The organism is Evansella sp. AB-rgal1 (assembly GCF_041820985.1).
In the GTDB taxonomy this organism is placed as follows: domain Bacteria; phylum Bacillota; class Bacilli; order Bacillales; family Salisediminibacteriaceae; genus Evansella.
Map to the genome: position 1 here is coordinate 1 of NZ_JBGUAU010000021.1, position 57671 is coordinate 57671.

At 36.1% G+C, this 57671-nt stretch carries 52 protein-coding genes and 1 other annotated feature; of the genes, 18 read left to right on the top strand and 34 right to left on the bottom strand.

Annotated elements, in window-relative coordinates:
* Positions 1-44: 44 nt before the first annotated feature.
* The 3 genes from ACERII_RS17150 to ACERII_RS17160 all read right to left on the bottom strand — a co-directional run bounded on the left by ACERII_RS17150 (position 45) and on the right by ACERII_RS17160 (position 2740).
* Positions 45-248 carry an alpha/beta-type small acid-soluble spore protein gene (locus ACERII_RS17150; RefSeq protein WP_373643966.1) on the bottom strand — a complete coding sequence of 68 codons (204 nt, stop codon included), beginning with the start codon at positions 246-248 and terminating at the stop codon, positions 45-47.
* Positions 249-392: 144 nt separating this feature from the next.
* Positions 393-1601, bottom strand: coding sequence for a tRNA uracil 4-sulfurtransferase ThiI (gene thiI, locus ACERII_RS17155; RefSeq protein ID WP_373643967.1), 1209 nt, complete (start codon positions 1599-1601; stop codon positions 393-395).
* A complete protein-coding gene (locus tag ACERII_RS17160) occupies positions 1598-2740 on the bottom strand; it encodes a cysteine desulfurase family protein (RefSeq protein WP_373643969.1) in 1143 nt (380 codons plus the stop codon). Before ACERII_RS17160 ends, thiI begins: the two co-directional genes overlap by 4 nt.
* Before the next feature lie 741 nt (positions 2741-3481).
* Here ACERII_RS17160 and brnQ point away from each other — a divergent pair.
* The gene (brnQ, locus tag ACERII_RS17165; RefSeq protein ID WP_373643970.1) at positions 3482-4780 is read left to right on the top strand and encodes a branched-chain amino acid transport system II carrier protein; all 1299 of its coding nucleotides are present in this window, start codon (positions 3482-3484) and stop codon (positions 4778-4780) included.
* Positions 4781-4922: 142 nt separating this feature from the next.
* Here brnQ and ezrA read toward each other — a convergent pair whose 3' ends face one another.
* Positions 4923-6611, bottom strand: a complete 1689-nt coding sequence (ezrA, locus tag ACERII_RS17170) for a septation ring formation regulator EzrA (RefSeq protein ID WP_373643971.1) — start codon at positions 6609-6611, stop codon at positions 4923-4925.
* Positions 6612-6970: 359 nt separating this feature from the next.
* On the opposite strand from ezrA, the gene hisJ reads away from it, so the two are divergent.
* Entirely contained in the window at positions 6971-7777 is an 807-nt protein-coding gene (hisJ, locus tag ACERII_RS17175; RefSeq protein WP_373643972.1) for a histidinol-phosphatase HisJ, read from the top strand.
* Here the strand turns inward: hisJ and refZ are convergent.
* The gene (refZ, locus tag ACERII_RS17180) at positions 7774-8394 is read right to left on the bottom strand and encodes a forespore capture DNA-binding protein RefZ (RefSeq protein ID WP_373643973.1); all 621 of its coding nucleotides are present in this window, start codon (positions 8392-8394) and stop codon (positions 7774-7776) included. The genes hisJ and refZ overlap by 4 nt on opposite strands.
* 99 nt (positions 8395-8493) lie before the next feature.
* Here refZ and ACERII_RS17185 point away from each other — a divergent pair, with 99 nt between their 5' ends.
* A complete protein-coding gene (locus tag ACERII_RS17185; protein WP_373643974.1) occupies positions 8494-8973 on the top strand; it encodes a GAF domain-containing protein in 480 nt (159 codons plus the stop codon).
* Positions 8974-9637: 664 nt separating this feature from the next.
* Entirely contained in the window at positions 9638-10240 is a 603-nt protein-coding gene (gene rpsD / locus ACERII_RS17190) for a 30S ribosomal protein S4 (protein ID WP_373643976.1), read from the top strand.
* 100 nt (positions 10241-10340) lie between these two features.
* Here the strand turns inward: rpsD and tyrS are convergent, their stop codons facing one another.
* Positions 10341-11615, bottom strand: coding sequence for a tyrosine--tRNA ligase (gene tyrS, locus ACERII_RS17195; RefSeq protein ID WP_373643977.1), 1275 nt, complete (start codon positions 11613-11615; stop codon positions 10341-10343).
* Positions 11616-11668: 53 nt separating this feature from the next.
* Positions 11669-11874, bottom strand: a binding site (T-box leader).
* 133 nt (positions 11875-12007) lie between these two features.
* On the opposite strand from tyrS, the gene ACERII_RS17200 reads away from it, so the two are divergent.
* The 4 genes from ACERII_RS17200 (at position 12008) to ACERII_RS17215 (ending at position 17559) form a co-directional block, all read left to right on the top strand.
* Positions 12008-14923 carry a transglycosylase domain-containing protein gene (locus ACERII_RS17200; RefSeq protein ID WP_373643978.1) on the top strand — a complete coding sequence of 972 codons (2916 nt, stop codon included), beginning with the start codon at positions 12008-12010 and terminating at the stop codon, positions 14921-14923.
* A gap of 180 nt (positions 14924-15103) precedes the next feature.
* Entirely contained in the window at positions 15104-15736 is a 633-nt protein-coding gene (locus ACERII_RS17205; RefSeq protein WP_373643979.1) for a GNAT family N-acetyltransferase, read from the top strand.
* Between the two features lie 27 nt (positions 15737-15763).
* Positions 15764-16405, top strand: a complete 642-nt coding sequence (locus ACERII_RS17210; RefSeq protein ID WP_373643980.1) for an acetoin utilization AcuB family protein — start codon at positions 15764-15766, stop codon at positions 16403-16405.
* Entirely contained in the window at positions 16402-17559 is a 1158-nt protein-coding gene (locus ACERII_RS17215; protein WP_373643981.1) for an acetoin utilization protein AcuC, read from the top strand. The genes ACERII_RS17210 and ACERII_RS17215 overlap by 4 nt, the downstream gene beginning before the upstream one ends.
* Before the next feature lie 379 nt (positions 17560-17938).
* Here ACERII_RS17215 and ACERII_RS17220 read toward each other — a convergent pair whose 3' ends face one another.
* The 8 genes from ACERII_RS17220 to ACERII_RS17255 form a co-directional block, all read right to left on the bottom strand.
* Complete coding sequence (locus tag ACERII_RS17220; protein ID WP_373643982.1) at positions 17939-18643, bottom strand: 5'-methylthioadenosine/adenosylhomocysteine nucleosidase; 705 nt, start codon at positions 18641-18643, stop codon at positions 17939-17941.
* A gap of 282 nt (positions 18644-18925) precedes the next feature.
* Positions 18926-19699 carry a flagellar motor protein MotS gene (motS, locus tag ACERII_RS17225; protein ID WP_373643983.1) on the bottom strand — a complete coding sequence of 258 codons (774 nt, stop codon included), beginning with the start codon at positions 19697-19699 and terminating at the stop codon, positions 18926-18928.
* On the bottom strand, positions 19692-20498 hold the full coding sequence (gene motP / locus ACERII_RS17230) for a flagellar motor protein MotP (RefSeq protein ID WP_373643985.1): 807 nt from the start codon (positions 20496-20498) through the stop codon (positions 19692-19694). Before motP ends, motS begins: the two co-directional genes overlap by 8 nt.
* A gap of 165 nt (positions 20499-20663) precedes the next feature.
* Entirely contained in the window at positions 20664-21677 is a 1014-nt protein-coding gene (gene ccpA, locus ACERII_RS17235; protein WP_373643986.1) for a catabolite control protein A, read from the bottom strand.
* A 504-nt stretch (positions 21678-22181) separates the two neighbouring features.
* On the bottom strand, positions 22182-23282 hold the full coding sequence (locus ACERII_RS17240) for a bifunctional 3-deoxy-7-phosphoheptulonate synthase/chorismate mutase (protein WP_373643987.1): 1101 nt from the start codon (positions 23280-23282) through the stop codon (positions 22182-22184).
* Positions 23283-23837: 555 nt separating this feature from the next.
* Positions 23838-24164 carry a bacillithiol system redox-active protein YtxJ gene (gene ytxJ, locus ACERII_RS17245; RefSeq protein ID WP_373643988.1) on the bottom strand — a complete coding sequence of 109 codons (327 nt, stop codon included), beginning with the start codon at positions 24162-24164 and terminating at the stop codon, positions 23838-23840.
* Positions 24165-24168: 4 nt separating this feature from the next.
* Positions 24169-24675: a YtxH domain-containing protein gene (locus ACERII_RS17250; RefSeq protein WP_373643989.1), complete on the bottom strand. Its 507-nt coding sequence runs from the start codon at positions 24673-24675 to the stop codon at positions 24169-24171.
* Positions 24676-24707: 32 nt separating this feature from the next.
* On the bottom strand, positions 24708-25142 hold the full coding sequence (locus ACERII_RS17255) for a DUF948 domain-containing protein (RefSeq protein ID WP_373644056.1): 435 nt from the start codon (positions 25140-25142) through the stop codon (positions 24708-24710).
* Positions 25143-25368: 226 nt separating this feature from the next.
* Here ACERII_RS17255 and ACERII_RS17260 point away from each other — a divergent pair, with 226 nt between their 5' ends.
* Complete coding sequence (locus ACERII_RS17260; RefSeq protein ID WP_373643990.1) at positions 25369-26484, top strand: aminopeptidase; 1116 nt, start codon at positions 25369-25371, stop codon at positions 26482-26484.
* 131 nt (positions 26485-26615) lie between these two features.
* On the opposite strand, the gene murC is transcribed toward ACERII_RS17260, so the two are convergent.
* The 8 genes from murC to ACERII_RS17300 form a co-directional block, all read right to left on the bottom strand.
* Positions 26616-27923 (bottom strand): UDP-N-acetylmuramate--L-alanine ligase, encoded by a 1308-nt coding sequence (gene murC / locus ACERII_RS17265; RefSeq protein ID WP_373643991.1) that lies wholly within the window; start codon positions 27921-27923, stop codon positions 26616-26618.
* 488 nt (positions 27924-28411) lie between these two features.
* Positions 28412-29524, bottom strand: coding sequence for a nicotinate phosphoribosyltransferase (locus ACERII_RS17270; RefSeq protein WP_373643992.1), 1113 nt, complete (start codon positions 29522-29524; stop codon positions 28412-28414).
* A gap of 129 nt (positions 29525-29653) precedes the next feature.
* Positions 29654-29842: a hypothetical protein gene (locus ACERII_RS17275; RefSeq protein WP_373643994.1), complete on the bottom strand. Its 189-nt coding sequence runs from the start codon at positions 29840-29842 to the stop codon at positions 29654-29656.
* 181 nt (positions 29843-30023) lie between these two features.
* Positions 30024-32273 carry a DNA translocase FtsK gene (locus ACERII_RS17280; RefSeq protein ID WP_373643995.1) on the bottom strand — a complete coding sequence of 750 codons (2250 nt, stop codon included), beginning with the start codon at positions 32271-32273 and terminating at the stop codon, positions 30024-30026.
* Positions 32274-32524: 251 nt separating this feature from the next.
* The gene (locus tag ACERII_RS17285) at positions 32525-33322 is read right to left on the bottom strand and encodes a DUF1444 domain-containing protein (protein ID WP_373643996.1); all 798 of its coding nucleotides are present in this window, start codon (positions 33320-33322) and stop codon (positions 32525-32527) included.
* 396 nt (positions 33323-33718) lie between these two features.
* Positions 33719-34039 carry a thioredoxin family protein gene (locus tag ACERII_RS17290; RefSeq protein ID WP_373643997.1) on the bottom strand — a complete coding sequence of 107 codons (321 nt, stop codon included), beginning with the start codon at positions 34037-34039 and terminating at the stop codon, positions 33719-33721.
* Between the two features lie 10 nt (positions 34040-34049).
* A complete protein-coding gene (locus ACERII_RS17295; RefSeq protein WP_373643998.1) occupies positions 34050-35084 on the bottom strand; it encodes a PTS sugar transporter subunit IIC in 1035 nt (344 codons plus the stop codon).
* Positions 35085-35264: 180 nt separating this feature from the next.
* Positions 35265-35777: a hypothetical protein gene (locus ACERII_RS17300; RefSeq protein ID WP_373643999.1), complete on the bottom strand. Its 513-nt coding sequence runs from the start codon at positions 35775-35777 to the stop codon at positions 35265-35267.
* 170 nt (positions 35778-35947) lie between these two features.
* On the opposite strand from ACERII_RS17300, the gene ACERII_RS17305 reads away from it, so the two are divergent.
* Positions 35948-36394, top strand: a complete 447-nt coding sequence (locus tag ACERII_RS17305; protein WP_373644000.1) for a YtoQ family protein — start codon at positions 35948-35950, stop codon at positions 36392-36394.
* A 247-nt stretch (positions 36395-36641) separates the two neighbouring features.
* On the opposite strand, the gene ACERII_RS17310 is transcribed toward ACERII_RS17305, so the two are convergent.
* Both ACERII_RS17310 and ACERII_RS17315 read right to left on the bottom strand, forming a co-directional pair.
* The gene (locus ACERII_RS17310) at positions 36642-37163 is read right to left on the bottom strand and encodes a DUF84 family protein (RefSeq protein ID WP_373644001.1); all 522 of its coding nucleotides are present in this window, start codon (positions 37161-37163) and stop codon (positions 36642-36644) included.
* Positions 37164-37473: 310 nt separating this feature from the next.
* On the bottom strand, positions 37474-38547 hold the full coding sequence (locus ACERII_RS17315) for a M42 family metallopeptidase (protein WP_373644002.1): 1074 nt from the start codon (positions 38545-38547) through the stop codon (positions 37474-37476).
* A 281-nt stretch (positions 38548-38828) separates the two neighbouring features.
* On the opposite strand from ACERII_RS17315, the gene ACERII_RS17320 reads away from it, so the two are divergent.
* Complete coding sequence (locus ACERII_RS17320) at positions 38829-39152, top strand: PepSY domain-containing protein (protein ID WP_373644004.1); 324 nt, start codon at positions 38829-38831, stop codon at positions 39150-39152.
* An 895-nt stretch (positions 39153-40047) separates the two neighbouring features.
* The gene (locus ACERII_RS17325) at positions 40048-42468 is read left to right on the top strand and encodes a S8 family serine peptidase (RefSeq protein WP_373644005.1); all 2421 of its coding nucleotides are present in this window, start codon (positions 40048-40050) and stop codon (positions 42466-42468) included.
* A 48-nt stretch (positions 42469-42516) separates the two neighbouring features.
* Here the strand turns inward: ACERII_RS17325 and ACERII_RS17330 are convergent, their stop codons facing one another.
* Together ACERII_RS17330 and trmB are read right to left on the bottom strand one after the other, a co-directional pair.
* Positions 42517-43371 (bottom strand): YtnP family quorum-quenching lactonase, encoded by an 855-nt coding sequence (locus tag ACERII_RS17330; RefSeq protein ID WP_373644057.1) that lies wholly within the window; start codon positions 43369-43371, stop codon positions 42517-42519.
* 31 nt (positions 43372-43402) lie between these two features.
* Entirely contained in the window at positions 43403-44038 is a 636-nt protein-coding gene (gene trmB, locus ACERII_RS17335) for a tRNA (guanosine(46)-N7)-methyltransferase TrmB (RefSeq protein WP_373644006.1), read from the bottom strand.
* 516 nt (positions 44039-44554) lie between these two features.
* Here trmB and ACERII_RS17340 point away from each other — a divergent pair.
* Both ACERII_RS17340 and ACERII_RS17345 read left to right on the top strand, forming a co-directional pair.
* A complete protein-coding gene (locus ACERII_RS17340; protein WP_373644007.1) occupies positions 44555-44911 on the top strand; it encodes a YtzH-like family protein in 357 nt (118 codons plus the stop codon).
* 79 nt (positions 44912-44990) lie between these two features.
* Positions 44991-45260: a YtzH-like family protein gene (locus ACERII_RS17345; RefSeq protein WP_373644008.1), complete on the top strand. Its 270-nt coding sequence runs from the start codon at positions 44991-44993 to the stop codon at positions 45258-45260.
* A 605-nt stretch (positions 45261-45865) separates the two neighbouring features.
* On the opposite strand, the gene ACERII_RS17350 is transcribed toward ACERII_RS17345, so the two are convergent.
* From ACERII_RS17350 to thpR, 3 genes are all read right to left on the bottom strand, one after another.
* A complete protein-coding gene (locus ACERII_RS17350; RefSeq protein WP_373644009.1) occupies positions 45866-46648 on the bottom strand; it encodes a phosphotransferase family protein in 783 nt (260 codons plus the stop codon).
* Positions 46649-46897: 249 nt separating this feature from the next.
* Complete coding sequence (locus ACERII_RS17355) at positions 46898-47785, bottom strand: hypothetical protein (RefSeq protein WP_373644010.1); 888 nt, start codon at positions 47783-47785, stop codon at positions 46898-46900.
* 83 nt (positions 47786-47868) lie between these two features.
* On the bottom strand, positions 47869-48441 hold the full coding sequence (gene thpR, locus ACERII_RS17360) for an RNA 2',3'-cyclic phosphodiesterase (RefSeq protein ID WP_373644011.1): 573 nt from the start codon (positions 48439-48441) through the stop codon (positions 47869-47871).
* A gap of 132 nt (positions 48442-48573) precedes the next feature.
* Here thpR and cysK point away from each other — a divergent pair, with 132 nt between their 5' ends.
* The gene (gene cysK / locus ACERII_RS17365) at positions 48574-49524 is read left to right on the top strand and encodes a cysteine synthase A (RefSeq protein WP_373644012.1); all 951 of its coding nucleotides are present in this window, start codon (positions 48574-48576) and stop codon (positions 49522-49524) included.
* Positions 49525-49617: 93 nt separating this feature from the next.
* Here cysK and pepV read toward each other — a convergent pair whose 3' ends face one another.
* A complete protein-coding gene (gene pepV, locus ACERII_RS17370; protein ID WP_373644013.1) occupies positions 49618-51006 on the bottom strand; it encodes a dipeptidase PepV in 1389 nt (462 codons plus the stop codon).
* A gap of 436 nt (positions 51007-51442) precedes the next feature.
* Between pepV and ACERII_RS17375 the strand changes: the two genes are divergently transcribed.
* Positions 51443-51661 (top strand): DeoR family transcriptional regulator, encoded by a 219-nt coding sequence (locus ACERII_RS17375; protein ID WP_373644014.1) that lies wholly within the window; start codon positions 51443-51445, stop codon positions 51659-51661.
* A gap of 130 nt (positions 51662-51791) precedes the next feature.
* Here the strand turns inward: ACERII_RS17375 and ACERII_RS17380 are convergent, their stop codons facing one another.
* The 4 genes from ACERII_RS17380 to ftsW form a co-directional block, all read right to left on the bottom strand.
* Complete coding sequence (locus ACERII_RS17380) at positions 51792-52478, bottom strand: pseudouridine synthase (RefSeq protein ID WP_373644058.1); 687 nt, start codon at positions 52476-52478, stop codon at positions 51792-51794.
* 16 nt (positions 52479-52494) lie between these two features.
* Positions 52495-53157, bottom strand: coding sequence for a hypothetical protein (locus ACERII_RS17385; RefSeq protein ID WP_373644015.1), 663 nt, complete (start codon positions 53155-53157; stop codon positions 52495-52497).
* Positions 53158-53307: 150 nt separating this feature from the next.
* Positions 53308-54498 carry a rod shape-determining protein RodA gene (gene rodA / locus ACERII_RS17390; RefSeq protein ID WP_373644016.1) on the bottom strand — a complete coding sequence of 397 codons (1191 nt, stop codon included), beginning with the start codon at positions 54496-54498 and terminating at the stop codon, positions 53308-53310.
* 13 nt (positions 54499-54511) lie between these two features.
* Positions 54512-55732 (bottom strand): putative lipid II flippase FtsW, encoded by a 1221-nt coding sequence (gene ftsW, locus ACERII_RS17395; protein ID WP_373644017.1) that lies wholly within the window; start codon positions 55730-55732, stop codon positions 54512-54514.
* Positions 55733-55976: 244 nt separating this feature from the next.
* Here ftsW and ACERII_RS17400 point away from each other — a divergent pair, with 244 nt between their 5' ends.
* Together ACERII_RS17400 and ACERII_RS17405 are read left to right on the top strand one after the other, a co-directional pair.
* Positions 55977-57059 carry an ATP-grasp domain-containing protein gene (locus ACERII_RS17400; RefSeq protein ID WP_373644018.1) on the top strand — a complete coding sequence of 361 codons (1083 nt, stop codon included), beginning with the start codon at positions 55977-55979 and terminating at the stop codon, positions 57057-57059.
* Between the two features lie 225 nt (positions 57060-57284).
* Positions 57285-57596 carry a winged helix-turn-helix transcriptional regulator gene (locus ACERII_RS17405; protein ID WP_373644019.1) on the top strand — a complete coding sequence of 104 codons (312 nt, stop codon included), beginning with the start codon at positions 57285-57287 and terminating at the stop codon, positions 57594-57596.
* Positions 57597-57671 lie beyond the last annotated feature (75 nt).

A 57671-nucleotide genomic window follows, 5' to 3' on the forward strand; every position in this document is an offset into this window, starting at 1 on the left:
GAAGAGGTACCTTGTTAAAAGATACCTCTTCCAATCCATACTTATTATTGTTGTGTTCCACTCATTTGTTGTTGTGCCATGCTTACAAGGCGCTTTGTAATCTCGCCACCTACAGATCCGTTAGCGCGAGAAGTTGTATCAGGACCAAGGTTGACACCAAACTCTTGAGCAATTTCATATTTCATTTGATCCAACGCTTGTTGGACACCAGGGACTAATAATTGGTTAGAACTATTGTTGTTCGCCATGTTTTTCACCTCCCTTGTAAACATAGAATGTGCAAATAAAAAGAAGTTAATTCATGATAAACAGTGTTTTTTCATACCAATATTTAGCAAGTCCGAGACTAAGTCATATAAAATCATAGTAATCGGTTTTAGAAGCAAACTATTTTAAAAAAGATTATTAAATTCTTCTTCGATAATCGTCTTCGGTGTTATCTTTATGGACTCTATTCGATCAACAGCATCTTTAACTAAATGATCAATGTCCAACTCTTTTTCATATAACTTTGCTTTTTCCAGATTCGGTTTTGTTTTAGAATTTGGCGGTAAGAAAATAGTACAGCAATCTTCAAATGGAAGAATGGATAAGTCGTATGTTCCTATTTTTTTCGCAACTTCAATAACATCTAATTTATCTGTTGTAATTAATGGGCGTAATATAGGAATACTTGTCACTTCATTGATTGTATGCATACTATCTAATGTTTGACTTGCTACCTGACCAAGACTCTCTCCATTTACAATTGCTAATGCTTCATATTTTTTTGCAGCAGCTTCTGCAATACGAAGCATCATTCTTCTCATAATTGTCATTTCATAGCTATCTGGAATTTGTTTATGGATTTCTTTCTGAGCATCTGTAAATGGAACAACATGTAGCTTCATACTGCCACCATACCTAGTTAAGACTCTTGCTAGATCTTCTACTTTTTGTCTTGCACGCTCATTTGTAAATGGTGGGCTATGAAAATGGATTGCTTCAAGCAAAACTCCTCGTTTTAAAGCAAGGTAACCAGCCACTGGACTATCAATTCCTCCTGATAACATAAGAAGAACTTTACCAGCAGTTCGGATCGGCAATCCACCTGGACCTTTTACGTTTTTGCATGTAATGTAAGCTGCTTCTTCACGAATTTCTACCTTAACCTCTACATCAGGATGATGAACATTTACTGTAATATCCTTTGTGTTTCGTAAAATATGGGAACCAATATCATAATTTAATTGCTGGGAACCGATTGGATAATTTTTATTTGGCCTTTTTACTGTTACTTTGAACGTTCCGTCCTCGTTAGGTAAAGCATCTTTCATGGCCCATAATGCAGCAGCATCAATCTTCTCTTGGTTTAATTCCACTTTCAATGCAGGACTAAAGGAATGAATTCCAAAAACATCTTGCAGTCGTTCTGAAACAGCAGACTCATCAGCGCCATTTAATTCGACGAACATCCGTCCAAAAGAACGATTTACCTTCACTCCTGAAAAGTTTTGCAGAGCAAACTTAATGTTTTCTAGTAATTTTCTTTCAAAATCTTTACGGTTTTTCCCTTTTAAGGCTAACTCATTATACCGAATTAAAATGTGATTATAGTTCATTTTTCTACCACCTTTTTTAGCTCCTCTACTATTTTTGTAAAAACAGAAAGGAATGCTTGTGCTTCTTCCATTGTATTTTCAAATGTAAAAGATAAACGAATTGCAGTTGATGCTCTATTTTCGTCATATCCCATTTCTAATAACACTCTACTTGGTTCTGCTTGTTTTGATGAACAAGCAGATTTTGTTGATACATATATATCGTGCTCTCCTAACGATTGAACAATTACCTCTGGCTTCACACCTAACACAGAAAGATTCAGTATATGGGGAGAGCGTTTTGTTGGTGAGTTAATCATAACGCCAGTAATACTCTCACATTTCTGTTTTAACCATTCATTAAGTTCCGTTAATTTTGTTAATTCTGTTTTTGACGCTTCCATGCTAAGCCGGAGTGCTTTCACCATTGCTACAACACCTGCAACATTTTCTGTTCCAGCTCTGTTCCCCCGTTCTTGACTTCCCCCCGAAAATAACGGGGTTAGTCGAACTCCATCTCGAACAAATAAAATTCCATTCCCTTTCATACCATGGAATTTATGTGCTGATAATGTACAAAAGTCTACTTTTCCTTTATGCAGGTTAAGAGGTACCTTTGAGATTCCCTGGACACTGTCTACATGAAAAAGAATTTTTGGATGGTGAGAAAGAAGTTCACCAATTGCTTCTATTGGAACTATGGATCCAACTTCATTATTTACGTGGATTAAAGATACTAGAATTGTCTCATTTCTTATTGCTGCTTCTACTTGTTCCATATTTATTATTCCATTTTTATCCGGTTTTAAATAAGTAACTTGGAAACCTTCTTTTTCTAATTGTTGAAAAGCTTCTAGTGAGGAAGCGTGCTCCATGGAACTTGTGATTAGATGTTTCCCTCGTTTTGAAAGAAGTCTTGCTGTGCCTTTAATAGCTAGATTATTACCTTCTGTACCACCTGAAGTGAAAATAATTTCTTGTGGCTTTACATGCAATAAGTTCGCAGCAAGCTCTCTTGCTTGAGTAAGAAGACGTTCAGCTACCTTCCCTAAAGGGTGTAAGGACGATGGATTTCCAAAGTAATCTTCTGCCACTTTTATATATGTTTCCACTACTTCTTTATAAGGTTTTGTCGTAGCACTATTATCAAAATAAATCATACAATAGCTCCTTTTTCTTACATATGTAACACCTTATCTTACCATAAACTTTATTTTTACAACAATAATTGTCTACCCTGAAAATACGCGTGTCAATGAGGAGTCAAACTATCTAGTATTACTAACTTTGTTGGTTTATATTCCATTCGTTTCAACCTACTCGCTTTCCTAGGGGAGCTGCCGAGCTACCTTCGAGTGCAAGCACTCTTCGGTATCTCGCCGTTGCTCTGCTTCCCACAGGAGTCTCGCTGGCTTACACTCATTCCATATATATCGTTGAATGTACTAAACTACTGCTAATTAGTTATTTCCATCCTCCATGGTGCAAATTTTCACCTTACATGGGTGTCTACCCTAAAAATACGAAAGTAAATGGAATCAAACTATCTAGTAACCCTAACTTTATTGGTTTGTATTCCTTCCCCTACTACCCAATCCTTTTCCTGTGAGGAGCCACCTTCGTCAATTCCGCCTACAACGGGTGTCGCGCCTCTGCTCTGCTTCCCACTGGAGTTCCGTGGGCATTCGCTCATTCCATATAAAGTGAAGAGTACTAAGATACTTTATAACGTATCCGCCAAGGTGCAATTCCTCTACCAATATATATCCACCTTAAAATTCACAATAAATTCACTGTCGACATTTTCAAGATGTGGTACAATTCTTTGGTCTGTCTTTGTCAGAAAATCTACATAAATCAACATTCTTCAAACATACTATCAAAATAAAGGAGGTATCTCCATGCGAGTCTTTTCTTCTAAGGATACCATTACAATTGGATTAATGATGTTTGCACTGTTTTTAGGTGCAGGAAACTTAATTTTCCCTCCATCGTTGGGTCAAGCTGCAGGAACGAGTGTTTTATTCGCAACAATTGGCTTTTTAGTAACGGGAGTCGGACTACCTATATTAGCAATTATTGCAATAGCTAAAACAGGAGGAACATTACAAACTGTCTCTGAAAGAGTTGGCCCTATTTTTTCGGTGATATTTCCATTATCTGTTTATTTAGCAATTGGACCCTTGTTTGGAATTCCCAGAACTGGTTCTGTTGCTTATGAAATTGGTTTATTACCTTACCTAGAAACACCTTCAAGATTAACCTTATTCTTGTTTACAGTCTGTTTTTTTGGAATTAGTTATTGGTTAAGCTTAAATCCATCGAAACTAGTTGGACGCATAGGTAAAGTCTTAACGCCTATTCTTGTTGCTGTACTTGCAGTGTTAACTGTTACTGGAATTTTAAATCCAATGGGATCACCAAATCCACCTTTGACAGCATATAGTGACTTTCCTTTTTTTACTGGTTTTCAAGAAGGGTACTTTACAATGGACGCCATAGCCGCATTAGTATTTGGGATAATAGTTATATCTAGACTAAAGGAGCGTGGTGTAACAACTCCATCAGAGTTAGTAAAACGTGCTACACAAATTAGTTTTATAGCTGGTACAGGGCTCGTGTTCGTTTATTTATCTCTCGCTTATTTAGGAGCCACAAGTGTAAATATAATTGGTTACCAAGAAAACGGTGGTACAATACTTTCTGGAATATCACAGCAACTTTTAGGTTCTAAGGGTCTTATTCTATTAAGTGTTATTATTACGATTGCTTGTTTAACCACTTCGGTTGGTTTAATCGCTGCATTTGGAGAGTATATTCAACGCTCCATGCCAAAAGTTCCCTATGAACTCACTACTGGCATAATAGCTTTATTTAGTTTTTTCATGGCTAATATGGGGCTAACCCAGCTAATTCAGTTTTCTATTCCAATGTTATTTATGATATATCCAATTGCGATTGTTCTAATCCTTTACACTCAATTTGGTGACTTTGGAAAAGATTCAAATATATATAAGGGTTCTGTTATTGGTGCAGCTATCGTTAGTATCCCCGATGGACTTAGCCAAACGGTAGTATTTAGCGAAACATTTCTACCATTCCTACAATTTCTTCCCTTTTCAAACATAGGGTTAGCCTGGCTCACTCCGGCTTTATTTGGGGGAGTAATTGGATATTTTTCAAGATCTACAGTTAAATAAGATTCTCGAAAAGAGAATGGAGAGTACTTGCGGTTCATCCTAAGAAAGCCTAGAGCTGTAGTAAAAAAACAACATCGAGTTTACAGAACAAAGGAAAAAGGCTGTATCAAGGTTTCCTGATGACCTTGGTACAGCCCTTTCATTATTGTACAGTACTATATCCTGATACCTTTTCCAATACATTGGGATCGATTGGTTCAATAGCAGTTATGGCAACTTCTAAAGCATCACTATATTCACTATGTCGGAAATAGTCTTCTGCTTCTAGTAAACGGATATTAACCTCATCATATTGACTCCTAAATCTATTTCCATATTGTATCACTTGTTCAGCTAAAGAAGCTTTTTCAATGACTTTCGTAAGATTTTCCACACATTTATCTACATGGACTTTTGCATCATCTACCCTACTTACAATTTCATCAATCGACAATGGTAGTTCATTTAATTTCTCTGCTGCCTGAATTATTAATTTTTCAGCAACATCAATTTCATAAATTAAGGATTCTGGTACTCCAGGTAGATTACTTCGCTTGAGTTGTTTCTGACCTTCAATTAGCTTTCGTCTGAGCTTTAAAATGGTTTCTTCTGCTGACCTCTCATCACTTCTCAAGTGATCTAATCGTCCTTTTATTTCATTCATCTCTTCTTCCATTTTTTCAATGGATTCTTTCTGAACAATTAGTATTTGACGAATAGCTGTAAAGGATTGTTTTTTTTCATCGATCGAATCGAGGATAACATAAAATTGATTTACTAGTTCCTTAACCATCTTTTCCATTTTCAATTGCTTCCTATCTTCTTCCTCTGAAATACGGTAACTCATTTTTACAGTTTCAGTATCTGACCTTAGCTTTTGAAAAGAGAAAGGTAGTTTGGATACCCTTTCTTGAAGAGTTGGTAACTCTCGCTCAACAAATTGCTTAGAAATAACTTCATACTCTAGTTTTTCGTAAATGTCATCAATTTCCTTTTGAATTAATTCCATTGGTCCGGAAGCTTCATCTAACTTTAAGTGTTCTACGAGAGGAATTAGTGCTAATAAACGACGTTTCATGTCACTCAATTGACGTTTAAACGTAAAATGTTCCATAGGATAGCCCTCATCATTTAGCTCTGTTATTCCATTTTCCAACTCTTCCATCTGTTTTGGTAGTTCCTTCTCCAATTGTAATAAGTAATGAGGAATAGAAGGGATTAGATCCTGTATGTAATCCAATTCGGATTTAATTTCCAAAAGTACTTCACGAGCTTGTAAGTAGTTACCTTTCTCAGTCTCTTCATCAAAAGACGCAAAAAGCCCTTTTATTTCAGTTAAGTTACGTTCGAATGTCGAAACCGTTCCACCTAAGGACCCTTTTTGTGTCCGTAACATTTCTTTTGTTACTTCATACGCTTCTTTCACATCATGTATATCTTCTCGATTTTGCTCTTCACTCTCAACTAACAGCTCAATTTCTTTTATCATTTCTTCTAAGTGTGTTTTTATATTGAGAATCTCATCATCAACAAACTTAATGATTTTTTTCGCTTTATTAAATCGATACTTATTAGCAAACTCTTCAATATCGAAAATCTTTTCCTCTATATCTGGTAACTTAATCGTAACGATTTCATCCCAGTTATTTCTCCATTGTTCAAATCTTTCTTCTGTCTCACCAAGCATTGTTAATCCCTTAATTTTCGAAAGTTGTTCCGTCACAGGTTCATTTAGAAGTTGAATTTTTTCATTATCTAACCTATCTACCTCTTTATATATTCTCTTCCTAAACCATGCCCCATAAATAAAAACAATCAGCACTAATACAATTAATCCATAAACAAACTCCATATGAGGCCTTCCCTTCTGCATTTAATTTTGTAATTGGAGGAATAATGTTTTAGACATTTTATGATATGTTCCATATAATTAGAAAAGCGCAAGGCATATTCTCATCAACGAAATGCAAGTAATCAAGCAAGTTGTTGACATGGGATGACGCCTCGGTGCTAGACATTAATTAGAAAATTTAAAATCATGTTTTTATGTTTATAAATATAATTATCCTTATTTTAACATACAAAAAGGTATATTTTTTTACAAAATAAATGTTTTTTTTATGTTTTTCTTCCTTTTATGATAGCACGAAACATGCATTTTGGAGTTATTTTTCTTAAATTAAAAATACTTTTTTTTAGGAGATGATGTTATTGTATCATCGAGATGGTCACATACATAGTCCGTATTGTCCTCATGGTAGCTCAGATTCGTTTAAACAATATATTGAAAGAGGTATTCAATTAGGGTATTCAGAAATGACTTTTACGGAACATGCGCCCTTACCTGAACAGTTTGTTGATCCAGTTCCACTGAAAGATAGCGGAATGAAAATGGCACATCTAGAAAAGTACATAGACGATTTAACTATTATTAAGAAAGAATATGAAAACGATATAAAAATAAACATTGGATTAGAAGTAGATTATATTGAAGGATATGAAAAAGAAACGACTGATTTTCTTCATGAGTGGGGTGATATGTTAGACGATTCTATTCTTTCTGTTCATTTTATTCAATACTCGCCAGGAAACTATATTTGCTTAGATTATTCTCCTGATTCATTTAAGTATTTAATTGATCACTATTCTTCATTAGAAACGGTGTATCAAAGATATTTTGACACTCTTAATCTTTCTATTACATCCGAATTAGGTCCTTTCAAACCAAAAAGAATTGGTCATATCACTCTTGTACGTAAATTTCAAGAACTATTTCCTCGGACCTTCGAAGACAATGTATATATCCAAAAGATCCTAAAGGATATAAAAAATCACAACTATTCATTAGATGTAAATGGAGCAGGATTAATTAAACCGCATTGCAAAGAGATTTATCCACCACTGCTATATATTCATGAAGCAAGGAAATTAGGTATCCCTCTAATTTATGGTTCCGATGCACATGCGGCGAAACAACTTGGCCAAGGGTTAGCTGAATGTAAGCATATACTCTATTAAGTTACTGTATTATTAAAATGAGTAGCGACCCAATTGCCTATTTCTGAAAAATATTGATCTAAAAAATGTTTTTCGTGTGGCATTAAATGATATACCTCTCTAATATATTGTGGATGAAGAAATGGCATTGTTAACATTCCTCTTAGTTGAAGTACAAAATACTCATTTGGAATGGAATCCATTTCTTTATTCTCATATCCTATCATCATTAAGGTGTGAAAAAGATGCTTCTCTTTTGTCAAATAAGTAGACATTAATTCTCTAACAAGTGTAGTGTCTAATGTTATTTCTCTATGAACAAATCGAGCAAGTTGATGTTTTTCTTGTTGGTATAGCAATACTTCCCAAATAGCATTTAACAGACAATCATAAGCAGTATCTACTTTTAATTCTGCTTTCTTCACATGCGACTCAATAACTTCAATATAACCTTCTAAAAATTGTGTAATCAGTTCCTCGAGAAGTCCTTGTTTATTTCCAAAATAATATGAGATTAGCGCTACATTACAATTTGCTTTGCTTGCAATATCTCTAACAGAAGTTCCTGAGAAACCTTGCACATTAAACAGGTCAATAGATGCTTTAATAACCTTTTCCTTTGAAGCTTTGCTTTTCATTCTATCACCACCTTATTATTCAACTTTCACATCGTTTCGCTTTACTACACTAACGTAAATTATGATATACTTTTTGAAATAGTAAGAGGAGGTAGTGTCATGTTTCAAGTTCAAAATTATAATGGACCAATACAACAGCAATATGAATCATTATCAAAACAACTTTCAGCATTATTAGATGGGGAAAACGATACTATTGCAAACTTAAGTAATGCTTCTGCTTTGTTAAATCAGTTTTTACAAAATGTAAATTGGGTTGGATTCTATATATGGAAAAACAACGAATTAGTTTTAGGGCCATTTCAAGGGCTCCCTGCATGTGTAAGAATTCCTGATGGCAAGGGTGTCTGTGGTAATGCAACAAAAGAAAGAAAAACGATTCGCGTAAAAGATGTACATGAATTCCCAGGTCACATTGCATGTGATGCAGCTTCTAATTCCGAAATTGTAATCCCACTCATAAAAAACGGAGAACTTCTCGGTGTGTTAGATATTGATAGTCCATTAAAGAATCGTTTTTCTGAGGAAGATCAGTATGGCCTTGAATTGTATGTAAAAACATTAGTTTCTTATTTGTAAGTTGTACAAATAAATCTAGGACATAACTAAAATATTTCAGTGAAAAATACGAACGTCAGACAACAACATTAGCGGAGGAAATATACTTAGACTCCTGCGGGATTAAAAGACAAAGGTGAGACCCCACCCACAGTGCTTAAGCACAAGGAGGCGTAGTATATTTTCGAAGCGAATATTTTACACAAGTATTTGTTCGGATTTCTTAGAGAAATAGAACACCTATGCCCCAGCCTCCTTTTTCTATCTTTATAAGGGTTATTCTGTCATAAAGATTAGAAAAAATATAAAGCAATCCTTACTCCTATCCTATAACAAAAACCTTACCTTCTGATATATAAAATTATGAAAAATAATAAAAATTTCTTTCTTTCTATGCATAAGATTCACTTGACTTCATTGCCAAAAAATTATACACTATTCTTTGTGTTAATAAGACAGCCAAGGTAAACGTCATTTGGCATCCATTTTATTCCCGTTTGATAGCACTACATATATGTGCTGGCACAACTGTGTCGCAACGGCGTACCGTTGCTAAAAAACGAGGTGTATCGAGTAACCTCTAGCTGTCGAGGCGAGGATACATGAAAATAAAATGACTAGATGAATGAGATTGCCACTGTTATTTATTTTCACGGATTTTTTTAATATAAAGGAGGAGCTAAATATGGCTCGATATACTGGACCAAGTTGGAAGCTTTCCCGTCGTTTAGGAATTTCCCTAAGCGGAACTGGAAAAGAGCTTCAAAAACGCCCTTATGGACCTGGAGAACACGGTCCTAACCAACGTAAAAAACTTTCTGAATACGGACTTCAGCTTCAAGAGAAGCAAAAGTTACGTCACATGTACGGAATGAACGAAAGACAATTCCGTAAATTATTCTCTCAAGCTGGTAAATTAAAAGGTATCCACGGTGAGAACTTCATGATCTTGCTTGAATCTCGTCTTGATAACCTTGTTTACCGTTTAGGTCTTGCTCGTACACGTCGTCAAGCTCGTCAATTAGTAAACCACGGACATATCACTGTAGATGGTGGACGCGTTGATATCCCATCATACCGTGTAGTACCTGGACAAGTAATTGCAGTTCGTGAAAAATCACGTAATTTTGACATCGTTAAAAACTCTGTTGAGGCAAACGACTTCGTACCTGGTTACCTTGAGTTTGATGCTGAAGCTTTAGAAGGTAAATACACTCGTCTACCAGAGCGTTCTGAATTACCTGCTGAAATCAGCGAACAACTTATCGTTGAGTTCTACTCTCGTTAATAATAATAAAACACAGCCTATTATGGGCTGTGTTTTATTATTATAGGAAAAAGAGGCTGTGTAGCAGGCTTCCCCTGCTGCACAACCCTTCCCCTTTTATCTAGGCATAACGAATCAAGAAGAACTTCTTTTTCCCTCTACGAATGATTGTAAATTGACCATCAATTTTATCTGCACCAGATATTGTTTTCTCAAGCTCCTGACATCGGTCTCCATTAATATAAACTGCACCGTTACTAATATCTTCTCGAGCTTGACGTTTTGATGAAGCAATTCCTGCATTTACTAATAAGTCGATTAACCCAATCTCTCCTTCTGTAACTGTATAAGAAGGAACATCTTTAAATCCTTGGAGTACCTCATCAGCAGTGAGTTCTTTTAAGTTTCCTCCACCGAATAATGCTGATGAGATATTTTCCGCTTGCTTTAAAGCGGCTTCTCCATGGACGAAAGTAGTTAGCTCTTCCGCTAAACGTTTTTGTGCAGCACGTTCATGAGGTCGCTCATTTCTTTCTACTTCTAACGCTTCAATTTCTTCCCTTGAAACAAAAGTGAAGTATTTTAAGAACTTAATTACATCATTGTCATCAGTATTAAGTAAGAACTGATAAAACTCATAAGGAGATGTTTTTTCTGAATCTAACCAAATAGCTCCACCTTCTGTTTTACCAAATTTCGTTCCATCAGATTTTGTTACCAATGGTATAGTAAAACCAAAAGCTTTTGCTCTTTCATCCTCTTCTTGACCAGACATTTTACGGATTAATTCTAACCCTGCAGTAATATTTCCCCATTGATCACTTCCACCTATTTGAAGTTTACAGCCTTCTTCCCTATATAATTGATAAAAATCATACGATTGTAAAATCATGTAACTAAATTCTGTAAATGAGATACCTGAAGAAATTCTAGATTCTACAGAGTCTTTTGCTAACATGTAGTTTAAACCAAAATTTTTCCCAACATCCCGTAAAAAATCAATAACAGACATAGATCCAATCCAGTCATAGTTATTAACAAGCTTAGCTCCTGATTCACCTTCAAAATCTAAAAATCGAGATAATTGATCTTTAATTTTATTACTAAATTCTACAACTACATTCTGTTCATTCAATGATCTTTCCGCTTTTTTGCCACTTGGATCCCCAATTAATCCTGTTGCTCCACCAACTAGTGCTAGCGGTTTATGACCCGCATTTTGAAAACGACGCAATGTTAGAATTGTTAATAAATGCCCAATATGCAAACTATCTCCTGTTGGATCAAAGCCACAATATAATGTTACTTGTTCCTTATTTAAAAGTTCAGTTAAACCTTCTTCATCTGTCACCTGATTTACTAAACCACGAAATTGTAAATCTTCAAGTAATGTCATGATTTTCTCTCCTTCTCTTTCATTGTTTAAAAAACAAAAAAACTCCTCCCAAAAAAAGGGACGAGATGCTCGCGGTACCACCCTGATTGAAAATTAACTAATATATTTTCCTCTCAAGTGAGTTAACGCCTTCCTACGTTCTCTTTTCAGAGAATAACTCCAAGGTCGTAATTCATTTTCGTCTTTGTATCGGTTCACAGCTACACCGACTTTCTGAAACAGGGAGACGGAAACTACTTTTCCTTTTCAACGTCTAAGTATATAAATATTTCTAAGAACTAATGTAATCTTTTCCATTCCTTTTGTCAATGTAGCAGCGAAAAAAATATGTAATCTATCAAATCTTTCCTGATTTATGCTATAATATTCATGACTTTTTAGGAGGTATTAATATGAGTAAGAAAGGATTTTCTCTCAATAAAATTTTCCAAAGACGCGGAACTCAATCGTTATTTAAAGGGGTAAGAATAACCTCACAAGTAGTATGGAACTTGTTTTTAATTTTTATTATATTAGGGACAATGCTTGTCTTTTTTGTAGGTGGGGCTGGTGCGGGATATTTTGCATCCTTAGTAAAGGACGAGCCTATTCGTAGTTATGAAGACCTACAACGAGATATTTATGATTATGAGGAAGCTACAGAAATATATTTTGCGAATGATATTAAGCTCGGAGATCTCCCAAGTCCATTAGAACGTCGAGAAGTCTCATTAGAAAATATATCTCCTCATGTAATTAATGCAGTCATTGCAACGGAAGATGAATATTTCTTTGAGCACGATGGCATTGTTCCAAAAGCATTGTTGCGTGCACTTTATCAAGACTTTTCTAATGCTGCTATGCAAACAGGTGGTAGTACACTAACACAGCAATTGATAAAAAACCAAGTACTAACAAGTGATGTAACACATGATCGGAAAGCATCAGAAATTCTTCTCGCTCTCCGACTTGAACAATTTTTTGATAAAGAAGAAATTCTAGAAGCTTACTTAAATGTTGTTCCATATGGACGGAACTCTTCCGGAACACAAATAGCTGGAGTACAAGCTGCGGCACAGGGGATTTTTGGTGTTGATGCAAAGGATTTAAACATTGCTCAATCTGCATTTATTGCAGGACTGCCGCAAAGCCCCTTTGCTTATACACCATTTACATCTAGGATAGACGGTGAAGCTCAAGTAAAAGAAAATATGGATGCCGGATTAAACCGAATGAGAACCGTATTAAACCGTATGTTAACAGAGGGGTATATTACTGAGCAAGAGCACCGTGAAGCGTTAGCTTATGATATAATTGAAAACCTCATTCCACCACAAAGAAGTGGATTAGAGGATTATCCATATATCACAGATGAAGTAAGAAGACGTTCAATTGATATACTTGCTAAGGTAATGATGGATGAAGATAACATAGATCTTGACGAAATAGAAGATCCAGGCCAAAGAAGTCTAGTAAGAAGTAGATATAGAGAAGAAGCCACAAGAACACTGCATAGAAATGGGTATAGAATTTATACAACCATCGATAAAGATATTTATGACGTACAACAAAAAGTGGTAGAAGAATTTAACTTGTTTGCCAATGACCGTACTGAAACAGTTATTAATGAACATGGTGAAGAAGTTGAGCGAATCCGCCCAGAACAAGTTGGAGCCACGTTAATAGATAATAAAACAGGAAGAATAATCAGTTTTATCGGTGGACGTGATTATCAATTAGAGCAATTAAATCATGCTACTCAAGCAGATCGTCAAACTGGTTCAACAATGAAGCCATTATTAACTTTTGGAGTTGGCTTTGAAGTCGGGGCTTTCCAACCTGGCTTTATTACACCAGATATTCCATATAACTATCCAGGGAATGAAGCAAAACCAGTACCTAACTTTGATAATAATTACTTGGGTCTAATTACTGCTCGTGAAGCAATGGCCCGATCTCGAAATGTTCCTGCTGTTAGGGAATTTGAAAAAATCCCTCATGATATAGCACGCCAAACCTTAATAAATTATGGATTCGAAAAATACTTTATTGGCAACGAACCTTACCCTGCTACAACCTTGGGAACAATTGATATGACCGTGGAAGCAAATACAAGTGCATTTTCTACTTTCGGAAATTATGGAAAAAGATACGAACCTTATATGATAGAACGGATTGAATCATCAAGCGGACAAATCATTTTCCAACATGAAACGAACGAAATTGAGATATTTTCAGAACAAACGTCCTACTTAATGATTGATATGATGAGAGATGTTTTACGTTCTCCAGGTACCGCAGCTGGATTACCTGGATATTTACAAGTATCAGCAGATTGGGCAGGAAAGACAGGTACTTCTAACAATATCAGAGACTCTTGGTTTGTTGGATTTAATCCTAATATCTCAATGGGCATATGGCTAGGTTATGCTTATGGAAATATACCACAAAGAATCCACGGATATAGCTACGGTCAACGAACCCAAATGCTTTGGGCTAGATTAATAAACGCGGCTTATGAAATTGATCCAGAACTTATCGGACCTTCTTCAAGATTCGAATCACCAAGCGGGATTGTTCGTCAATCGATTTGTGGAATATCAGGAAAGCTACCTTCAGATCTTTGCCGTGAAGCAGGATTGGTTACAACAGATCTATTTAATTCTAGATTTGTGCCAACTGAAGTCGATGATAGTCTCACAAGAGTTAATTATGTAAGAGTTGATGGAGATTTATACAAGGCATTAGAAGCTACTCCTTTGGAATTTACAAATGAAGGAGTCTCTGTAAAAGAAGAGTATTTTGACTTTGGTGAAGATAGTGATTTCTCTCGATTTATTCCGGACAAATGGGATATGATAATCCCTGATAAAGAAGCTCCTGATAATGGTAAAACACCTGATTCTTTAAAATCTCTTTCCGCTACAGATAGTTCAATATCTTGGAGTGAACATCACGAAGGAGATGTCATTGGGTACCGAGTATATTATTCTCCGGAGGTAGGAGTAGAATTTACTCTCGTTAATAGCGTTAAATGGGATGAGGATTATGAATATACAGGACGAAGTGGTGCATATTACGTTACTGCTATCGATGTAGCTGGACGAGAATCCTATCCAAGTGAAGAAGCGATTATAGGGGAATATATTGATCCAATTGAAGAGCAAAAGAAAAAAGAAGAAGAACGTAAACGTCAAGAAGAGGAAGAACGTAAACGCAAGGAAGAAGAAGAAGAAGAAAAAAGAAATGAAGAAGACGACGATGATGGGAATGGCAACGAAAACGGTGATGAACATGACCGTCCAGGTAGGGACCGAGGACGATATTAAAAAGAAAGATAACTAGCAATAAAAGTTGTGTCATTGGTCATTTATATGACTACAAGACACAGCTTTTTTTTAAAAAAATAAATATGAGAATTTTTTGACAATATATGTCCTATATGTCCGGATATGATATAGTAAAAGATATAACAAATATCCCTTAACTCAGAAGAAGGTGGTTTGTTGATGAAACATAATAAAACCTTCCATTCCATGGAGCTAGAGAATAAAGATTTCCCCATTGTTGTTGAAGGACCTATAACAAAAGCATCCTTATTAGCCTACGAAATGGATGAAGGCCTTGTCGCTTTTCGTCCTCCTGCAAAACAGTATGATGCCTTATTAAAGGTAGTTGAACTACCAGAGAGCAGAATTATCATAGCACGTGAAGGTACGAGAATTATTGGTTATGCAATTTTTCTATATCCAGATCCTCTAGAAAGATGGTCTGAAGTGAACTTAGAGAACTTATTAGAATTGGGTGCAATCGAGGTTTCTCAAAAATATCGTGGCTATAAGATAGCCAAACACCTATTACAGTTATCCATGCTTGATGACGCCATGGAAGATTATATTATCATCACAACTGAATATTACTGGCATTGGGATTTACGTGGTACCGGTTTATCCATTTGGGAGTACCGAGACATTATGGAGAAGGTGATGAATTCGGGTGGATTAGAGTGGTATGCAACGGATGATCCTGAAATTTGTTCCCATCCTGCAAACTGTTTAATGGCAAAAATTGGTAAAAGGGTAACTCCAGATGCAGTCCATGAATTTGATAGAATACGCTTTAAACATAAATACATGATCTGATCTTAACATATAAAAGGGGAGATTAGTATGAATATAAAAGACATTATGATTACGGATGTTATTGTAATCACTCCTGAACATACGATAAACGAAGCACTTCAATTAATGCTAGAAAAAAAGATTCGCCATCTTCCCGTAGTGAATGGTGATAATGATATCATTGGGATCATCTCTGATCGAGATATACGTGATGCTAGTCCTTCGGTTTTTGAAACGGATAGTTCCCAATATCTTCATAAGCCTGTCAAGGAGATTATGGTGACAGATGTAATGACAGCGCTTCCGTATGATTTTGTGGAAGAGGCTGCCTATACTATGACAGAATATCACATAAGTTGTTTACCTATTGAAGAAGATGGAAAGTTAATCGGAATTATAACAGAAAAAGATCTATTACGTACACTTGTAAAACTTACTGGAGCAGATCTTCCATCATCAAGATTAGAGGTAGAAGTACCAAATATAACTGGAATGTTGTCCGAAGTTGCTTCACTAGTAAAACTCCATAATATAAATATCCAAAGTGTGTTAGTCTATCCTAGTAAAGAGGTAAAGAAAAAAATTCTTGTTTTCCGATTACAAGGAATCGATTTACGACGACTTACAAAATCACTGAAAGAAAAAGGTTATAGCATATTATGGCCTAATGACATGGAGATGAAAGAATGAATTTTGATGCAGCATACATTTATTCACCAGAGCAATTAAACTATAAATTTTCAGACGAACATCCCTTTAATCAAAAAAGACTAATCCTTACAAAAGATCTTTTAGAGAAAGTGCATGCTATTGACCCAAAACATGTTTTACCAGCGAGAATGGCAACAGACGAAGAACTTTTATATATTCATGATCCAGATTACGTCGAGGCTGTAAAGGCTTCGAGCAGTGGCAAGTTTCGTTCTTCTTATTCCTTAACATACGGTTTAGGAACAGAAGATACACCTATTTTCCCAAATATGCATGAAGCGGCTGCTTGGCTTGTTGGTGGAACCCTCTCCGCAGTAGATCTAGTTTTTGAACATGGATATAAACATGCACTAAACTTAGGTGGAGGATTGCATCACGGATTTCGTGGGAAAGCTTCTGGATTTTGTATTTATAATGATAGCTCCATTGCAATTGAGTATATGCGACGAAAATATAATGCAAGAGTACTCTACGTTGATACCGATGCACATCATGGTGATGGGGTTCAGTGGGCTTTTTATGATGACCCTAACGTCTGCACACTATCCATACATGAAAGTGGTCGTTTTTTATTTCCAGGTACAGGAAATGTTAATGAACGCGGTGATGGTGAAGGTTATGGTTATTCTTTTAATGTACCACTAGAAGCATTCACTGAAGATGAATCTTTCCTGTTTGCTTATGAAAAAACTTTCCGTGCTGTCGCAGATTATTTTAAACCAGATGTTATCATTACACAAAATGGAGCTGATTCACATTATTATGATCCATTAACACATTTATGTGGAACATTAAATCTATTTCATCAAATTCCTAAATTAGCTCATGAATTAGCTCACCAATATTGTGAAGGACGTTGGATTGCAGTTGGTGGTGGTGGTTATGATATTTGGCGTGTTGTTCCTCGTGCATGGGCTGCCATATGGCTTGAAATGACAAACCAATCAATGAAAGGAAAACCGATCCCTTCTAGTTGGATTGACAAATGGCAAAAAGAAACTGAAAACGTACTTCCTGCAAGCTGGTTAGATGAACCTACATTATATCCGAAAATACCTAGAAAAGAAGTAATTACACAAAAAAATGAGCGGACAGTAATGAATACATTAAAACTAATTCATGACATAATCTAATAAGAAAAGTGCAAGGGCGCCCCAATTCCGCCTAAGAACAGCCCACGTCCTGTGGGCACGGCGTCATGTCGACATCCTGTCTCCCGGCGAAATGCAAATGTTCTGGACGATAAAAAGTGCTTTTTACTTTTTAATCAGCCAGGTTATTTGACACGAGGTCATGGCGCCTGGAGCTAGACAACTTTCTAAGTCCAAAAATTTTATACTTTCTTATCTTTTAACAAAGACAATGTGTCCAAAAACCACCTATGCCTACATAATGTGGGCATAGGTGGTTGGCATGACGTGATTGCGCCTGGAGATTGACAACTATCAAAGTCAAAAAAGTTATACTTTAATTGTAAAAAAAGGATTCACTTCCAACAAGTCCTTTCTCTCCTTATTTCAACAAAACCACTATTCTTTCCACTATTTCAGCTGAAGTTTTTGCTGCATTTTTAACAAATGTCTCGAAGCTATTAGGAGCTTCTCCATTAGCCTTATCAGAGATCGAACGTAGAACAACATAAGGTATATGGTTAAAATTAGCCACATGTGCGACTGCCGCACCTTCCATCTCAACACATATGGCAGAAAATAGATCTTTCAGTTGATTTACTTCTTCCCTGTTTGCAATAAACTGATCTCCACTAACAATTTTGCCTTTCCATACTTGTATATGATTCGGTACAATTTCATTTGCAGCGATGTAAGCTGTATCAATTAACTTTTTATCCGCTGGGAAGTCAGACGTTCCATCATACATTGGTATCGTTCCCCGTGGAAAACCTAGTGGGCTTGCATCAATATCATGTTCTTGACAACTTGTAGAAATTACAACATCCTGAATGTTTAACTTCTGATCTAATGCACCTGCTACACCAGTAAAAATAATTGTTTCTACTTCGTATTTATCAATGAGGAGTTGCGCTGTCATAGCAGCATTTACCTTACCTACCCCGCATTTACAAATAGTTACATGGTGTTCGTGCCAAGTTCCAGTATAAAATAAGGTATTTCCGTTCTTTACTTCTTTTAAATCTTCAATGGATTCTAAGAAAAACTCTACTTCTTCTATCATAGCGCCTATAATACCAATGTTCATCCTGTCACCTCATTTGTATCACTATTAAGAAAAGCGTAAGGCGCCCTCTCAGGACCGAAATGCAAATGTTCTGGACGATAAAAAGTGCTATTTCTTTTTAATCGGCCAGGTTATTTGACACGAGGTCCTGGCGCCTGGAGCTAGACAACTTTCTAAGTTCAAAAAGGTTATACTTTCTGGTCTTTTAAAAAACAAGCCTTTCGCTTCATTTTCATCGTGTAGCGGTAATATATTTACCAGTTCATGTACAAAATAAAATTCCCGAGGATTTCCCCGGAAATACTAATAACTCTCTATAGTTGGGTCAGAAATTACAATAACTACTCTACGATTTTTTTGCAGATTTTCAACGGTTGTATTTGGTGCAACAGGTCTAGTGTCACCATAACCAACAGAAATAAACCTTGCTGGATCTAAGTCATGGTTATCTAATAAATGGCGGATGATACTGCTAGCTCTAGCCCCCGATAATTCCCAGTTTGATGGAAACTGAATAGTATTAATAGGTCTGCTATCTGTATGACCTTCCACCTTAATAACGTTAGGAATTGTTTCAAGAAGTGTGCCTACTTTTTTTAGAAATTCATTAGCACCAGGGATTATCTGTGCACGAGCAGATTCGAATAAAACTTGCTCTTGAAGAACTAATACTACACCCTGTTCATTTCTAATTGCTGTAATGGTATCTAATAAATTATTAGCTTCCAAATATTCTAGTACCTCTTTTAATAACTCATCCAATTCCTTATCTTTATCCATATCCTCATTATCTGAATCTAGAAAATCTTCCTGAGACGAATCATCTCGTTCATATGGGTCAGTATCTCTATCAACTTCCTCTGCTGGATTATCAAAAGGGATAAGTGATGGATTAAAGTCAAACATAGAACGTTCTCTAAACGACTCAGCGATTGCATTAAATTTAGCATCATCTACTACAGACATAGAGAATAACAGAATAAAAAATACAAGAATAAGCGTCATCAAGTCAGAAAATGTTACCATCCATTTAGGTGCACCTTTATCTGTATCTCTAGATGTCTTTCTCCTATTCATCATTCTCCTCCCCTTCATCCTCTGTCTCTTTCTTAGCATGATTAGGAAGAAATGCACTTAATTTTTCTTGAAGTATTTTTGGGTTTTGACCTGATTGAACCCCAATTATTCCTTCAATTATAATTTGTTTAACAAATACTTCTTCTTCCGTACTTAAACTTAATTTATTTGCCATAGGTAAGAAAACTAAGTTAGCAAGTAACGTTCCATACAGAGTAGTTAATAACGCAACTGCCATGTTTGGTCCAAGGGTAGACGGATCATTTAAGTTCTGAAGCATGAGTACTAAACCTATCAATGTTCCAATCATTCCCCAAGCGGGGGCATATTCTCCTGCCTTTTCAATTATATAACGACCTTTTTTATGACGTTCTTCCATTGCAACTACTTCAGCCATCATAATATCCTTTATTACATCTGGTTCGATCCCATCTACTGCCAACAAAACCCCTTTTACAATAAATGGATCGTCTACATCTTCAATGCCTGCTTCTAACGAAAGTAAACCTTCTCTTCTTGCTCTTGAAGATAAATCTACAAACGTGGAAATTAGTTTTTGAAGATCATGATTTCTCGTTTGGAAAGATTCTTTAAAAACGCTTGGAAGTGTTTTTAGATCAGGTAGTGTAAAGTTAATAAGAATTGCAGCTGACATACCACCTATTACAATAAAAATGGATGTCCATTGAAAAAAGGAACCAGCATCTCCAACTCCAGCGGAACTAGTAAATATAGCTAATAGAATCATGGATAATCCCACGAAAATTCCAATAGGTGTTAATAAATCTAGTTTTTTCATAATTCTCTCCCCATAATTGCTCAGTTTTATCTCTATGTTTGTTGTGTAATAGCTAGGAAGCATAGATGTAGAACATAATGGAGTTCATAAAGGAGCCACTCTTTTTCAATTCATTAACACCTACATGATTTAACCATATTTATGCCTTGATTCCTAAGCTATCGTTTAGTTTTCATTACTGACTTTTGTTGAGTGTCTAAACTCTATACGGTGTGGCAATAAAACTACGTTCTCACTTACTTCTTCTTTGTTCATATATTTTGTAAGTAATCTCATAGATACTGCTCCAATATCATACATTGGTTGAACGACAGAAGTTAATGTAGGACGGACCATCGTTGTTAATCGGGTATTGTCAAAACCGATTACTTCAAAATCATTCGGTACTTCATACCCAGCATCCTGAGCCCCATGGATAACACCAAGAGCCATCTCATCTGTGGAAGCAAAGATTGCAGTTGGCTTGTCCTCTAAAGCTAGTAACGTTTCCATTGCTTCTAAACCAGAATCATACGTGTAATCACCAATAACAATATAATTATCATTTAGTTCAATATTCGCTTCTTCTAAAGCACGCTTGTATCCAGAAAATTTAAGATAACCATTAATTGGGTCTTCCAGTGTTCCTGATAGCATCGCAATTTTCGTATGCCCCTCATTAATAAAGGATTTTGTTGCATCATAGGAAGCTTGCTCATAGTCAATGTTTACAGATGGAAACTCCTTCTTGTTATCAATAGTTGCAGATAATACGATAGGAACTGGAGATTTCTTAAATGTTTCTTCATGCTCCTTTGTAATTTCCCCACCCATGAATACAATTCCGTCTACTTGTTTTTCTAACAATGTATTTATAAGATGGATCTCTTTGTCAATATTTTGGTCAGAGTTACACAAAATAATGTTATATTTATACATCGTAGCGATATCTTCAATCCCACGTGCAAGTTCTGAGAAGAAAATGCTCGAAATATCAGGAATAATCACACCTACAGTGGTAGTTTTCTTACTGGCTAGTCCTCTCGCTACTGCGTTAGGGCGATATCCTAAGCGTTCAATCGCTTCTAACACTCTTTTCCTTGTTGTAGGTTTCACATTTGGATTTCCATTAACAACACGAGAAACTGTAGCCATGGAAACACTGGCTTCTCGAGCAACATCATAAATTGTAATATTCATTATACATCCTCCTTGGATATTAACATAAAATGGTTTTCATACTTTCATAATTTAATGTAATGATACGACACTTTAAGGAGGGACGCAATTCTTTATACATATATATCGACATTTTTCCCCTTTTCCTTAAGTGAAAATTAAACTTTTTTGATATTTTCATTAATAAAATATATTTCCCACTCAACTCACCCTAATTATTAGGGATTTATCACCAAAACGTTGGTTAGCTGTAGTTTCACATCGCTTTTATTATATCGTTTCTCAAATGGAATAAGACTATTCTCTTTTTCATAGTAAGCGAGAAATTTTTTACTAAAAGTGTCTTCTTTTTTCATCACATTAATAAAAGGATATTTTGAAAGGTATACTAGCACCTTACAAAATATCCTCTATCGAATAAGCATAAAATCTTCATCTATATATTTACTTTGACATTTTCCATTGAAATTAGGTGGCTACATCTTTTTATAAGGATTTATCTCCGTCATTTGCTAATAGCCGGTTTTATTTTTGATTCGCAGCTTCTCTTTCTCTCTTGTATAATCCTGATTCTTCTAATTTGGATACGAATTCCTTAAATTGAGGGAAATCCATCTGTTGAGCTGAATCTGATAATGCTACTGCAGGATCAGGGTGTACTTCTGCCATTACACCATCAGCACCAATAGCTAGTGCCGCTTTTGCTGTTGGTAACAATAGATCTCTTCGACCAGTAGAATGAGTTACATCAACCCATACAGGTAAGTGAGTTTCTTGTTTTAAAATTGGTACCGCAGAAATATCTAAAGTATTTCTTGTTGCTTTTTCATAGGTTCTAATTCCACGTTCACATAGCATAATGTTCCCATTTCCACCGGAGTGGATATACTCTGCAGCATTTATAAATTCTTCAATAGTAGCAGATAAACCACGTTTTAATAATACAGGTTTATTTACACTTCCTGCAGCCTTTAATAACTCAAAGTTTTGCATATTTCTTGCTCCGATTTGAATCACATCTACATAATCTAAAGCCATTTCAATGTCATGAGGTGCTACAATTTCACTAATTACTGCTAGATCATATTTCTTTGCAACATCTTTTAAGATTTTTAAACCTTCTTCACCTAAACCTTGGAAATCATATGGGGATGTTCTTGGTTTAAACGCTCCACCACGTAAGAACTTAACTCCCTCTTCTTTTAACACTTTTGCTACAGCTTCTACTTGCTCATAGCTTTCTACGGAACAAGGACCAGCTATTAATCGTTGTCTTCCATCTCCAACTTTAACATTATTAATTGTTACAAGCGTATCTTCTGGATGCTTCTTTCTAGACACTAGTAACGCTTTACGATGATCATCCTCTTGGATTTCTAAGCTAGCTTTAAAGATTTGCTTAAATATATGCTGTAAAGTAGATGTTTCAAAAGGACCTTTATTATTTTCAGCAATTAAATCAAGCATTTTTCGTTCACGTACAGGATCAAAACGATTTACCCCTTGTGCACTTTTCACTTTCCCTATTTCTTTCACTAAAGATGCTCTCTCGTTAATTAGCTCCATCAACTGCAAATTTACTTTATCCAATTGATTTCTTAATTCTTCAAGTTGTTCATTACCCATTCTAATTACCCCTCTCCATACTATAAAAATAAAACATATATTGTTATCATGTTAATTATGGACTATTATATACGATAAAAAGATGAATGTCACGACTTTTTCTTTATTAATTAAACGCTTTTAAGCGTTAAAGTGAAATAGTATAAAAAAATGATCTTATTTTTTCCTTTCGAACCTTTGTTTCTGAGTATTTTAAGTTAAAATAATATGTAATGATCATAGTATGTGGAAAGATATAATTTGTTACAATTATTAAGATATTTAAACAAATGATTCTTATTATATAGATTTCGGCTTAGACAGAAAAGTGAAGAGAACTATAGCAAGAAAACCTATATAACGACGTAATAACGACACCCTTGCACCCAGTGAAATGCAAATAACCTACACGATAAAAAAACGCTTATTGCTTTTAATCGTGTAGGTTATTTGGAATTGGTGATGTCGCCTGGAGCTAGGTTACTTTCTAATCTCAAAAAAAGTTATACTTTCTTACCTATTTGCAAAAAAAAGACACGCTATATTCTAAGCTATAACGCATCTCCCTTTTTCGCTTTATCCCCATGCCTGCTCTAAGCTTTGTTTTGTTATTCTCCAATGAGAATCATTCCACTTCACATTGCCCTCTTCAAATAATAGCACTTGTGGTGACTCATGCTTCACATTGTATGTCTCAGCGATCTCATTAGAAAGAGGTCTAGACTCTTGCACATTTAAATAAAACACTGGAATCTCTTCATGATTAGAAGAGAAGTCTTTTGTTTCATTATAAGCTTCCATACTTATAGGACAAGTTGTGCTATTTTTTAATAAATAGAATTTCGTATTCTCGGATAAAACTTTTTGAAAATCAGTATTTTGATCTATCTTCTTGATGCTCATTATATTAAGACTCCTTTTGTTCTTTATTTCTTTCTTTTTCTTCTACTTCTTTTACAAGTTGTTCAACAGAACGTTGGAGATCCTCCACCTCTTTTTTCACAGAAGCTGCAATCTCTTCACTAATACCTTCTAAATCGTCAGTTAAGCTGTCTGCTGATTCCGTTAACTCTTCCATATCTCTCCTAACAGATCGAGAAAGTTCCTTCACTTTTTCAAGAAGTGTTGTGGATTGATCACTGACGGTACGAGCAAAATTTGTTGTGCTTTCTTTTGCAGTAGAAGCAAATTCACTTCCTTTTTCTACAGCTTGATTTGTCCAATCTACCGTTCTTTCTTTTGCAAATTTAGCTTGCTCGTTAATATCATTCCGTAATTCTCTACCTGATTTCGGGGCAACCATTAAAGCTGCTGCAGCGCCAATAACCCCACCTATTAAGGTACCGATGAGAAAATCCTTCGTATTCATCTCATTGCTGTTGTTTTGATCGTTTCGATTCGTTTGATCGCTCATTTTTACTCCTCCATCCGTTTATTTTTATCTTCTTATTTATCTGCTTGTTGCTTTTTAGCCTTCCATTTTTCCCAAAAAGACATAGCCACATTGCCCCATTTCACAGCCATGGCCACTTGATCTGATTGCTCATCTGCTTTTTGAGATACGACATCTGATACCCTTTTGATCGAATAATTGATGCGTTGCATAGAATCTCCTAGGTCTTTTGCTGCCAAGAAAACAGAATTTAGGGCATCCGACTTTTGTTGAATGTCCTCTGCTAAACGATTGGTCTTATGTAGAAGTTCTGTTGATTCCCTCGTTATTCCATCAACTTGCTTTTGAAGACCCTCCACTGTAGACGAAACAGCATCTAACGTCTTTTTCATTGATATTATCGTTTTTATTAAATAATACACCAAAATTGCAAATGCAATTGCAATTATCGCTACACTTATGTATAATAGCCAATCCAATTCAAGCACCTCCTCTACTAGTTTACCAAGTATGATTCTATTTTTCAAAAGTGGAACCTATTTCACGCCTCTACTTCTCCCCTATGTTAACATTCTACAGCTTTTTTCTTTATTCCTGCTTGAAAAAAAATTGAAATATAATAATATAACTTTTTCCGAACACTAGTTTCTTTGTATAGAACTGTGTAAAATATAATATGTTCGTCATATTACTCATCACACAAGGAGGAAGAACATGCGAGATCCTCGTATTCAAACATTAGCCAAGAATTTAATTAACTATTCAACAAACCTTCAACAAGGAGAAAAAATCCTTATCGAAAATTTTGGTGTTCAAAAAGAATTAGTAAATGCTCTAGTGGAAGAAGCATATGAAGCAGGTGGTATACCATTCGTTTCCCTAAAAGAGCATGAAGTAAACCGTTCATTACTACTTGGTGCTACAGAAGAACAACAAGAATTAACTGCTGACTTTGAAGCACATGTAATGAAACAAATGGATGCTTATATTGGGCTACGTGCAGGTGACAACATCAATGAACTATCCGATGTACCTGATGAGAAAATGAGTTTACATTCAAAAACGGTTGGTACAAAGGTTCACCGTGAAATTCGTGTTCCTAGCACGAAATGGGTGGTTCTTCGTTACCCTAGTTCCTCTATGGCACAACTAGCAAAAATGAGTACGGCAGGCTTTGAGGATTTCTATTTTAATGTATGTAATTTAGATTACGGAAAAATGAGCCAGGCAATGGATGCCTTAGTAGTTCGTATGAATAAAACAAACGAAGTTCGTATTACTGGTGAAGGAACAGATTTAACTTTCTCAATCAAAGATATACCTGCTATAAAATGTGCTGGAAGGCTAAACATTCCTGATGGAGAAGTTTATACTGCACCTGTAAAAAATTCCATTAACGGAACTATTACATACAACACTGCATCTCCATACCAAGGCTTCACATTTGAGAATATTCAATTTACATTTGAAAACGGAAAAATAGTTAAAGCAACTTCGAATAACACTGACAAAATAAATGCTATTTTAGACACAGATGAAGGGGCTCGATATATCGGTGAATTTGCCATTGGTGTGAATCCATATATTCTTCATCCAATGCAAGATATTTTATTTGACGAAAAGATCGATGGTAGTTTTCACTTTACTCCAGGCCAAGCATACGATAATGCCTACAACGGGAATGACTCAGCAGTCCATTGGGACATTGTGAATATTCAACGTCCAGAATATGGCGGTGGAAATATTTATTTTGATGGCGAACTAGTTCGTGAAAACGGCAGATTTGTCGTAAGTGATTTAGAGCCGCTAAATCCTGAAAACCTTATGTAGTAAAGAAAGTCCAAAACGCTTAGAGGTAGACAAAGATGAAAAATTGTAACTTTTTCATCTTTTACTAAAGAAGGGTTTGATCAAAATGTCTTTGACATAGATCAAACCCTTTTTTCACAACAAATGTATCATTAGTTCTTTGTTGTTGTCGTATTCTCATAGGCAGTTTGGAATTTTTGTACATCTCCTGCTCCCATAAACAATAACACACTATCCTCATGTTTCGCTAATATTCCCATTCTCTCTTCTTGAATCAGAGAAGCTCCTGGAATTTTATCTAGCAAATCTTGAATCGATAATTCTCCACTGCTTTCTCGAGCAGAAGAAAATATGTCACATAAATAAACTACATCAGCTTCTTTTAGACTCTCTGCAAATTCATCTAAAAAAGTTTTTGTACGAGTAAATGTGTGAGGTTGGAAAATAGCCACTACTTCTTTAGTAGGATATTTTTGTTTTGCTGCTTCTATTGTTGCAAATATTTCTGTAGGATGATGGGCATAATCATCAATTAAAATCTGACTTCCAAACTGTTTTTCACTAAAACGTCGTTTCACTCCTTGGAACGTTTTTAACCTAGATTGGATGATCCCAACATCCACTTGCTCATAATGACATAATGCTATAACTGCCAATGCGTTTAATACGTTATGTCTACCATAGCCTGGGATTGTAAAAGACGCAAAGAAAGAACTGCGAACAAATACATCAAAATGAGTGCCATTCTCGTCTGTCGTTATGTTTTTTCCGAAAAAATCATGTTCTTCATTTAAACCATAATAAACGACAGGAACTTGAGCATTAATTTTTTGTAAATGTTCATCGTCACCACATGCAATGATTGCCTTCTTCACTTGCATTGCCATTTCTTGGAATGCGTCGAATACATCATTAATCCCATTAAAATAATCCGGATGATCGAAATCTACATTTGTCATAATTGCATAGTCAGGTTTGTAATGAAGGAAATGACGTCTATACTCACATGCTTCAAAAACAAAATATTCACTGTCCTTCTGACCTTTTCCTGTTCCATCTCCAATCAGGTACGATGTAGGTTTAGCTTCCTGCAGTACATGTGCAAGTAACCCAGTGGTTGACGTTTTCCCGTGGCTACCTGTAACGGCAATACTAGTGAATTGATGAATAAATTCACCTAGAAAATTGGGATATTTGTGTACAGGTATTTGTAACTCTGTCGCTGCTTGGATCTCTTCGTTCTCCTCATTGTAAGCAGGGGAAGCAATCAGTGTCTGACCTTCTTGAATGTTTTCCTTTTGGAACGGAAGAAGAGGTATTCCTTTTTGTTCTAAAGGTTTTTGAGTAAAAAAAACTTTTTCTACGTCTGAACCTTGAACATCATATTTCATATCGCTCAATATTTGAGCTAATGCGCTCATTCCTGAGCCTTTTATTCCAATAAAATGGTATCTTTTCATATTTGAACCTCCACAAATACATTGGTTCTGAGTATGCCGTACCGCTTGATTGTGACATCTCATAAGGTATCGTTAAAGTATATGCCTAATTGTTACATAATGGGATAACAAATTTTGATACTTCCCCATTATAGCAAAAATATTATGTGTGTCACTAAGTATCCTATTTTTTTACGAATTAGATCTTCTTACTTATTGTTACCTTAAATACTCGATAAATAATCAATGCTAGTTCGTTTTGGTGAAATTCCACGAATCGAACCGCTTTCTTGTTTTCATATTTATGCTAGTGTTTTACTTTACATTCATAGTTGAAAAATTAATTAATATGTCTACCCTGAAAATACGTGTTCTCAGTTGTTTGACTTATCTAGCATTGCTTACTTTGTTGGTTTGATTCCATTCGCTACTTCCCACTCTCTTCCCTAGGGAAGAGCGGGAATGAAAAAAACTGCTCAACATTTCATTATTGAACAGTTTTATCGAATTTAACCTTCAAACTCTATTTTTTCTAATCGAGGATTTGGTCGATATATTCTACCTGTTTTTGCTTGGGCTTTACCGTCAAGGATTACATTATCCCCAGTGAATCCAATATGTATTTTTAATAAACTGCTACCAACACCATACATATCAACTGGTGCTCCCATTTGTTCGTACCTCTTTATTCGTTTTGCATCAAATCCACCTGATGCAACAATTTTTACATGCTGGAAACCTTCTGCATCAAGCGCTTCACGGAGAGCAAATAAAAGTGTAGGATTTACACCTCGTGGGTCAAAGGTACCTAACACATCTGGATTACGTGTAAAGTACTGATCAATTAAGTTGTTAGACGTATCTAACCTCACACCTTTTAAATCCTGCCCAAACTCTCTAGCTACTTTTAAAGAATCTGTTATAACATCATTATTGTAGTCAACAAGCGCTAATAAATCATCCTCAGGAAATGTTTCACGGTAGGCGCGACAAGCTGCCACAAGATCACCTTCAAATAATTGGATAAGTGCATGAGGCATTGTGCCCATTCCACGTTTTCCCCACCATTCATTCATTGCATGAGTTGCTTGAGCTTTGGATCCACCAATAAATGCGGCGTATCCATCGCCTGCTTGTTGAGTGAAATGATCGTCTCGATCTCCCATAAAAATAACTGGCTTTTCTACTCCTGATGACTTGGCAGCTTTCACTACTTCATATACATTTGTAGCTACAGAAGTTCTCCTTGCCAAAATCCCATCTATTACACCTTCTAAAAATCCAAAGTATTGATATGGACCTGTGATGGTTATAACCGTTTCAAATGGTTCAATTTTGTCCCCATCTTTAAGAGAGTGTATTTCTAATTCTTTAGGATTTGTAGCAAACGTATTAATGAGAGCTAGAACTTCATCTGTACCGCATAAAACTGCATGATTTTTTTGAAAAAACTGCATTGTTACAACATTATTAGGCTTGTACTTTTCAGCTATTTGCTTTGTTTTCAAAAAGTAAACAGCTGAAAACCAACCTTCTCCAACACGTTCATCAAATTTAAACGTTTCGTTTGTAAGACGTTTAATTTTACCTTGTAGCTTTAAACTAATCTCTTTCGTTACCATTACCATAACTCCTAACATACTATCTACATAAGTATTTTCATAACGGAGCTTGCCACCAGAAGAATTGGAGGCAAGCTATCTTTCCACTACTATAAATAAAAAGCTCAGTCAAGAAAGGAAAAATGTGTCTTACTGATAAAAGGAAGATTTCTGATGTTCTTTAATTACTGCTTCCACTATTTCCATTAAATCAGTTTCATTGACTTGCTGAATCCCATCACGCAACACTACTCTTTGGGATCGTTCTTCTTCTTTCAATAGGTGAAGCCACTCTGGAGATAATGATTGAACCAAATTTTCTAAAGGTACTTGTTGCATGTGAACACTCCCTCTCGTAGTTTTGATTCTGAATCTCAATCAGGTGAAACATTTGGAAGTGTATAAGATAAACTTACTCACTTCATTTTTCTTTAACCCTTTGAAAGCTTGTTACGCATCCCTGTCGATGAAAAGTGACAGTATTACTATATTTTATATAAAAAAAGAGAAAGTGTGTAGTCTAAATTTCTCCCTTTTTATTTATTTTTCCTTTTATTTCGTCTTTTGTCAAATATACATCTCTTGGTTTGCTGCCATTTGATGGAGAAATATAGCCTCTATCCTCCATATCATCAATTAATCGAGCTGCACGATTGTATCCAATTCGAAATTGTCTCTGTAGTAAGGAAGCAGATGCTGAATGTTGATCACAGACAAATTCACATGCTTCAGAAAACAGATCATCTTCCGCTTCTGTAAGTATTTGATGTTGTAATGTTTCTTTTTCAAATAAGAAACTTGTGTTGCCAGCTTTCTTAACATGTTCTACTACACGGTCTATTTCATCATCTGACACAAACGTTCCTTGAAGTCTTACGGGTTTTCCTGAACCATTTTCTAAGAAAAGCATATCACCTTTTCCTAATAGCCGTTCTGCACCACTACCATCTAATATGGTTCTTGAATCTGCTTGAGAAGAAACAGAGAATGCTATTCTTGTTGGAATATTTGCTTTAATTAAGCCCGTGATAACATCGACGGATGGTCGTTGAGTTGCTACTAGAAGGTGGATTCCACAAGCTCTTGCTTTTTGTGCAATCCGACAAATTGCTTCTTCCACATCATTAGGTGCAACCATCATTAGATCAGCTAATTCATCTACAACAATAACCAAGTATGGTAGAGTGTTATCCTCTCTTCCTACTTTTCTTAATTTTTCATTATATCTCATTAAGTCTCTTGTACCTTCTGCTGCAAATAATTCATATCTTCGGTCCATTTCAGCTACTGCCCATTTTAATCCTTCTGTTGCTTCCTTAGGATCTGTTATCACTGGTGAAGCAAGGTGAGGAATACCATTATAGGGAGCTAATTCTACCATCTTCGGATCAATCAGCAGTAAACGAACATCCTTAGGTGCAGACTTATAAATTAAACTGATTAAGATAGAATTTACGCAAACACTTTTACCAGAACCCGTAGAACCAGCAATGAGTCCATGTGGCATTTTTTGAATATCTGTAACAATAGGTTCTCCCGAAATATCTACACCTAATCCTACTGTGAGTGGAGAAGTTCCTTGTTGAAAGTTCTTATGCCTAAGTACTTCTCGTAAAAAAACAGGTTGTGATACGTCATTCGGTACTTCTATTCCAATAGTATTTTTCCCCGGAATCGGAGCTTCCATTCTAATTTCTTTTGCTGCAAGACTTAATTTTAAGTCATCCGTTAAATTCACTATCTTACTAACTTTTACACCTGGTTCTGGTTGTATTTCAAATCTAGTAACAGATGGGCCTTTAGTAACATGAACTACTTTCGCACGGATACTAAAATAATCTAATGTTTCATTTAATGTTTTTACTTGAGAAGTAATCCAATCATCCTCCACACCCTTACCTACTAATGGAACATTTAATAATGGAAGAGTGGGATAGTTATATCCTTGTTTTCTAGACTCTTCCTTCTTTTTATGATTCACCCTGTCTTTCGGAAGCATAATCACATTAAAAGGAATTTGGTTTGCACTTGAAGTTGCTTTTTCTCTGTTTGTTTCTTCTTTCGCCATAACTTCATTTTGGGTCGCCGGTTTTTCTTCCTCTTTTATAACTATTTCATAGTCTTGTTGCTTTTCTATAAAAATAGTTTCGTCTTCAATTTTCTCTTCTATCATTGAATCATGTTTTAATTGTATTGATGCTTGCTCCTCAGGCTGATGAAATTTCTCATTCCCTGCTATCTCCATACTAACATTATTATTATGAATAGGTGGAGGAGTATCAAAAATTTCATCTGCTTTCTGTGTTAAAGAAAGTGGAGCATTAATTAGGTCCGTTTCTAAAGATGTTGTCTCCTTTTTATACGGAGGTTTTCGATATCCATAAATAGGTGACGGCGTTACTGTCGCTGAAAATTTATTACCTTGAAACTTTGAGGATTTTTTTATATCCTTATTTTTTTTCCATTCTGAGTCATTTTTAGCTTTATTGACTGTGGTTCTTATCATATTCCCAGTTTCACTGACCTTTTTTCTTGAAGCTTCTCTTTTGGATACTCCCTCTTTTTTACTACCGAATTCTTCATCTTTTATAACAGGAAATCGGAAATTCCCTGTTTTTGGGTATTGATGTATTACCCTGGGTGGAGTATTTCTAACATTCACACCTTGTGTCTTTTGATATACTTGCTTCTTCTCAACAGACCGCTGTTCTTCCTTAGGGAATAGCCATTCTCTCATCGAAGCAATTAATTTATACATTCGTTTTCCCATTTACATCACCTAATTCTATGCATTCTCGTGTGGATTATGAAAGTTATCCTTATTTTACAACTAAGGACACTATATGACTATGATTATTTATGTACAATCTGTAATTTTGTGTATTTAGAAGGATAAATCCTCCCTCTACTTTTCTTCATCCACCACAGTCTAATCGAAAACAAATAAAAACCCGGCTTAAATAAACGCCGAGTTTATGATATTAGCATCATGTTTTGAATACAAAATCACTTTGTTTCATCTTATTTTTTTGGCTTTTTCTGTGCAAGTATAAAGATAGGTTCTAATTCACCATTTTCATAGAGGAATGGTAATGCTGTAATAGGAATTCTTCCTTCTGAGAAAAATTGAAACACCATTTGTGCTAAAACATCATATCCTGTTTCATTTCTAAGATCTGCAATGATAAGAACATCTTGGTGTGGAACAGCTAAAGCCATTTCACCTTCGATTTTCTTTTCCATTTCCTTAAGTAACGATTCGTTCACGATGCGACTTGCATCATACCCATCATCAGAATGCAAAAAGTAAAACTTATTTCCTGCTACTATATCCTCTTTCAATGAATAGGGCAGAGAGCGCACATTAAACTTAGCTATTTCTTGAATTTCGTTTAATGTTTTTCCTTCATTCTCAAGTGTAGCTTTATCAATTAATGTATAAGAGCTTCCACGGTCTAAAGCATAGAAAATACGTGTTTCTGCTGTATGATCGCTATAAATAAATTCTTTTCCGTCCTGTGTCTCTGTTGGGAATGATGTTGATCGAATTACAGGGTATATATTTTTTTCATTCCCCGTCAATGTTGTAGAAGCACGGAGTAGCTGCAACCCTTCTCTAACAGAATGAAGAACATCTTCAAGAGCTTTGTCTTTGTTCTCTTTAAATTTATCTTGTAAGGCAGACAACTGAATAGTTACTCCCTTATTATAATCTTTATCAATGACACGAAGGCTTTCGCTATTTTTATCGTAAGAGGTTACCCAGTTCGAATTATTTAAGTTGCTTTCTATTGCTCGTTTTATTTCAATTGGCTTCATAATCTTGCCCTCCTCTCCCATAGTTTATCATGATCTCTCGTGTCGACAAAAGGAACTGACTTCAATACTCATGTTCTACCCTGAAAATACGCATTATCTATGCTAACTTAAACTATCTAGTTTTAACAACTTTGTTGGTCTGTATTCCATTCGTTTCAGCCTCCTCGCTTTCCTAGGGGAGTTGCCGAGACTTCTACACTCTCCTTCGTTGCTCCGAAGTCTCGCCTCTGCTCTGAATCCCACAGGAGTCTCATGGGCTTACACTCATTCCATATAAAGATATTCTTACTAAAACATCTAATAAAGTCATCTGCCATGGTGAGGTTTCACTTCCATTGGATGTACGTCCTGGCCCCAAAAAGCATGTTCTAAGAATAGTAGAACACGCCTTTTCTGTTATTTTCCTTTTGCTTCTTGTAAGAAGTTGACTATTTCTTCTTTCGTTTTACGGTCTTTGCTTACAAAGCGATGAACTTCTTCCCCATTTTTAAATACGATAAAACTTGGGATACCGAAAATGTCTAACTCCTGACAAAGGTCAATAAAATCATCTCGATTTACTTTATAAAATTGAAACTCTGAGAATTGTTCCATTACTTCTGGTAAATGGGGCTCAATTACTACACAATCAGGGCACCAACCAGCGGAAAACATGAATACAACTCCATCACCATGAATGAACTTATCAAATTGTTCTTTCGATTGTAACTGTTCCATTTTTCTCCTCCTATGATTGTTCTATTTTCATATCTCCAAATTTAATTGCATTCGTTTTTCGTAACAACTCTGAGAATATCAAACTTAGTATGGCCGGAGCAAGGAAATACAACAGCAATATCCCTAGTAAAACTTCCGTTGAACTCCCCATCGTATTGATTGTCATAATAGGACCTACAAGACCGCTCGTTCCCATACCGGCTCCTGCAGCATTGTTTTCCATTTGAAAAACCATCGTTGTAATCGGTCCTAATATGGCCGCAGTTAGTGTTGGTGGAATAAGTATCAGTGGATTCTTCACTATATTTCCGATTTGAAGCATCGAAGTTCCTATTCCCATAGAGACGAGTCCTGACCAACCGTTTTCTCTATAGCTGCTAACGGCAAATCCAACCATTTGTGAAGCACACCCCACTGTTGCAGCTCCAGCCGCTATACCATCTAACCCTAGCACGAGAGCAATCGCGGCACTTGATATCGGTGCGGTTAATGCTAACCCCATAAAGACTGCTAATAGTATTCCCATGATAAAAGGCTGCTGTGTTGTTGACCATTCTATAAAATCTCCAAAAGATGCTAATGCGTCTGCAATCGTCGGTCCAATAATCATAGCAGTACCTACTCCGGTTAGAATAGTAACAAATGGTGTGACAATAATATCAATTTTTGTTTCTTGAGAGACGACCTTACCTAGTTCCGTGGATATCAGAGCACAAAGAAACGCACCAGCAGGACCTCCTAATTCTGCTCCAGCAGCTCCCGTAACAGCAGCAGCAAAAAGCACTAGGCGAGGCGCTTTTAATCCATAGGCTACCGCAACACCTATCGCAGGACCCATTAATCCCATTGCAGTGGAACCAATTGGCTCCAAAAATGCTATATAAGGGGAGAGCCAGTCAACTCTTCCTAACTCTTGCCCTAACGTTCTTATTATTAATCCGATAATCAAAGAGGAAAACAACCCTAACGCCATAAAGCTTAGCGCTTCAATAAAATACAATTTGAAAGAGGGCTTAATTCCCTTCCTATGTAAGAATTCTTTCATTTACTCACACCCATCCTTTATTTTTAGGATATTATCTCGATAGTATTATTTTAAGAGATAGTCCATCAATTATCCATAATCATAGAAAATTGATATGTCATGTACTGTGGAGGATATAGTAAAGTTCAAATTTGGCAAAAAAAATATTCCAATTGTACAATCGGAATATTTTTCGTACCTCTATTTTTTTACAGACTGTACAATGTCATACATCAACTCAGCAGTAGAGTTCATTTCTGCAAGAGTGCAGATCGTTGTAATTTTAACGCCATTATATCCTACTACAACCCGGTATTGCTCGTCATCAAACTCAGTAACAATAAGATAAGCACCATGGCCTTCCTCTGTTTTTAATTTTTTGAAAATAAATGGCTCACTTTCTACCATAACTTCTTCAAGTAGTTGCTCTCTACTTTCAAAATAAGGGAGGTCATTTAAAAATAGTAAGTAAAGGTGATTCTCTCTCTCCAGGACAAGGTTATATTCATCTAACACTTCCACTTCTGTAAAGCTAGGAATATATAATTCTATATCATTTGTCTTGTATGTTGTCGTTTTTTTCTCTTGATTTAATTTTTCCTCAAAGGAATCAGAAGCATGCTGCTGAACTTGCTCTTCTGAAATATTGCAAGCGCTTAGAACGGCTACTACCAAAAATAGCATTGTTAATTTTACTATTTTCCCACTAATCATATTTCTCACTCCCTAATTCTCTTTAACTCAATCTATTTAATGATACACAGGTCTAGTAATAAAAAACAAGTCTATTTTCCTATTTATCATACTTTTTTCACATCATTGGTTTGATTTTATGTTATTATTCCTTAAAATAAGGGAAAAAGTGGTTTGAAGGAGGAACAAAGATGAATATAACAGTATATTTAGCAGGACAGATACATGACAATTGGCGACAGAAAATTAAAGAAAAAGCATCATCTCTCAATTTACCTTTGCATTTTGTTGGACCGATGGAGAATCATGAGCGTTCAGATAATATCGGAGAAGAAATATTAGGAGAACAACCTACCCCAGTTTTAAAGGATGAAGCTGCTTCAAAGTTGAATAATTTACGGACGCAAATATTACTATCTAAATCTGATGTAGTCATTGCATTATTTGGAGAAAAATATAAACAATGGAATAGTGCTATGGATGCATCTACTGCTATCACATTACAAAAACCGCTTATTTTGATACGCCCTGAATCATTGCATCATCCTTTGAAAGAGCTATCTCAAAAAGCACACATTACAGTAGAAACAGTCGACCAAGCACTTCAAGCATTGGCTTATATTTTTGATGAAAGCTGAGGGACTATAAAGAAGAGGCTGGGCCATAACGAAAGTGTAAATCTGAGAACACGAACGATAGGTACCCTTAGCGGAGGAAATATACGATGACTCCGGCGGGATCAAATGGCAAGGGTGAGACCCCAGGAGTGCTTCAGCACTCGGCGACTCACCAGCTTCCCGCGGAACGCGAAGTATATTTACGTAGCGAATACTATACGCAAGTATCATTTCGTTCGAATTTCTCAGCAATGGAAACACTTTTGTCTCAGCCTCTTCTTTTTTGCGAGAATTTCCACTGTCCATATAATAACCGTACTACATGTTCAAACATCTGATCGCGAGTAATTACTCCATCCGTTAAAATTCCAACAGTGCCTTCCCCTTTTCGAACCCCTTCTTTCTTAACCCAGTCATCAATGGCTTCCCCTAGTTCTGTACCTGACCGAACAGATTCAGCTAGTTCAATTGGTAAGTAAATTCTTGCTCCACCTGCCACAAATATCTCATTATTGTTTGTAACCATTGCCCCCCAATTACAAAGAAGCATCCCGTCCTTCTCCTCTACAACTCCCCCCTCTAAACCTATAGCTAAAGAAGCTCCACACTCTTCAACCAAATATTTCGCTCTGTTCACTGCACCAATTTTTGTTTCCTGATCAGAGAGTGGTTGCGGTGAGACAGAGGAAGGAACATCTTTTGCAATAATTTCTATATTTTTAGAAAAAACATGTTCTACTGCTCGAATTTTTGCTGGATTTTTTGAACCTATATGTAAAGTTGAAAACAAAGTTCATCCTCCTAATGTATTCATTTATTCTATACCCTTTTGCTATTACAACTTCTCATTTATAGAAACTCGCAATGCGTATTTCATGACCGAAATGCAAATGTTCTGGACGATAAAAAGTGCTTTTTACTTTTAATCGGCCAGGTTATTTGGCACGAGCCAAGTACTGCCTGAATCAGTTTCTTGCACCTTTGCGAACGAGTTTACGAGGAGCAGATGGCACCTGGACCTGGACAACCTTCTAAGTCCAAAAATGGTATACTTATCTTTTTAAATACCCCTTCAGAAAGTAATCTGAAGGGGCTAATTGCTACACGTTTGCTTTTATTGTTTCTAGTGTTGCTTTGTCTGTTGTACGAGCTAGTTTTGTGACAAGCTCTTTCGCGGCTGCATAGTCATCTATATGGATGATGGATGCAGATGTATGAATATAGCGAGAACAAATCCCAATAACTGCAGAAGGTACACCACTACCTGACATATGAACTCGACCAGCGTCCGTTCCACCTTGAGAAATAAAGAATTGATATGGGATTTTATTTGATTCAGCAGTATCTAAAATAAATTCACGCATTCCTCGGTGTGTTACCATAGTTCGGTCATAAATACGAACTAATGCCCCTTTACCTAAATGACCAAAAGCGTCTTTCTCACCTGAAGCATCATTTGCAGGACTTGCATCTAGAGCATAGAAAATATCAGGATTAATCATATTTGCTGCTACTTGAGCTCCACGTAGTCCAACTTCTTCTTGTACTGTTGCCCCAGAATATAAAATGTTTGGTGTCTTTTCATCCTTTAATTCTTCAAGCAACTCAATTGCCAAGCCAACTCCATATCTATTATCCCAAGCTTTAGCCATTATTTTCTTTTCATTTGCCATTTTTTCGAACGGACAAATAGGAACAATTTGCTGACCTGGTTTAATTCCTATACGCTCTGCATCAGCTTTATCATCTGCACCTATATCAATATACATGTTTTTAATATCCATTGGCTTGCTTCGTTTTGCCTCATCTAAGAGGTGAGGAGGAATAGATCCAACGACACCGAGAACTGGTCCTTGATCGGTAATAATTTGAAAACGTTGAGCTAGTAGAACCTGACTCCACCATCCACCTAGTGTTTGAAAACGAATTAGTCCTTTCTCTGTGATGGATGTTACCATAAAACCAACCTCGTCCATGTGGCCCGCAACCATCACTCGTGGACCTGACTCATCTCCTTTTTTAACACCAAAGATACCTCCAAGGTTATCTTGAATCACTTCGTCACTATATTTTTTCAATTCTTCCCGAACAAAGGCTCGTACTTCGTGTTCAAATCCTGGAGCACCAGGTAGTTGAGTTAACGTTTTAAACATTTCTAACGTAGATTGTTTCATTGTAAACTCCCTTCTCCTTGCATAAATTCTATGTATCTACTCCTATTTTAACGAAATGTTAAAATTCTTTCCAGTTTTTTCGCATAACGAAATAATCGTTTTTATTTTCTAAAATAGTATTTAGTCCTATTTATTTTCTGTATGTTGTCTATATTTTATTTCAAAAAATAATTTCTTTAATTTGGCATTTATTTTTTTCTTCGATATACTGTAGAAAGAATGTAATTGCGTAAGAATAGAAATGATATAAAATGATTACTAATTGAAAGAAGGTGTACCGAATGGGATGGAAGCGTTTTGCAGTTGGTGTTGGTACTGGTGTAGCTGTAACACTACTTGCTAAAAGTCAGCTAGAAAAAACACAAGGTCAGCTATCTCCTGAAAAAGCCTTGAAGATGGTGAAAAGAAAAGCACAGCACTTAGGTTCCATTGATGGTTCTTGGGTTCATATGATTACAGAAAAGTTGGATCAGGACCAGTTAACTTTTGATGTGTATCGTGGTGGAATTACTTGCACAGATGAAGACGGTACCATGAGTGCCTATGAATTTTATGTAGATGCTACTACAGGTTCTATACTTAAATTAGAGAAACAAGAGGATTAAAATGAAATTAAAAACTCGATACTTATCTTTTTTAGGCTTTGTTCATCGATGATGTTGATTTTTATTACAGGTTGCTCGCTATCCCTTAGGAGACTTGCCATATCCATAAAAATCAACATTTCACAAATAGATACTTATCCTTTAACATAGCCATCTTTTAAAGACATCTTCCGCGGGAGATGTTTTTTTAATATTTGGCTCTGTTCAACGTTGATGTTGATTTTCACTCCAGGGTTCTGGCATTCCTAGGGCGAACCGCAAGCAACGGTCTCATGTTGCCAACTTGGTTTCCGCCTTCCTGCGTGGTCTCGCCTGGTCCGCTTATCCCTCACAAGTTTGGTACATTCGGTGAAATTAACAATGCACAAAAATCACTGTCCTTTTACATAGCCTAATATAAAAAAATGTTATTTTTATAAATAATATACAGAAGGACTTCTTTCCTATTTTTGATCCCCCCCATATTTTCAACCTAAAAACTCTACACTTACTCTAAAAATAATAGTTCTTTTATACCTTGTGAAAGAATATTCTTTAGATTTTACATTGTATTATTTCGAAACCTTCATAAGAAATTAGCAAATCTCCTATTTTCTTTGAGTAAATCTAACAAAGAAACAACACAGTATTTGTCATTTACTCATCCCTATGGTATTAGATTTTCCGACAACAATCGTCGATTTTATAGGTCTATAATTACATAGAAGAGTTTCTGTGTAGTACTTTAACCGTTATATTTTCAGACTATTGTAAATTTTCGTTCTTTTGCACTAAAGGACATATGAAAGAACTGTGGAATTTAATCTAAACGAAAGGTTCGCCTTTCAAAATACTTTGAAAGGGGGCAACGTTTTTTAGTTCTACATTTTAATACTATATTTGTGGAGGGATTCATTTGAAAAGGACATTTAACAAGTCATTTTTACTAGCTCTTGCATTCATGCTATTATTCGTAACAGGTTTCACTTCATTTGGACTAGCTAGTAATAATCTTTCTATTGATCAGTCGGCAGTTGTTAAAGGTGAAATGGATTTATCGTCATCAGTACTTACTAAGGTTATGGTTGAACTAACAGAAGAATCTATTGTGGAAGCTAAGCATAAAGGAAAAAGCCAATCTTCTGCAAAGCTACAAAAAGCAAGAGGAAATGTCATCTCTACTCTTGAAAGTAAAGTAGACAATGTAACAGTGAATAGAGAGTATGAACACGTTTTCTCTGGGTTCTCAGTTGAGCTTCCAGCAAATGAAATTAGACAACTTCTTTTAATTCCTGGAGTAAAGGCTGTTTATCCGAATGTAGAATATACAGTGGATGCGGTAGAAGTTGCTTGGGATGCTGTTAACCCTAACATGATGGATAGTGCTCCCTTCATAGGATCAAACTTAGCATGGGATGCTGGCTACACTGGAGAAGGAGTAACAGTAGCAATCATTGATACTGGTACAGATTACACTCACCCTGATCTAGCTCATGCCTTCGGTGACTATAAAGGATGGGATTTTGTAGATAACAATGATGATCCACAAGAAACACCTGCTGATGATCCTCGTGGTGGCTCCACGAACCATGGGACTCACGTAGCTGGTACCGTTGCTGCAAATGGTGCAATTAAAGGTGTTGCACCTGACGCTACACTTTTAGCTTACCGTGTACTCGGTCCTGGTGGTAGCGGTACAACAGAAAATGTTGTTGCAGGTATCGAACGTGCCGTACAAGATGGTGTTAACGTTATGAACCTATCTTTAGGAAACACACAGAACGACCCTGACTGGGCAACCAGTATTGCGCTAGACTGGGCAATGGCTGAAGGTGTTGTTGCTGTTACATCAAATGGAAATAGCGGTCCTGACAACTGGACAGTAGGTTCTCCCGGAACTTCCCGTGAAGCTATTTCTGTAGGTGCGAATCGCTTACCATATAACGTATTCTCATCTGAAATCTTCACGTCTGATGAGGTAGAATATCCTTCAGCGAAAGTAATGGGCTTCCCTAGCGAAGGTGAATTATTGTCCTTAGATGGTGAGGAGTTTGAATTTGTTGATGTAGGTTTAGGAGCGGTAGCAGATTTCGAAGGGAAAGACTTAGAAGGAAAAATCGCATTAATTTCTCGTGGCGATTTCGCTTTCGTTGATAAAGCAGAAAATGCGAAAAATGCAGGAGCTGTTGGAGCAATCATCTACAACAACGTAGCCGGTGAACACCCTGACGTTCCTGGTATGGCTGTTCCAACAATTAAAACAACATTAGCGGATGGTCAGAAATTACTTGCTGAACTAGCCTTAGGAAACAATACGGTATCCTTTGATATTGAGTTTGCATATGAAGTAGGCGAGACAGTAGCAGACTTCTCCTCTCGTGGTCCAGTAATGAATACTTGGATGATCAAACCTGATGTTGGAGCGCCTGGGGTAAACATTGTAAGTACAATTCCAACACATAATCCTGACAACCCTCACGGTTATGCTGCATTCCAAGGAACAAGTATGTCAGCGCCACACGTAGCGGGTGCCGTTGCATTAATCTTGGAAGCTAATCCTACTTGGGGTGTATTCGATGTAAAATCAGCGTTAATGAACACTGCAGTAGATGTGATCGATCCTGCAACTGGTAAATCGTACCCTGTAAACACACAAGGTGCTGGAAGTATCCGTGTATTAGAAGCAATTCAAACAAAGACTCTTGCTATTCCAGGAAGCCACTCCTTCGGTAAGTTTGTAAAGGACAAGGGTCGCCAAGTGGAAAGACAAAGCTTTGAAATGAAAAACCTTTCTGATCAAAGAAAACGATATACATTTGATGTTGAATTTGCTGGACACCCAGATGGCATTAAAGTAATGACTAGCAAAAACTTAAATGTACAACCTGGTAAATCTCAGCAAGTGAACTTCAATGTTCAGGTAGATACTTCTAAATTAGATCCTGGATATTATGAAGGCTCTATTACTATTAGCGATGGATTAAATACAATCAATGTACCAACAATCTTATTTGTAGGAGAGCCTGATTATCCAGTAACACTTCTAGAAGGAGTGTATTTAACAAATGCTGGAGATGGCACTTACAACATTGGTTCTTTCATACCTCGTGGTGCAGATTACATTGAGTACGATCTATTTGAATTCACAAATGGAGCAGTTGGAGATGAGATCCATATTTTCGGTCCATTTACAAACGCACCTGGTCCAGTACATGAATTCTTATGGGATGGAAATATTGATGGCGAAGAATTGGCAAATGGAACTTATGCCATGTTCGCATATGTAGTGAAGGATGGTAGATCTGAGTATAAAGGTTGGTTAGTGACAAAAGACTAATAAATTCTAACGGAGGAGCCAAACATGTTGTTTGGCTCCTTTGGCATGTTATTCATTCTCTTGGTTTCTCAACACCGCTTCCTCCACAACCTTACCTTCCTCATCCCACTTCAGCACGCGGTACTTATAATCATGATAAAAGAAGAACCATGCTTGTTTTTCGATTGCTGGAAGCAAGTATTTTTGTTTCATTGCGATGGAATCTATTGGGTAATCATCATACGCTAATACCCATAAGACATTTTGATGGGCGTGAGTTGGCATGATATCTGCCAGGTGGATTGCTGTTTCACCGTCACGCTCCACTTTTAAAATACAATGCCCCGCGCTATGACCACCAGTATGGATAAGCTGAACCCCTTCCACAACTTCCACTTTATCACTAAATGTCTTCACTTGGTCTTCAATAGCCTGCCAGTTTGCTTCAAAATACGTATTACGAGAACGAATATTCGGATTCCTTGTTTCTTCCCATTCTACTTCTTGAACCCAGTATGTAGCATTAGGAAATGTGGAAATGAGTTTATCCCCATCCCATTTCGTGGCACCACTTAGATGATCAAAGTGCATATGAGTCATTAAAACATAATCAATTTCACCAACAGTAAGCCCAAGCTTGGATAGACTTTCTTCCACCTTCGACTCTTGTGTAATCCCAAAATTCCTTAGAGATTTCTCAATAAATTTCCCGTTTCCTATTCCTGTTTCAACTAAGAGGTTTTTCCCATCAACTTGAATCAAGATTGGATCCGTTCGAAGTTCTATTTGGTTATTTTCATTTAAAGGATATTTCCGTGACCATAGTGGTTTTGGAACCACTCCGAACATTGCTCCTCCGTCCATATGAGTGACTCCACCATTTAACCAAGTAAATGTTACATCTGCCATTTCCCAACGCTCCATCGCCATATAAACTCATCTCCCTCAAACTATGTTATTTATATGCTTCTACTCGAAAGATACGCATTCCTTTTTCTACAAAACGCTCTTCATACTCTGTCATGATATTTCCTTCCATTCCAGAGCGGTGCAGATCTAGACGAATGTTTTTTAGTTTCAAACCAAACTGTGACATACTCTCAAGTGAATATTCAAATAAGCCTTCATTATCTGTCTTAAAGTGAATTTCACCGTTTTCTTGTAATAAGTCTACATATTTTTGTAAAAATCCTGAGGAAGTTAATCTACGTTTTTCATGGCGATTTTTTGGCCACGGGTCAGTAAAATTTATGTAAAGACGATCTACTTCTCCGGGAGCAAAAAAATCAGTAATTAATTCTACATCTTCTTTTATCAATCGAATATTTTGCAAAGGTTTTTCTATTATTCGCTCCACTGCAGTAAGGATAACACTATCGTATTTTTCCATGCCTATGACATTTCTATCTTTGTGTGCTTCTGCCATTCTTGTAACAAAGCGCCCTTTCCCAGTGCCTACTTCGACATGAATGGGATTCTTATTTTCAAAGACAGTATGCCATTTGCCTTTACACTCTTTCGGATTTGGTATAACAACTTGGGAATTCTCTTCTATCACCTTGGAAGCCCAAGGTTTATTTCGTAAACGCATGTAATTTCACTCTCCATATAATTATAAATAACTTTAGTTATAGTCTACCCTGAAAATACGTAATCTCAATTGGTGGTTAACTTATCTAGTATTCCTAATATTGTTGGTTTCTATTCCATTCGCTACTTCCCACTCCCTTTCCTGTGGGGAGCTGCCGAGACATCTTCGTCAATTCCGCCTAAGTACGTACCCACGTCCTGTGAGCAACGGCGTCATGTCGCCATCCTGGCTCCCGTCTACTACGTTGTCTCGCCTTTACTCTGCTTCTCAGTGGAGTTCCTTTGGCATTCGCTCATTCCATATATAATTGAATGTACTAACCTACTACTATTCAGCGAATTTTCACCCGCCATGGTAAATTTCCACTTACATGGGTGGCTATCCTGTTCATTACACTAATTTCACTTGTACGATAGTCTACCCATCCTATATTATACGAAAACATATGTGTAAAAAAGCTTTTTTCTCTTTTATGTGTAATTCTTGTCGTTTTGGGGTAAGGGAGTTACATAGCCAATGCTAATTTCAAAATATATGGAGGTGTTAATGTTGGACAGGCTTCTCATGGTTGACCATGTAAAGGATATTTTGAAAGAACAACTAGTATTGAAGACAGCTTCTGAAAGCCAGTTTGAACGATTAGATAAAATCATTTCTCAGTTACGAGACGAATTTATTAATGAGAATTTTCAAGGTACCATTGAAGAAATTCATAGTTATGTCAAGAACTCTCCAAGGGATAAGGAAATGGACGACTTCGTTAATCTACACCGATTAAACATTACTCGATGGTTAGAGGAGTTAACATTGCTAAATGAAGGTGGCGGTGCTGTAACTATTGATTATAAACAAAGACAAGGAAGAGAAGTGTAAGGATACGCATATTTTTTCAAAGAAAACACATCCTTATATTTGAAGGATTTCCTCTAAAATGAAAGGATGTGTTACATCGATGAACTACCATCACCAACTTCAATTACTTGTTGATATATTACACAACCAACAAGATGAAAATTATGGATCTCATGATGAGTTTGAACAAATGGAGCATTTAATAAGCAATATGTTAGAAAACAATGAGGTTCCTGATGAAGTGAAAGCTGCGTTAATGAGTTTAGAACAATTTTCTTATCAACATGATAAAGAAGGAATGCAGAGCAATTTTACTTCTACTGAAATTCAACAATATTTACGAAAATTAGAGAATTTTGTAAGTAAGTAAGAAAAGCGCACGGCATCATATCGACATCCTGTCTCCCACCGAAATGCAAATGTTCTGGACGAACGAAAAGCGGAATCCGCTTGCATATCTGCGAAGAAAAATGTTCTTTCAGTTGAAAAGTGCTTTCTACTTTTCTAACTGGAAGGTTATTTTTCACAGCAGATAGCGGATGTAGCTAGACAACACGAAAAGCGGAATCCGCTTGCATATCTGCGAAGAAAAATGTTCTTTCAGTTGAAAAGTGCTTTTTACTTTTCTAACTGGAAGGTTATTTTTCACAGCAGATAGCGGATGTAGCTAGACAACACGAAAAGCGGAATCCGCTTGCATATCTGCGAAGAAAAATGTTCTTTCAGTTGAAAAGTGCTTTTTACTTTTCTAACTGGAAGGTTATTTTTCACAGCAGATAGCGGATGAAGCTAGAAAAAAAAGTGCTTTTTACTTCTAATCGGCCAGGTTATTTGACACGAGGTCCTGGCGAATGGAGCTAGACACCTTTCTTCTAAGTTCAAAAAAATTCTATAAACTCTTATCTCTTAAAAAAGCAAAAGGAAAAGGGTGCCTTTTATTTTTGATAAAGACACCCTCTCTCTTTCTTCTATGATTTAATTTTCCTGCTGTAAAATTTGGCTTAATATATCCGACCACATCGTCATCTCATGATATTCTTGACGTTGCCATCTCCACAACATACTTTCAACACATTGTGCTACCATATACCAACGAAGACGATACATGAGACCATCATTATTATCGACTCCATACTCACCTAACCACGCTTCCCATTCCCCCTGTGGAATGTATAAATATAAGAGTGGTGCAATGTCTAAGGCTGGATCCGCAATTATTGCACCGTCCCAATCGATTAAATAGAGATTTTCTTCACTCATCATCCAATTATTATGGTTCAAATCGGCATGACATACTACATGCTTACAGTCTTCCAAGCCATCAATTTTTTTTCCAAGCCACTGAATCCCTTGAAGCATATATGGATCTTGTATTTGTAAGTGCTTTATACGCTCTTTCATATTTTCCAACAGACATTTTGGAGTCAGAGGGCGATTCCCCAAACGTTTGAACATGTCTATTAATTCTTCAGAACGATGAATTTTTGATAATAATCTAGCTACTCTTTTTTCACACATTTCAGGTGATTTTAATTCTCTTCCATTGACCCACCTTTGAGCAGTGATCACATCACCATTTTCCAAACGCTTCGTCCATAATAGTTTAGGAACTATTCCTTCAGCAGAAAGAACTGCTAGGAAAGGAGAAGAGTTTCTCTTTATAAAAATTTTTTGATCACCTTGTTGTGCGATGTATGCTTCACCGGTTGCTCCACCAGCAGGCCATATATCCCACTCTTCTCCCAAAAAGTGTTTCAATCTTTTCACCCTCAATTTCGTCTTAGCTTTGATGTTGTGTGACCCTTTAAGATCACCACACCCTATAAGAAGTCACTAAAAAAGTATAAAGAAACCCTTTTTCATTGCTCTTTCCTATAAACTAGAGGTTTGATCTATTTTTGAAGTCTTTTACTATTGTAAGAAAGATTTAGCGATTGTTCAACTTAAAGATTAAAAATAAAGTAGATTTTTCATACTAACTCTTTTATTTTACTCTTTATCATACTCTTAGTCATCTATTATGGAGTTAGATTGAACAATATTTTCCATTCGCCTCTCTCCAACTGAGGCACAGTTAGCTAATAAAACATCCACCGTTTTTAATTGATGATGTTTTAACGGTATAGATTGACTTTTTTGTGTTTGAATCCATTGTTGCCAATTACGTTTATCTATTAGTTTTATTTTATATTGTGACTTAGGTATATCTATATAACTATCCTTCGCTAGAACTAACGTACGGATTGGGATGGATATGCCTTTTTCCAAAAAGATAGGTTCAATTACTGTCCTCATTCGTTTCAATGAGATGATAGGTGAAAGAATTTTTGTCTCTGAATTACCATCTTCTTTTACCCAAAAACGCTCGGAATCATGATGGAATATTGTTTTGGTCGAACCTAATATCGGAGAAATTAACCAAAGTTCTGTCGGAGTAAGTAAAACGATACTTAGCTCAACAGGTGCTTTCTTCGAAAGAAAGACAGGCTCATAAAACAGGAAGAAAGAATCAGGCAATTCCTTTAGTAAGGTTTGTAATAGTGAGTCATGGAAATATTTTCGCTTTACATTCGATATTTCAAAAACAGACGAACTCGCCCAATTTATTTGAAACTGAAGCATCTCCGTTAAGAATATTTCACGTAACTGTTGCTTTGATATGGTTTGACTATGTGTGGTTATATCTAACTCTTTTACTTCTAACTTCTTCCGTAAAAACCATTGTTTCCAACTTCTTTTTTGATCATTATGTTCTTCTTCAACTGTTTGGTTATTCCAAGTTCGTTGAAGTTTATTCCAACGATCTCTCTTAAGTCGAACGAAACGAGAGGAATACCGATAAACATCCGATTCATACCTTGATATATAATTATTTAATTTAACAAGCTGTGCCATTACATTACCCCTATTTAAATGTATCAGAAAAATGGAACTAATTGAAAATGATACAATTCACTATCAATTAATAGTGTGGCAACTTACTCCACCCTTATCCTATTGTATCCTGTAAGTTGAATTTTTGAAACAGTCTTATACATAGGACTTTGTCCTGGATTTACCTCAAACAAATGAAAAGCATCTACCCCCCAAGTAATTGTTTGAACATTAGAATCATTTAGTGAAACGGAACAGGTATTAATGATTGATTTTGCTAATGTTATATGCGGCTTGTAAGGTCTCTTTTCTATTGGAAAGTTCATTATTTCTGCCGTACTAGTTATTTTTTTTTGTAATTCATGTAATGGATTACTCTCTTCAACCCCCACCCATATTACTCTTGGATTTACTTCTTTACCAAAATATCCAATGTTTAATAACGATAACGAAAAAGGTGAGATGGAGTTCAATTCATTTTGTAGGTTATTCCACATCTTTTCTTTAAACTTTTTTTCCCACCCACCTAAAAATAATAGGGTTATATGGAAATCCTGAAGATTAGTAACTTTTTTATAATATTTCGTAAGCTGTAGATGTTTTTGAATTCTTTGTAGTTCCGTTTGAATACTACTAGGAATGGATATACCGATAAAGTGATGTGCGTTTTCTTTCATGCAGTTCACCATCTTTTTTCATATTATTGTTATATGATATAATAAAAAAGCATATAATTCCGATTTTAATAATTTGTTTTTACATAATGTATACCAATATTATTGATATTTTACCGAGAGGACGTGTTATTCATGCAAGTTGTAAACAATGTTGCAGAATTAATAGGAAATACACCATTAGTAAAGCTACAGCAGCTACCAGAAAAAAATGGAGCAGCTGTATACCTGAAACTTGAAAATATGAATCCAAGTGGAAGTGTAAAAGACCGAGCAGCATATAACATGATAGTACAAGCTGAGAAAGAAGGTCACTTAAACGAAAATTCTATTATTATTGAACCAACTTCAGGTAACACAGGAATTGGGTTAGCAATGAATGCAGCCGCCCGTGGATACCGTTCCATCCTAGTTATGCCAGACACAATGTCACAAGAGCGTATTAATCTACTAAAGGCATATGGAGCACAAGTAGTATTAACTCCTGGTGACAAAAAAATGCCTGGCGCTATTGAGAAAGCTCATGAACTTGTCAAAGAAATCCCCAACAGCTTTATGCCAATGCAATTTGAAAATGAAGCGAACCCTGATGCACACCGTCATACTACAGCTCTAGAAATTGTGGAAGGTATGAAAATGATAGGCAAGCCATTATCTGCATTTGTTGCTGCATCTGGTACAGGTGGAACTATTACTGGTACCGCAGAAGAACTAAAGAAAGCTTTCCCAAAAGTTACAATTCATGTTGTTGAACCTAAGGGATCTCCAGTATTATCTGGTGGAAAACCTGGACCACATAAATTAGTTGGTACTAGTCCTGGATTTATCCCACCTATTTTAAATCAAGATGTGTATGATGAAATTTTCTGTATTTCCGATGAAGATGCATACGATATCACAAGAAAACTTTCTAGAAGAGAAGGAATTCTTGTAGGCCCCTCATCTGGAGCGGCATGCTACGCTGCATTACAAGTTGCAAAAAGACTAACTCCTGAAGATGTCGTTGTTGCAATAGCTTGTGATACTGGTGAACGTTACCTATCAACGGATCTTTTTGATTTTGATAATGATATAACTCAGAAATAAATAGAACCATTATCTATGTCGAAAAAATGTCAAGGATGTCTCTTAGGTTATAGGTTAACCTCTAGGTGACATCCTTTTTTGGTATTTCGCTCATTATTTCGCTAACTCATAAATGGCCTGAGCATATAAAGCTGTCGCCTTTTTTAAATTTTCGATAGAGATGTATTCGTCCGCTTGGTGAGCAACATCTACCTGTCCTGGGAACATAGGTCCAAATGCAACTCCGGCATCAAGTGACCTTGCATACGTTCCTCCCCCTATTGCTAATAACTCTGCATTCTCTCCCGTTTGTTCTTCATATACTTTCACTAACGTCTGTACTAATGGATGTTGTTCTTCTACCGCATGAGGTTCGATGTGAGTCCGGATGGAGAGGGAAGCTTCCTTTTCGGATAATTTATTTTCTATTGTGTCATATAAGGTAGTAAAATTAACTCCTTCTGGGTACCGTAAGTTAACGCCTATTTTTCCACCTTCTGAAGTAAACGAGATAATTCCAACATTGACAGTTACATCTCCTTTTACCTCATCAGAATAACTAATTCCTAATTTTTCCCCGCGAGAAGATTGATAAAAATAATCTTCTAAGATTAAAAAGAATCTTTTCTCTTTTTCCGATAGAGTTGGAACGTATTTTTGAATAAAATGAGCAAGAAGTAGTCCACTATTGACACCGTTATCTGGCTCCATTCCATGTGCCGATTTTCCATGAAGCCGAACTACTACTTCACTTCTTTCCGTTTTGATCTCCCCCTTAACATTATGATTATTTATAAAGTTAGTAAAGAGAGACTTTATTTCTTGCATATCGACACCTGATATAATAGCGCTAGCCTGTTCTGGAACCATATTCAACCGTTCTCCTGATCGAAACTCTTTAATTGTACTATTTATTCCAGATTTAGTCGTAATCTCAAAATCACAAATTCCCTTTTCAGCATTGATAATCGGAAAATCTGCGTCTGGCGCAAAACCAATGGAAGGCATTTCCTCATATTTGAAATAATGCTCCACACAGCGCCATTGACTTTCTTCATCGTTGCCTAAAATTAACCGCACGCGTTTGGTTAAAGGTAATCCTAAATCTTTTACTAACCTAAGAGCAAAGTATGCCGCCATCGTGGGGCCTTTATCATCAATTGCACCTCTAGCATAGATATTCCCGTTTCGAATTTCGGCACTGTATGGTGGAGATGTCCACCCTTCCCCTTCAGGAACTACATCTAAATGACAAAGAACACCAACTATTCCCTCCCCATCTCCATACTCAATATGGCCAGCATATCCGTCTACATCACGAACCTTGAATCCGTCTTTTTTCGCAAGGTTTAACATCCAATCATATGCCTCTCTAATACCCTTTCCGAAAGGAGCATCTTCTGTTTTGGTATCATCATCTAAAACACTTTTTATCTGTAATAATTTTTGTGTATGTATAATCAAGTCTTCTGATATTGCTTCCACTTCTTTTTTCCAATGCATCGAAACTTCTCCTTTATGCTCTATTATTTTTAAATACTATTTTGTACGAGGTACATTATCACCCATTTTTCAAGGGTAAGGACCCTGTCACTAGTTTATCACGTTTCATAAATTCCTCTTACTAGATCTATATAAATACTTCTTTTCTAGTGCTGTACTTCATATGAATGAAAGAAAGAGGTATTTGTAAGATTTATTTACAGACTTTTCAAAAACTTTACAATATTCCTCTTTACTTCCTACATTTTCCTACATAAAATAAAAGAAAGGAGTGAACGATTATTTTTCCACCATAACATGAAACTAATTCGTTTTAATTAACCAATATATCTATTCTTTTTCTTCGTTTCGTTTACATCTATTGCATTTTTATATGAGGACTATGAATATTGTTTGGTTCCATCTTTACATTGAAAACGATTAGGGGAGTGGTTATTTGAAAACTTCAACGGACCGGATGTTGACTAGGATTAAATCCATCTACCTTTATATTAAGAAAAGGGGGAGCGTCTCCACGAAGGAACTGGTTGAAGAATTCGGAACAACCCAACGGACAATACAACGAGACCTTAATGTATTAGTTTACAATAAACTCGTGGACAGTCCCAAACGCGGCAAATGGACAACAACCAACAGAAAAACAAAAGTATCGTAAAGAAGAAGCAAGTAAAAGGTCTTTATCCTTTTACTTGCTTCTTTGTGCAAAAAACCAAGCTGCTATGTACTTAATGCTATTGTTGCTCTAGCATCTGTAGTGAGCAACACCTTTGCCAGTCATCCATTAATTACTTACTGTTCCTCAACAACTCTACTTCTTCTTCAGTCAATTCTCGGTATTCACCGGGAAGTAACGTTGGATCTAGGTCTATTGGACCTATTCTTTCCCTTTTTAAAGCAACTACCTTATTATCAACTGCTAGAAACATCCGCTTCACTTGATGAAATTTCCCCTCTGTAATTGTTAAATGAACGACCGTTCTATTTTTGTCATCTATATACTCAAGTTTCGCTGGCTTCGTTACATATCCATCTTCTAACGTTACACCATTCTGTAATAGTCCTTCCTCTTCTGCACTCAAAACTTTCTCAATATGAACTCGATACATTTTATCGACCTTTTTTTTCGGAGAAGTAAGTTGGTGTGCTAGTTTCCCATCATTCGTAAGCAACATAAACCCTGTTGTATCTTTATCAAGCCTACCAACAGGAAATGGTTCATATATGGCATCATCAGTATGTAAAAGATCTACAACAGTACGCTCCGCTATATCCTCTGTTGCAGAAATAACTCCTTTTGGTTTATTCATCATGAAATAAATATACGGTTTATATTCCACTCTCTCACCGTAAATCTCAATAATATCTTCCTCAGGGTTTACTTGTACTTTACCGTCTTTCACTATCGTTCCATCAACAGTTAAACCTCCTCCTTTTAATAGCTTCTTCACTTCTTTCCTTGAGCCATGCCCCATATTCGCTAACAACTTATCAACCCTCACGATTTTCTCTCCTTTTTACTATTTCTTGTTTTGCAAAAGCTCCAAGCGTCCCTTGATAGTATGCAGTAATAACACCAGGAATAATTTGTTTTGCCGCATGCTCTACCAACTCCTTACTTATTCCTCTATCGTTCATTTCCTTCTCTAACTCAACAATAATATCAATTGCTTTTTGTGTAGCCTGTTTATTTAAATGATGTACATCTTCTTCCTCTGCTATAACAATTTGCAGGGACTCTCCGAACAATTTTTCAATAGCTGGTTTGGTCTTCTCAAATAAGCGTGGAAGTGCCGCCATACCCATTTTATCTTTTCTTAACTGATCTGCTTGTGTAATAAATTTGATAGGAATAACAGTTTGTGTTGGTATTACTAAATCCTTTACTTCTAATGCTCTACCTTTTGTTGCACAATAGAAAAACGTTGTTTCTCTATGAAAATAATTCACATGTTTCTTTAGGAAGTCTGGGATTACATCGGCTGGTAAAAACAACCACACTTGTTTTTCTAAGTGAAATTTCGAGGGTTCTAACCATGAAACATGTGGTTGTGATAAGTCTTTTTTTGTTCGTGAATAAATTTGTATCGTTGTATCTTTTGGTAGAATGTCCGTAATCGCTTGAGCTAATCTGCCATATCCTATGAATAACAAATAACCCACCCCTTTTTATAGGGAGCCTGAAATTGAAGCCTAATTCAGTGCTCCTTTTCATCGTGCACTTCTCAGGCATAAGAAGAGCTTGCTCCGATGTGAAAAAGAGAGCTGCTGTAAATATACAACTGCTCTCTACCCTTATTCATTTTAATCTTCTTCACCAAACATATAGTGCTTAGTACGAATATTTACATTTAATACAATTCCAATTGCGATCATATTTGTAATTAACGCACTTCCCCCATAACTTATAAAAGGGAGAGCCAATCCTGTGATAGGCATAAGACCAATAGTCATCCCAATATTTTGGAAGATCTGAAACACGAATAACCCTACTGTACCAGCAACTAAATACGTTCCAAATGTATTATTACAATTAAACGAAATAATAACCATACGGTATAGTAACAGGAAGTATACAACAATTAACACAGTAGCACCAACAAAACCAAATTCCTCTCCAATGACAGTAAACACAAAATCGGTATGTAACTCTGGAATAGTACCACTATGAGTTTTCGGTCCCTGCATAAAACCACTTCCGTATAATCGACCAGAGCCAATTCCTTGAAGAGCTTGATATAATTGATACCCTTCTCCACTAATATTTCCAGCTGGGTCGAGCCAGGCGTAAATACGATTTCTTTGATGAGATCGAATAATTAGTGAAAATATCTCAAAGTAATTGTTATGCAGCCAAATTAGTAACGCTATGAAAGAGAGCACCAAAGATGATAACAAGCCAAGCATCCGATACGTAACACCAGACATAATAATCATACTTCCCATTATTGCACCAATAACAAGTGCAGTTCCTAAGTCAGGCTGTATTAGAATAAATGCAAATGGAGGTAGTCCCACAGCTAATATTTTTCCTACGACAATAATATCACCTTTGAACGACTTCTCTCGCGGCGCTTTCGTTATATTATATAAAAGATGTGCAAGTGCTATTAATACAAATATTTTCACAAATTCCGAAGGCTGAAATTGAAATACATCTTCAATTCCTAGCCACCTGCGGGCACCTTTATTTTCGATACCAAGGGGAGTGAAATGAACTAATAATAGCAATATCATTCCTATAATATAAAGTGGAATCGAGAAGTTTTTGAATAGATCATAATCGATACTCATTGCAGCGAGCATTAAGATAATACCAACACCAAACCATATGATTTGACGTTGCACAAAGTAAAGTGGACCTGCCCAAGTCCAACTCTCGGTAACTGCACTACTCCCACTATATACAGCTAACAAACTGATACACATTAACACAAACAACAAAAACAACAACGTGTAATCTAATTGTTGAAACGGGGATTTTCTCTCCTGCATTTATTTCCACCTTCTATTTATTTCCGAATGTTCTTACTGGTCGAAGAGGTGTTTTATTTGAAATAGCATTTGTTGCAGCTACTTCATCCTCATATGCCTCTTCATCTAACGCGCGCTCTTGTCGATCTCTTTCTGTTTTCCGTGAAATATTTGCAAGAATCCCCATAGAAACAAACGTTACTAATATAGAGGATCCTCCATAGCTAAGGAACGGAAACGGAATTCCAGTAATAGGTAACGCCCCATTTACTGCCCCCGTATTAAAAATCATTTGAATACTTAATTGAAACACAATACCGAATGCTAATAAAGATCCAAACATATCATTACATCTAGCCCCTATAACAATACCACGAATAATGATGATCGTCATACAAATAAAAACGAAAGCAATACCTATCATTCCAAGTTCTTCACTTACAATGGCTAAAATAAAGTCTGTATGGGCTTCTGGTAAGTAAAATAATTTTTGTACACTTTGGCCTAAACCAGCTCCAGTCAGTCCACCATGAGCAATGGCAATATAAGATTGTACAAGCTGATATCCTTGTCCTGCTTCTAATTCAAAAGGCGTTCTAAACCCAATAATTCGATTCATACGATATTCAGCTGACTGTGCATAGTAGTATAAAGCCCATGCTGCCAAACTACCTAACGATATAAGATGTATCATTCTAGCTCCTGAGCAAAAAGCAATTAAACCAGCAACAAGTACAATAGAAGTAGCAGTTCCTAGGTCAGGCTGTCTCATGATCAATAAAAAAAATATTAATACCACTAGTAACGGTGGCATTACTCCAGTTAAAAATTTGTTTATATAAGCTTGTTTTCTTGAATAAACATATGCCACGTATACAATGGAACCTAATTTAACAAACTCTGACGGCTGCAATTGAAAACCGCCAATGTTAATCCACCTTGTTGCACCAGCAACAGTTACTCCTACCTTAGGAACCATAATTAAAATGAGCAGAACAAAGCACCCTAATACAATCAGTGGTGATAATTTACGAAAATGTCGATAAGGAAAGAACATAAAAAACACAAATAAAAAAGCTGAAAGTAGTAAGAATTGCAGCTGTCTACTAAAAAAATGAGATATATTTTCATATTTATCATAACCTACAACAAAGCTCGCGCTATAAATCATTACTAAACCGAAAGCCGAAATCAACGCTATTGTAACAATTAAAGTCCAATCAATATATAATTTACGTTTGGATTCTAGATCCAAGGAACTCACCTTCCGATCTTTTTTCAGTGTTCCTCTATTAATTTCTCTATTATATCAGATGAATCATCACTCTAAAAGAGACCTATTCTACCTTAAATATAAAATATAATGAGTCCAACTAAAACATATTCTTTTTTTGTCGTAAAAAAAATAGATAAATACTTTAAAAATTTATTGCAAATAGAAACACTGACCCTTATAATCAACTTTGTTGTATAGTATTCATAAGAAATGGGGAGTTATTGTGAGCAATAACATGTTATTTATCTATAATCACGTCTCAAAGGAAAATATGACAGAAGATCTAAAAGAATGCGCATCAATACAAACTGTCACTTCATTATTACAATCGCTTGAATCTCATTCCTTTCACATTATTTCAGTTAATTTAATGGATGAAATTCAATTAGAAGAAATTATTCAAGCTCACTCCCCAATCGTCGGTGCTTTTGTGATTGCTGAAGGGTTCCTAGCTCAACCACACACATTATATGACGGTAGTGGTGCTTTATCTATACGAAAAATACTTGAGCGCTATGAAATTCCATACACGCATTCCACACCGAAAACAATGGAAGCATGCCGCAACAAAGATTTAACATATAAAGTATTAAAAGACGCAAATATATTAATTCCTAAATTTATTTCATTCCCTTCTCCTGTTTGTACGGAAGATCAATTGGCAGAAGCAGAAGCAGTAGTAGGTTATCCAATGTTTGTGAAACCTACAGGTGGCGGTAATAGTTTAGGGATAGATGAAATGTCTATTTGTCGTAATAGAAGCGACTTAACAAGGAAGTTACTCCAATTAAAACTTCTTATTGATGATCAACCAATTTTAATTGAAACTTTTTTATCTGGAAGTGAATACACGGTTGCAGTACTAGGAAATGAAGATGCATATGTTCTGCCTGTAATAGAATTTCCAAATGATGTAGACGTTAGAAGTCATGCAGTAAAAGCAATGGAGTATGAGAAGAGAGATTCATTTATTCTCCTTCCTACTTACGAAGGTAAAGGAATGGATATTGCAAAAATAGCGATGAAAGTATTTCGTGGATTACAAGGAAAAGACCTAATTCGACTTGATTTAAAAACAGATGATTTTGGCAACCTATATGTAATTGACGTAAATGGAACACCTTCCCTTTCTATTAAAGGTTCCGTTTCTTACATGATATCTACTTTAGGAATAACGATGGATGAACTTGTGGGATTCATGCTTCACGAAATTATCTCAGAGACATTTATTAATGATTCTGTAAAACATGCGTGGGATGCTGTAAAGAATAAATTAGTTAATCCAACTCAATTAGTAGTAGCGTAGTAATTACTGAACTCTAAATAAAAACTTGTCCTAATTGGGCAAGTTTTTTTGATTGAATGTACACTTCATATAAGAATTTTAGGGAGATTGATATTTGAGGGTTCATGAGTGCACAGCTCGACCTGAGCTGCTATGTAAAGCAACTTTGGATAAGAAAGTATAAACAATAGTTGCTTACTAAAATTAAGTGTTCTGTGGTATAATAGTACTAAGGAGATGATGCCGATGGTTCAAATGAATTTATGCCCTAAATTTGAATCTGCCTTCACATTATTAGGTAAACGGTGGAACGGACTGATCTTGCGTGTTTTATTACATGGACCGCAACGGTTTAAAGATATATCTGCAGTTATTCCTAGTATGAGCGATAAAATGCTAGTGGATCGTTTAAAGCAACTTGAGGAAGCTGGATTAGTGGAACGGTCTGTATACCCAGAAACACCTGTTAGAATTGAATATGCACTAACAGAAAAAGGAAAAGATTTAGAACCTGCTATGGATGCATTACAAATTTGGGCAGAAAAATGGATGGAATAGTAGATTTAACTATGCTATCTAATATATGAAAAAGCTTCAAGCAAAAAGGGAAGTTTTCACTGATCCCTTATAATG

Coding starts and splice junctions, on each gene's coding strand:
- ACERII_RS17150 (WP_373643966.1), bottom strand. CDS start 248: ATGGCGAACAACAATAGTTCTAACCAATTATTAGTCCCTGGTGTCCAA.
- thiI (WP_373643967.1), bottom strand. CDS start 1,601: ATGAACTATAATCACATTTTAATTCGGTATAATGAGTTAGCCTTAAAA.
- ACERII_RS17160 (WP_373643969.1), bottom strand. CDS start 2,740: ATGATTTATTTTGATAATAGTGCTACGACAAAACCTTATAAAGAAGTA.
- brnQ (WP_373643970.1), top strand. CDS start 3,482: ATGCGAGTCTTTTCTTCTAAGGATACCATTACAATTGGATTAATGATG.
- ezrA (WP_373643971.1), bottom strand. CDS start 6,611: ATGGAGTTTGTTTATGGATTAATTGTATTAGTGCTGATTGTTTTTATT.
- refZ (WP_373643973.1), bottom strand. CDS start 8,394: ATGAAAAGCAAAGCTTCAAAGGAAAAGGTTATTAAAGCATCTATTGAC.
- ACERII_RS17185 (WP_373643974.1), top strand. CDS start 8,494: ATGTTTCAAGTTCAAAATTATAATGGACCAATACAACAGCAATATGAA.
- rpsD (WP_373643976.1), top strand. CDS start 9,638: ATGGCTCGATATACTGGACCAAGTTGGAAGCTTTCCCGTCGTTTAGGA.
- tyrS (WP_373643977.1), bottom strand. CDS start 11,615: ATGACATTACTTGAAGATTTACAATTTCGTGGTTTAGTAAATCAGGTG.
- ACERII_RS17200 (WP_373643978.1), top strand. CDS start 12,008: ATGAGTAAGAAAGGATTTTCTCTCAATAAAATTTTCCAAAGACGCGGA.
- ACERII_RS17205 (WP_373643979.1), top strand. CDS start 15,104: ATGAAACATAATAAAACCTTCCATTCCATGGAGCTAGAGAATAAAGAT.
- ACERII_RS17210 (WP_373643980.1), top strand. CDS start 15,764: ATGAATATAAAAGACATTATGATTACGGATGTTATTGTAATCACTCCT.
- ACERII_RS17215 (WP_373643981.1), top strand. CDS start 16,402: ATGAATTTTGATGCAGCATACATTTATTCACCAGAGCAATTAAACTAT.
- ACERII_RS17220 (WP_373643982.1), bottom strand. CDS start 18,643: ATGAACATTGGTATTATAGGCGCTATGATAGAAGAAGTAGAGTTTTTC.
- motS (WP_373643983.1), bottom strand. CDS start 19,699: ATGAATAGGAGAAAGACATCTAGAGATACAGATAAAGGTGCACCTAAA.
- motP (WP_373643985.1), bottom strand. CDS start 20,498: ATGAAAAAACTAGATTTATTAACACCTATTGGAATTTTCGTGGGATTA.
- ccpA (WP_373643986.1), bottom strand. CDS start 21,677: ATGAATATTACAATTTATGATGTTGCTCGAGAAGCCAGTGTTTCCATG.
- ACERII_RS17240 (WP_373643987.1), bottom strand. CDS start 23,282: ATGGGTAATGAACAACTTGAAGAATTAAGAAATCAATTGGATAAAGTA.
- ytxJ (WP_373643988.1), bottom strand. CDS start 24,164: ATGAGCATCAAGAAGATAGATCAAAATACTGATTTTCAAAAAGTTTTA.
- ACERII_RS17250 (WP_373643989.1), bottom strand. CDS start 24,675: ATGAGCGATCAAACGAATCGAAACGATCAAAACAACAGCAATGAGATG.
- ACERII_RS17260 (WP_373643990.1), top strand. CDS start 25,369: ATGCGAGATCCTCGTATTCAAACATTAGCCAAGAATTTAATTAACTAT.
- murC (WP_373643991.1), bottom strand. CDS start 27,923: ATGAAAAGATACCATTTTATTGGAATAAAAGGCTCAGGAATGAGCGCA.
- ACERII_RS17270 (WP_373643992.1), bottom strand. CDS start 29,524: ATGGTAACGAAAGAGATTAGTTTAAAGCTACAAGGTAAAATTAAACGT.
- ACERII_RS17275 (WP_373643994.1), bottom strand. CDS start 29,842: ATGCAACAAGTACCTTTAGAAAATTTGGTTCAATCATTATCTCCAGAG.
- ACERII_RS17280 (WP_373643995.1), bottom strand. CDS start 32,273: ATGGGAAAACGAATGTATAAATTAATTGCTTCGATGAGAGAATGGCTA.
- ACERII_RS17285 (WP_373643996.1), bottom strand. CDS start 33,322: ATGAAGCCAATTGAAATAAAACGAGCAATAGAAAGCAACTTAAATAAT.
- ACERII_RS17290 (WP_373643997.1), bottom strand. CDS start 34,039: ATGGAACAGTTACAATCGAAAGAACAATTTGATAAGTTCATTCATGGT.
- ACERII_RS17295 (WP_373643998.1), bottom strand. CDS start 35,084: ATGAAAGAATTCTTACATAGGAAGGGAATTAAGCCCTCTTTCAAATTG.
- ACERII_RS17300 (WP_373643999.1), bottom strand. CDS start 35,777: ATGATTAGTGGGAAAATAGTAAAATTAACAATGCTATTTTTGGTAGTA.
- ACERII_RS17305 (WP_373644000.1), top strand. CDS start 35,948: ATGAATATAACAGTATATTTAGCAGGACAGATACATGACAATTGGCGA.
- ACERII_RS17315 (WP_373644002.1), bottom strand. CDS start 38,547: ATGAAACAATCTACGTTAGAAATGTTTAAAACGTTAACTCAACTACCT.
- ACERII_RS17320 (WP_373644004.1), top strand. CDS start 38,829: ATGGGATGGAAGCGTTTTGCAGTTGGTGTTGGTACTGGTGTAGCTGTA.
- ACERII_RS17330 (WP_373644057.1), bottom strand. CDS start 43,371: ATGGAGCGTTGGGAAATGGCAGATGTAACATTTACTTGGTTAAATGGT.
- trmB (WP_373644006.1), bottom strand. CDS start 44,038: ATGCGTTTACGAAATAAACCTTGGGCTTCCAAGGTGATAGAAGAGAAT.
- ACERII_RS17340 (WP_373644007.1), top strand. CDS start 44,555: ATGCTAATTTCAAAATATATGGAGGTGTTAATGTTGGACAGGCTTCTC.
- ACERII_RS17345 (WP_373644008.1), top strand. CDS start 44,991: ATGAACTACCATCACCAACTTCAATTACTTGTTGATATATTACACAAC.
- ACERII_RS17355 (WP_373644010.1), bottom strand. CDS start 47,785: ATGGCACAGCTTGTTAAATTAAATAATTATATATCAAGGTATGAATCG.
- thpR (WP_373644011.1), bottom strand. CDS start 48,441: ATGAAAGAAAACGCACATCACTTTATCGGTATATCCATTCCTAGTAGT.
- cysK (WP_373644012.1), top strand. CDS start 48,574: ATGCAAGTTGTAAACAATGTTGCAGAATTAATAGGAAATACACCATTA.
- pepV (WP_373644013.1), bottom strand. CDS start 51,006: ATGCATTGGAAAAAAGAAGTGGAAGCAATATCAGAAGACTTGATTATA.
- ACERII_RS17380 (WP_373644058.1), bottom strand. CDS start 52,478: ATGGGGCATGGCTCAAGGAAAGAAGTGAAGAAGCTATTAAAAGGAGGA.
- rodA (WP_373644016.1), bottom strand. CDS start 54,498: ATGCAGGAGAGAAAATCCCCGTTTCAACAATTAGATTACACGTTGTTG.
- ACERII_RS17405 (WP_373644019.1), top strand. CDS start 57,285: ATGGTTCAAATGAATTTATGCCCTAAATTTGAATCTGCCTTCACATTA.